This window comes from Robinsoniella peoriensis, assembly GCF_000797495.1.
In the GTDB taxonomy this organism is placed as follows: domain Bacteria; phylum Bacillota; class Clostridia; order Lachnospirales; family Lachnospiraceae; genus Robinsoniella; species Robinsoniella peoriensis.
Genome location: NZ_JTGN01000009.1, coordinates 1 through 57671 on the forward strand (window position 1 = coordinate 1; position 57671 = coordinate 57671).

The window sequence follows — 57671 nt, forward strand, 5'->3', positions numbered from 1 at the left end:
CTTCTGTGTAAGCGGAATGTGCCATGTGTGCCAGGCTGCATGCTTTTGAAGCAGTCACGGACAAAGCCGGCTGAAAGGAGACGAAGCAGTGCCTTCGGACATCAGACTCTGCTGATATCATACCACAGGATTAACCATATGAAAAAGTAACTATTGACTGTATAGATGGGAATAGGATGAGGGGAATCCTCAGAGATGTCCTTACCTCTATACCATAAAAAAGAATAAGTCTGTAAGCTGTGTTTTTCTTGCTTACAAACTTATTATACGAGGAGACAGGTTATGAGCGAAACAAGAGTATTAGAAAACGAAGCGTTACGGATAGAAGTGAATGATTTTGGTGCTGAACTTGCACGGGTTTATGATAAAAATGCCGGCAGAGAGGTTTTATGGAATGCAGACCCCGCTTATTGGAACCGCCACGCCCCAGTACTTTTTCCTTTTGTTGGTGCACTCCAGGATGAACAGTATCAATATAATAATAAAAGCTACCGGATGGGACAGCATGGATTTGCAAGAGACAGTGTATTTACATTAGAAGAACAGCAGTCCACCCTCATTTGCCACAAACTCACCTGGAAAGAAGACAGCTTTAAAAAATATCCATTTAAGTTTTCCCTTTATATAACACATATTTTATCAGGAAATGTAATCAAAGTCTGCTGGAAAGTAGTAAATGAGCAGGAGGAAGCAATGTATTTTGGGATCGGAGCCCATCCGGCATTTCTTGCCCCGGTTAAAGCAGAAGAGAAGCAAGAGGATTATTATTTAAATTTATACACTGATAAAGAGAATTACACATGCCTGCGCATTAACGAAAAAGGACTGGCACTCACAGAATCACCGGAAACGTTTGCGGCACAGGGTGGATTCTGTCCACTGAAAAAAGATCTGTTTAAGGATGGCGTATGGATTTTTGAAAATGCACAGCTGCAAAAAGCAGGACTTGCATTACCCGATAAAACCCCTTATATAGAAATCAATTGTGATGGCTTCCCCTATGTAGGAATCTGGACGAAACCAGGTGCCCCCTTTGTATGCCTGGAGCCATGGTATGGCCGTACAGACGATGCCGGATTCAAAGGAAAAATCCAGGACAAAGCCGGGATTCAAAAGTTAAATGCCGGAGAAACTTTTGAGGCGGATTACACCATAACCGTATGCCATTGAAGTGGACTCACAAATTTAATCAGCGCCTGATATATGGATTTTGATAACGTCCCCTATTAATTGTCTTTTTGCCGCAATTGATGGCTTTTTGCGGACAATAGTGCAGGCAGGCAAAACAATATTCGCAGTTGTGATGCCATTCCGGTATCCCGTTTTCTATTGAAATATTGGATACCGGACAGATTCTTTTACATTTTCCGCATCCGTTACATGAAGATTGGACGGTAAAGTTTTTATCTTTTTTCGCAAGTTCTTTATGCATGAAATTGTGGTAAAGATTGAACAGCGGGTGGTAAAATTTCGGTTTTAATTTTCGCCGGTTTCGTACATCAGCAGCGATTACTTCGATTTTTTGCTTTGCTGCATGAAATAGCTTTTCCTGTTCAGAATTTGTCTGAGGTTTAAACATCGGCGTATAGTTCTCCGGCATTTTAATTGCGTATTCCGCCTGAAGGCAGACACCATGAGCTTTCAATATCTTACGGGCAAATGGAAGAGCATTCCCAGTCATGTTTCCCATATTTGCCACTGCAAAGCAATAGGTTCCTTTTTGTATTTCCACATTTGTCAGAAATTCACGAACAATATGGGGCAGACCTAAAAAATATACGGGAAATACAATACCTGCACATCCGCTCATAGAAGTTCCTTTTGCCAGTTCCGGAGTTATGTTTTCTGTTTTACAATCAGGTAATATAGCAGCCAGTTCTTCTGCGATCATCTGGCTGTTTCCGGTGCCTGTAAAATAATAAATTGTGGTCATAAATTTTCCTCCTAATTTCTGTTTCTATATTTCTGTTTCTATATTACTGTTTTTATTAAAATGTTACACTTGTGTCATTTGTTGAAGTCGAGTATAATCAAATTACACATTTGTGTCAATAGTTTTGCCCCAGGTTACACAATGGCATATGATTTGTGTCATTCTATCCGCTAAACTATGATCATGAAAAATATAGCAAAAAAATATAGGAAAACAGAAGAAAATGCAGAAAGGATTGCAGCTTTAGCTGCAATGTAAACCAGGTATAAGATGGAGAAAAGTAATAACCCGATTTCGATTCGTTCACGTCAAATGATTACAAACGCTTTAATGCAATTATTGAAAGAAAAGCCATATGAAGAGATTACCGTAACAGATATTGCAGAACGTTCGCAGTTGGTTCGCAAAACTTTTTATAGAAATTTCTCTGGAAAGGATGAGATTATCGAATGCTATTTGCATGATATCTGCAAGAAATTTATAGGTGAACTGGAGAAAAAACAGGTATGTAATTATTATGAATATGCGCTTACTGTATTCCGGTTTTGGAAACCATATGCGAAGATGCTGATTTTTCTAAATAAGAAAAATTTATTTGATTATTTTGAAAAAGCATTTGATAAAATCACGCCGTTGGCAAGTAATTTTTTCCCTTGTGAGGTCATTGAGGAGAAAAGGTTTGAATATTACTGTTATATCTATGTATGCGGCGGATTTCGCCAAATTCTGTGCGAATGGCTTTTACACGGAACAACAGAAACACCGGAGACTATGGCTGAGTATTTTAATCGGTTTCGAAGCGGTATTTTCTGAACAGTTATTAACTGCTTTCAGAATAGGGAGGGAGAGTTGTTGTTATGAAAATACATAGGTCATACCTAACATTTATTTTTCTTTTCGCAATTCTATTCTTATTTTTAACGCAAAGCATACATACAGAAGCAGCCCGTAACAAAATTTCCATGTTTTCACACCGTACTTTCCAGGTAAAGTTTGGAACCAGCAATGAAATTCCTATTTTTTATAGCTCCGCAAATTCCAGGACACTGGGACTTAGAAATGTATCGAAGCGTTATCGTGTCATAGCCTCCAGCTCTAAGAAAAAAGTGGCTAGTGTAAACTATAGAAAAACACGTCTTCCATACAGACTGCCATATATGAAACTTCAACAGGCTGGAAGAACACTCATTACCGTTAAAGTTTATAATACAAAAAATAAATTTATCGGAAAATACAGTTGCATTTTAACGGTTCAGGCAAATAAAAAAGTTGCGGGGCTATTGAAAAAAGCCAAAAATAATACGATACTTGCAGTTGCCAATGCTGCGAATGTTGTTGTTCATGCAAAACCTGCTGCTTCGGGAACAGTACTCGGGACTTTCGAGCGAAATTCTGCTGTTTTAGTTGCGGCATCCAGGTTAAACAGCAGCAAAACAACACAGTGGATTCCGGTTTATATGCATCACATGACGGGTACGAACGGACAAAAGAAAGTTGGTTATGTGCTTGCCACCCAGGTTAGTCTGGAAGGTGTGAAAACAAGTCGTTTTTCGGATGACAACCGGCGAAATCAAATATGTAAATTTGCCATGAATTACCTGGGGACCCCCTTTGTCCTGGGCGGAACATCGTTAATCTATGGCACCGATTGTTCAAAATTTGTCAAATATGCTTATGAATTGGGAGGCGGTGTGTATAGTGTATCTGCACCTGGAGGAAGAACCGGCATTTATCCCCATACCGATTCGCTTTTGAATTATGGAGTCCAAATACCCAAAAATCAGCTGCAGCCAGGGGATATCATATTATATAAAGACAATGATCCCTGCTGGGGGCCGGTCGGCCATGTAGGCATCTATATTGGAAGCGGATTTATCATAAATGAATCCGGACATTACGGCGAAATTTATCCCTCAGGCGGAGTCCGTATTTCTCGTATTAACTATGGTAACCGCATCGCTTACATGTTTCGTAATATTTTAGATTAAATGATGCGCTTTAAAATCAAATTCGGTTGATTAGATAGTTAGTTACGCGGAAAAATATGTATTTGTCCGCGTAACTAACGGGGGCTTACCTACCTCCTGGTTACATATCACTCTGCGGTATGTTCACCATAGATCTTACTTAACCCATAACTTAAATAATTAGTCAAGATTTTATTGTCCTATGATAAAAACTTTTTCATTCTTCTATCTCGTTTAATCTAATGCTCTTACGTTGAATCGTTACACGGCAACTATATATTAATTTCACGCAGCTATAAGTATTTCAAGTTAGTTTAATATTATATAATTGTTATATAACTACGTTTTGATTGTTATATAACTACGTTTTAATTATTATATAATTACGTTTTATTTCATATTCAGTCTATATCATAGTTTTTTTAAGTTTATATATAAATACTTTGCATTATTTTATAAGCGCGTATCTGTATATTACTGTCTGTTGTAATGAAAATTCAATAACATTATGTCCTTAATTCTACGTTCTACATATTTATATTTTATTATTCTTTACTAGTATCATTTTAATTATATATCAATTTCACAATATCACACTGTCAGCCTCAAATAGTTTACATAATTATATTATGTAAACTATTTATGAATTTATACCCAATACTCACTCAAATCAGGAAGTACTGTTATACGAAACCGTTTTCATTAACTTTCCTAAAGATATCGGTTCCTTGCAATTAAATTCATCACGATATAGCTTAGCAGTCATAATCTGACTATTATAATAGGTTTTATAAAAATATTCTCCTGTATTGACATTCATAAATGCTGTGTACTGAGTAAAGTCATCGGTTCCGCGATGTGTAGCAACTACTCCTTTCGGTATGGATACCCCCTCCATGATATGAAAAGCCGTAATTACTGCTTCACTTCCACTGGACGGAATAGGTGTGTTGCTCTTTTGGAATGATGTTCGTACAAATCTTGAAGGCGGTGAATAATCTCCAGGTAATCCGATAGCTCCACTGCCCTGCCCAAACGGTGATAATACTACTTCTCCCCACTGTTCTTTTTCTGATTGATGCGGAGATACATTCATATAATTTCGCAAATTAGTCATATGCCATTCAAAATCAGGACTGTTGGATAGCACACCGATTGGATTATCGAATAAATGGATTCCGCTCTTTGTACATTCAATAACCATAGATTTTCCACTTTTATCTGTAATCATCCAGTGTAATGGCGCTATGGAATTCGTTAAGGAATCTTCTACTCCAATTATTCTGATTCTATGCATGATCGATTCCGCCTGTGATACGGATGCACACATTCCCAACAAAAAGTTCACCAGTTCAATAGCTGCAATGGAGATTTTCTTTACCTCCGGCAATACAGCTGTCTCGAAATGGGCATACCCCGGAAAATATAGCGCTGCTGCGGCAAAACCCATCTCATTCACTCCATCTACAAATATCAAATCGGAAATATCCTGACCGATTCCTATAAAACTATATTGATTATATATTTTAGCAGATTTTTTAGTGTTGCTCCAAACATAATTTCGGGGCACTAGGAAAAGCTCCGGATCTAATGTAAAAGAAAAATCCATTGTTCTGCCAAAAAAAGTTTCACCTTCAGCAGTTTGCATTGTCATTGCTGTACACATATGGTAACCCTCTTTTCTCAGTTATCTGGCAATATGCCTTCTCAAATAAATATTCTGCAAAGTTCATAGATATACCAGATTTTTTGATATTTCAAATCCAAGGTCAGCCGATGTCTTTAAAGAAATCGGTTGACAATATCCAATGTTGGTGATATGATTTATCCAAGATTGGATAGGAGGTGATCAAATATGATACGTTCACTGATTTTATACTATTTAAATGTGAAACCAACCCATGGATACGAAATCCAGAAATTTTTACAGGTCGCCGGGATTGATAACTGGGCTAAGATACAATCCGGTTCCATCTACTATGCTCTTACGAAACTGGAGAAAGACGGTTCTGTAGAGGTTTTGCGCGAAGAAAAGACGGGTGCCCGAATCCGTAAAATCTATGTTATTACCGAAAAGGGAAAGCAGGAACTGAGGGAAAATTTACAGATGGAATTGCTGACCCCCATCACCCCCATTGGTTCTGATAAATTTTTTATTAATAATATTCTTGACGAGTTACCGAAAGATGCAATCATTGCAGCCTTGAAGAAGCATCTTTCTGACCTCACCAGCCAAAAAGAATACTGGGAAAAATGGCGGCAGACAAAAGTCGTAAAGGACAAAACTCCCGGAGCGGAAAGAATCGCATTTGATATGACAATTGACAGTCTGAAATATCAAATTCTCTGGCATGAAGAAATTTTGTATAATATAGACCAGTATATATCTCTGGGCAAAGAAACCCGACGTATTATACAGTCAATTGACTTCTCTGCCGTTGACAATGAAGATACGGTTACGGCATCAGCCAAACTCGTAGATATCCAAAAACTGCGTGACGAAATTGTAAACAACCCTTCTAAGGCGATTGAAAATGTTGATAAGCTGATTGAGCAGTTAAAGCGAAAGTAATATGTTATAAAGCACGTTATGCCAGCGTGCTTTATAACATATTCATATATCCAATATTGGATAATAAAGTTTGATTAAATCACAATGACTATAGGAGGATATCAAATGAAACAGACCGTATTAGAGGTTAACAATCTCTGCAAAAGTTATGGAGAAAAGAAAGTGGTAAACAATGAAAATTTTATCGTGCATACTGGTGATATTCTGGGCTTCATTGGTCCCAACGGAGCTGGTAAAAGCACCTCTGTCAATATGATTACAACACTGGTGTCACCTGATAGTGGCTCTATCCTTTTTCATGGCAAAGACATCGCCAGAGAAAGTAACCGTTTCAAAAGATCTCTGGGGGTAGTACCTCAGGATCTGGCAATCTATGAAGATTTATCTGCATATGAAAATGTCCGGCTCTTCTGCTCTCTCTATGGTTTCAAAGGCTCCGAATTGAAAGACCGGGTAAAATATTCGCTGGAATTTGTGGGCTTGTGGGATCGGCGTAAAGATATTCCGGCAAAATTTTCCGGCGGTATGAAGCGCCGGTTAAATATCGCCTGTGCCATCGCCCATACCCCGGAACTCCTGATCATGGATGAACCTACTGTCGGCATTGACCCACAATCCCGCAACAACATTCTGGAAGCTGTTAAAACACTTCATGCCAGAGGGACAACTGTAATCTATACTTCCCACTACATGGAGGAAATTGAAGCTCTTTGTAATCGAATTGTGTTAATTGATAATGGTGTTGTGTTAGAGGATATGGAAAAACAGACATACAAAAATAAATATGCCAATCTGGGACTTTCAACTCTGGAAGATATTTTTCTGCATCTGACCGGTACGGATTTAAGAGATATGGAGGGGTAAAAATGAGACAATTTAACATACTATTCTACTTCGGCTTAAAACGCCGGACGAAAGATTTTTTCATTCTTTTTTATAACATTGTTTTCCCAACGGTCATTATTATGTTGCTGGGATACCTGACTTCAACATCGTATGGCGATGGATTTACGTCTTACAATTACTACACCGTTACGGTCATACCATTTTGTGCTTTAATGGGAATAAGTACGGTTTCCTATGCTTCTCAGGATGAAAAACTGCTTCATACTTCATATCGGTATATTGCCGCACCAATCACTCCAAAACAGATTGTTCTGTCAAAATTCTGTTCCTGTGCAGCGGTACTGTCAATCTGCAATATTATTGCCTTACTTATTGGAAAACTTTTATTCCGGCTTGATTTTTATGGCAATATTTTCACAGTTATTATTCTTCTGATTTGCGAAACTGTTGCCGTTACAGGAGTTGGTTTATTTTTAGGGCTGGCATGTAAGAATTTGGATACTCTGCGTAATTTTTTAAATATCCCCATTGTTATATCCGGATTCCTTGGCGGCGTATTTTTCCCGGTCAGTTCATTCCATCCTGTGCTCTCAGCACTTATAAATCTCTCGCCTCTGACATGGATTAATCGTGGCATCATCTCCTGCCTGTATGATAACAGAACACTAATAATATACGTAATTTCAGCTGTACTGTCAGCAGTTGGCATCGCTATGATGCTGTTGACAATCCGTTTTTTCAAAAAGGAGGCCTTTATCTGATGACTATACTGAATATCTTACAAAGCAATTTCAAACGCAAACTGGCAAACAAAACACATTTTACCATCATGCTGGTGCTTCCAATACTAGTGGTCGTTCTTGGTATCGCAGCCAATATAGCATGTAGGCCTTCTTTTACAATTGGTGTATTAAACCCGGTTCCAACTGTAAAATCAGAACAGATCATTGATACACTAAAGTTAACATCCGGAATAGAAGTAGAAAATGCTTCTCCCCTTACCATGAAAACAGATATCATAACCGGACGCTATTCAGCGATCATTGAATTTTCCAATGAAACCTTTCATATCAGTTCCATAAAAGACCAGAAAACCACAGATATACTTTCTGTTATTGTTGAAAAATATTTCGAAAGTCCCACACCGATAGATATCAAACCGCTATTTGGATCTTCCCTGGGCATGGCGCAGCGTATCAGTGCATTTGTTGTCCTTTTTCTGATGATATCAGCAGCAATTAACGCTTCTTTTATCACAAAAGATAAAAGAAGCGGAACTCTGCGCCGTATCCAACTTTCACCATGCACCGCCACTTCCTATGTAGCCGGCAATGTACTTTTTAACTCTGTGATTACTTATTTTCAGTATTTGATCGCCGTGTCAGTGATTGATCTGTTACGTCTGAATACAGGGATCAGCTATGGAAATTTCCTGTTTATGGGTATCTGGGTGACTCTTTTTGCTGCTGCTTTTGGCACATGTATGGCCTCTTTATTTCATCAGGAAATGCAGGTTAATCTGTTCTCCGCCTGCATTGCTATCATGCTCTCTCTGATCGGCGGAACATTTACTGCATTAGAAAGAATGCCCCCGATGCTGCAGAGAATCAGTATGATCAGCCCAATTCGGTGGTTTATCGACAATGTGAATGCTATGGTGCAGGGGGAGTCGTGGTTTCAGGGGATAAGATCAATTATCATACTGTCTCTGTTTATAGCAGGTTTATTTATAATAGCAGCAATTGGAAACCGGAATTACGCTGGGCAAAATCACTGAAATGGCTGACGCAGCATGGTGTTTTTCAATTGCTATTGACTCTCACATGATGTCAGGGTATAAAGTAGAAACGTTCCATACGATGACATTGAAAAACCGGAGGAGAGAGACGAAATGATTAAAAATCACAAAGATTATGTTATAACCCCAATCGGAACTATTTATAAAAAAAATGGAAATCAGCTGATTTCCTTAGAAAGCGAATATCGCAAGGGGCTGAAATTCATTTCCCTGTTCAGCCACGCAATTATCATTTATAAATCCATTCATTCCCCAGCCAATATTATACCTACCTGCCTCTCACAAAAAACAGTGCAGATTTATGAAGCAGATGAAGATTCAGGCTTACTTACTATTAATGAACTCCAGTTAGAGGAGGATATTCTGACTCTATATGATATCAAGGCTTATTTTCCTAACGAGGATTGTGTCAAAAATGTTTCCATACCACAGTTCCCCGTAAACCTGGACACTCTGCCCCCTGTATCCCGCAATGATTTATTGCAGCTTGGAACCATTCATAAGGAAAAAGGTGAATATTTTCTGGAAATACCCGTAGATTTTCAATACTATTCCAAGCTTTTAAAGGGCTATTCCCATATAAAAATCTGCTGGTGGTTCCACAAATTCGATAAACCGGTCTTCCGCAGAACCCTGGAAGGCCAGCCGCCTTATGAAAATGCGCCCAGAACCGGGGTATTCGCATCCCGCTCTCCGGTTCGTCCCAATCCCATTGCCTTAACAACTGCACGGATCTTATCCATTGATGAAGCCCATGGAAGGATTCACGTATCTCAGCTGGACTGCTTTGACAAAACCCCTTTTCTGGGTTTTAGCCTGTATCATCCGCAAACCGATCAAGTAAAGGACTGCCGTCTGCCTGACTGGCTGGCACATTGGCCGAAATGGCTGGATGACAGAGGTTTTGAAATGACCGGTGATGTGCGTATCCTTCCTTCTTCAATTGAAGTCCTGAAAAAATACACGATGAAACAGGAGGCAGAATCCCATCCTTCTGCCCATAATTTAATTTTTTCTACCGACGATGAGGATTTTGCCGGACATACCGATGGTATTGTCATAAAAGGTGCAAGACAAAATAATCTGAAAAATATTGACGTAACGATTCCCTATGGCAAAATAACAGTCATGACCGGTGTAAGCGGAAGCGGTAAATCAAGCCTTGCATTCGATACGATATTTGCAGAAAGCCAGCAGCGCTTTTTTGAAAGCATGTCACTGTCTGAGCGTTCTCAGTTTAAGTTGATGAGCAAGCCTCAGTTTGACCAGATTACCGGTCTGCCACCTGCCATCGCAATATCCCAGCGCAATGCGAATAGAAATCCCAGGTCAACCGTAGGTACCATGACCGATATATATGATCTCCTGAGGTCATTGTTTGCAAATATCGGCGTCCGTCACTGTCCGGAATGCGGAAATTCTATTGAGCCCCTTACCGCATCTGAAATTATTCACCTGCTGCTTAACTGCATGCCGGGAACCGTTCAGGAAATACGGCCATTTCATTCTGATTCTGCACTGGCTACATTAATTGTACCTGAATTTCTGACAGAAAAAGAATGGAAAAATACAGATCATTATTACCGCAGATTAAAAGACTCTATAGAAAAAGCATTGAAACTGGGCAGTGGAGCCATAACCGTCAAGCTAACTTATCCAGGAATGCCGGAAGATAAAATTCATTTTCAGACAACACAAATGTGCTATCACTGTGACCACGTTCTGTTTGAGCTGACACCATCCAGCTTCAGTTTTAATAATCCCGAAAGTATGTGTCCCGTGTGTAAAGGTCTTGGCCGTATCATGGAAGCAGATATTCATAAAATCATCACGAACCCGGAATTATCCTTATTGGACGGTGCTTCCCCATTTTGGGGGAATCTGCGGAAATTCCTGAAATCCCCCAATGCCAACTGGATGAAAGGAGAAGTACTCGCTCTTGCTATGGACGAAAATATTGATCTGGAACTGCCCTGGAGGCAACTGCCTGAGGATTTTAGAGAAAAAGCATTGTTTGGCGCAGGTGAGAAAGAGGTTTCATTTATGTATGAAAACCGTAATGGGCGAAATGGCACCATTACGCGAAAAGTGGAAGGTGCATACCATATCATTCACAGACTTTTTAAATCCAGTTCCGGAGATACGGCAAAACAGATTGAAGAAACATACATGACAGCAAGAACCTGTGATTCCTGCAATGGGGAACGCCTGGCTGCGGAAAGCCGAATGGTGACCATAGCAGATACCAGATTTCCGGATGTGGTACAAATGTCTATGGAACAGCTGCAAAACTGGATCACTTCACTGCCTGCCAGTCTGGAACCCACAAAGATCAATTTAGCACTTCCCATTCTAAAATCGATGTTCAAGCGTTTAAGCAATTACATGAATGCAGGACTCTCCTACCTGACTTTGGACCGCTCTGCCCCAACTCTATCCGGGGGAGAATTGCAGCGTCTGCTATTAGTAACACAGCTAAGCAGCGGAATATCTAATATACTATATATTTTAGATGAGCCCACAACAGGTCTTCATTCAAAAGATACCCATAAACTTTTGGATCTGATAAAGAAACTGCGGGATATGGGAAATACCATGATTGTAGTCGAACATGGTGTTCAGGTAATGCTTGCCGCAGATAAAATTATTGATATTGGTCCTTATGCTGGGGAAGCCGGAGGTTATATAACTGCACAGGGCACCCCCGGGGAACTGATGCAAAATAGCGCGTCCCAAACAGGCACTTACCTTTCCGGCAGGCAACGGGTAAGCATTCCCGGTAGAACTCTTTTACATGATAAAGATTCCTGGGTTCAACTGACAGGTGTTAAAGGCAATAACCTGAAAAATATCAGCATTTCATTTCCGGTACAGGCCATTACCTGTATTACGGGAGTTAGTGGCTCCGGTAAGAGTACTTTAGTGGATCAGGGTATTTTCCCGGGTATTCAGAACTATCTGGACGGTAAAAATGTATCTTGCTGCGGTTATGATTCCGTCATGGGCGCTGATCATTTTACAAAAATTATCCATATCACACAAAAACCTATCGGACGGTCCAGCCGCTCCACGCCGGCTACTTATACTGGCATTATGGATGAAATCAGGCTTCTATTTGCCCAGACTGATACAGCCAGAGAAAAAAGTTTTAAGCAGAGCCATTTCAGTTTTAACAGTAAAGATGGTCAATGCCCGGTCTGCCATGGATATGGCTTTCAATCCCTGGATACACAATTTATGCCTTCCGCTGCAGTTGAATGCCCTATGTGCAAAGGCAGGAAGTTTAATGACGGGGCACTGACCGTATCTTATAACGGGAAAAATATAGCCGAAGTAATGAATATGAGTATCAAAGAGGCTCTTCAATTTTTTTCCGAAAATCAGAAACTTCATACGATGCTGAATACCTTAACGGAGATCGGACTGGGATATTTAAAATTAGGACAGAGTTCACAGACATTATCCGGCGGTGAAGCCCAGAGAATTAAACTAGCCACAGAACTATCTGTAAACTCTTCCGGCAGAACACTCTACCTGCTAGATGAACCGACTACCGGACTCCATTTCAGTGATATTCAGAACTTACTTATTATGCTGGATAAAATCGTACAGAATAAAAATACAGTTATTTTAATTGAACACAACCTGCAGGTAATCAAAAATGCAGACTGGATTATTGACCTTGGCCCGGAAGGGGGAACGAATGGCGGAAATGTTGTATGCCAGGGAACACCTGCAAATGTCTCCAGATGTAAAGAAAGTTATACCGGGGCAATGTTGAAGGAAGTTATAGAATAAAAACACTTTAACCGCAGAGTCAGTTACAACATAAAAACCACAAATACACATCATCGCATGTACTTGTGGTTTTTTATTATATCAGGATTTCTAAGTTATTTACAGTCTTGTTTTCTGCCTCTATTTCCCACCCCGGATATCATGCAAAGTACGAAGTTCTAAAGAAACATCCGCAAAATGACGCATGCCTCCTTTTCCGGCCGGCGATTGCGCAACCAAGCCTACCTGAATCTTTTTCTGCATGGGCAGGGAACAGATTCTTGCCATCATATAATTCTCACCATCCAATGAATAATGAACTGCAAAGACATTGTCTTTACGCGCCAGCTGCAGCCATACCTGAGTTCCCTCTATATTCACACCATTTGCATCATCAGAAGTCTGATTTGTCATAACAGTTACAACGGAATGTGTACCAATGTCTGTATACTCAAAGCATGCTTTTGCCCATAAACGCTCATTTTCTAATGCAAGAAGAATACAGGCATCATAGACATCGGTAAAATCATGGCTCACTTTTGAGCGCAGTACAAAGTCTCCTTCTACTTCCTGATAGAAAAACGGGGCATGTGTTTCAACGCTGCCATTGATCGGGTTAACAAAGTAATTTGTTTTTTCCGGTGCGAAAATATGTATTCCATTTTCATCTACTGTACTTTCAGTATCCATATTCCATTTAAATTTAGAGCAATCCATTATTCTTCCTCCTGCAGTTCCCTTATTTAACTTTTAAAGTCATTGTATGTATCCAATATGCTGCTTATCTGTTTATGCTGCCATTCACAAGACCTCAGATTTACACTACGTTATCCGCTGGATACCGTTTTTTGGATTTTAGCGTGAAGTCTTTCTGGTAGAATCTATGGAAGTCATGCATTGCCTTGTTATTTTCAGATTCATGCAGCGTTATGCTTTAATAATACCGCGTATACTCCTGGAATGCAATAACAAAAAAGTTTGCTCTTTTTACAGCAGGAATATGGGAGTATCTGATCAGTCCGGCAAAATGCTTATTGATAAAATGCCTTCATCGATTTACGGAAACTTAGCAAACTGATGATAGCCGCCACTGACAAAATAATTAAAATATTACTGTAAACATACACGCCTTCTGATACAGGAGCAATCGCATGTATTTTTAAATAATCAACGATCATAAAACGGCTGCATACTGCAACACCAATGGAGGAACTGATATTGATCGTCAGATCATTTATGCCGATACCTCTGCCTACTTCAGCCGGTGGCAGGGAACTGGTTACGGTATCCAGCATTGGAGAATAAATCGTATTATACCCTGCAAAAAATAGTATACCCGCCACACTTAGAACTATTTTTCCTTTATTCATGAAGAAAGCAGCGCACAGAAGACCCAGGAAAATCATGAATGCCCCCAGGCTGATTGTCTGATATCTGCCAAGGCGTGCCGTAATTTTATCCCCATTGATGCCCACAACTGCAGCCGCAATATATCCGGGCAGCAGGATATAAGAAATAAGATCCAGAGACCGGGGATACAAGGTACTTACTATAAAGGTACAGATAAAAGCAAATACAAATTGTGCCAGGTACAGTGCAAATACCATTATTACTGCCTTTGTATATTTTTTGTTTTCTCTGAAAAATCCCGGTGTGACAAATGCATCTTCTTTCTTGCTGATTTAAATTAAAAATACAATCAGCACAAGGATTTCAATCCCCGCATAGATTGGCCTGAAATCACTCAACATCAGCATAATCACTACAATGCATATGCTGAACAATCCAATTCCGAATACATCTACATGTTTTATTTTCCCTTCATTCTCTACGGGAGCATACTTCCATATAATTGGGATAAATACAGCTGCCATCAGAGAAATAAAAAACAGTGCTTTCCAATTAACATAGGTTGCAAAAACACCTCCCGCCAGTACACCGCATGCCTGGGCTATCTGAAAACAGGCTGTGAACCAGGCAAAGTATTTTAGCTTTTCTTTCCCTTTTGTATATCGTGATGTGATGACCAGATATAAGGAACTGATTGCCGCCTGTCCTACGGTCTGCAGCACCCTTGCAGCTACTACCATATAAAAATAATTTTGAAACAGTAATCCAAATGCAGAACCTGCCACAAATACCGTAGTCCCAAGAAGCAGCAGTTTTTTCACCGGTATATAATCGGAAAGTGTTCCATAAACCACACTGCATACACCCAGGGCTACGGTACTGAGTGTTACAATCATACTTACTTTACTGGCTGAAACATGAAATTCTTCCGCTAACACCGGAGAAACCGTTACGAATGCCTGAACCATTAAATTGGAAAGAACGAACAGAATTAACAGACAGGGCAATAGTTTTCTTGTATTCTTTTCATTATCAACGTCCATTTTATTCCTCCCGGGCTTTGCTGCAGCGTGTAAAAAGGTTCTGCATGGTATCATCCAGATCTTTTACCAATGCTTTATCATTTACTCCTATGCATACCTTTACATTGGGGTTCACATCCCTCAGCTTCTCCTGACTCCCTATGGTTCTTCCTGCTGCCGCACCTTCTGTGACCACGGTCATATGCATTGGAAGCATCTGAAACCAATGGGGATTTTTTGCTGCGGCAACCGCTGATGGATCATGGAGATAACATCCCCCAATGGATATGTCATGTTCTCCTATATAGTAATCTGTCATGTCTGCAAATACGCTGCCTGCAGTGCTGCCTGTTTCTCTCCATTTCCTGGTAGACTCTTTTGTTAAGACTGACCGTTGTGTCACATCCAGCCCCACCATTGTAACATCTACTCCGCTTTCAAATAAATACTTTGCCGCATATGGGTCCTGTGAGATATTTGCTTCCGCATATGGGGTAACATTCCCCGGTATTGTCAAGGCTCCACCCATGATCACCACCGGTCCCATAAACTTCGCGATTTCCGGAGCTTTTATAAGGGCTGATGCCAGATTTGACATGGGTCCCGTTGCAACAATCACAAGATCTTTTTTATATTTTTTTACAGAAGATATCAAAAAGTCAACACCCGGCATATCTTCTTTGTTTCTCTGGGCTTTTATCATTGAGACCTGACCAACACCATTTTCTCCATGAATTCTTGCACTTACTTCCAATCTTAAAAATCCAGGTTTCTTTAATGCATGTTTTTCACCTTCATAGACCGGAATGGATGCCTCATTACACATTTCCAGAATATTCAATACATTTTGTACTCCCATATCCGTATAGACATTTCCATAAGTTCCTACAACCCCCAGTAAATCAATTTCCTCACTTCCCAGTACATAAGCCAGAGCCATTCCATCATCAATCCCCGTATCCAGATCTAAAATCATCTTCATCTTTTCTTCTCCTTTCATCCACCCTGGAGCCTGTTTGAAAATAATAAAAGCAATTTTCAAATCCCTCTGGTGAATTCTGCATATTATTTGTTTTTTTGCGCTTTTATATTGTGCATATTTGTAATATAATATTTTTATGATATTTTTTCACTGACAGTTGTCACTAACGAGGAGGTTTATTTTTGAAATTTATTGAAGATGCAAAACAAAAAAACTGGTATATTGAAAAATACCAGATTCACACTATGTTTCACTCTAATATGAGAGAGCATATGCAGTTAGCCGTTTATCAGGAAAAAGAATATGTTTATCATCAGGGGGATTTGCTGCAGGGATTGTTTGTTTTTCTCACTGGTGAGTGGAAAGTATATTATTCTCTCGAAAATGGCAAGGATGCTGTTTTCCGCCTGCTAAAACGCCCCCGCATCGTAGGTGAAATAGAATTTATACTGAACTCGCCAGCTACAACAACCATCCAGTCCACAAAGCTATCCTATGCTGTTTATCTTCCCTTTCAGCAGTGCCGCAGCCTGTTAAAAGCAGATGCCGTTTTTCTTGGAAATATTAGTTATAATATGGCTGAGGCTCTTTATATAACTAATAATAATGCATCTATTAACCAATATTATTCCCCAAAAAGCCGCATTGCATCTTTTATTTTATCCATAGAAAAGGATGGTCATTTTACATTTAACTATAAACTCCTTCCGGGGCTTACCGGTATGAGCGACCGCCATATGTTCCGTATCTTAAATGATTTTATTCAGGATGGATACATTAAAAAATCGGGGGATTATTATACTATTTTAGAATATGGGGCATTAGAAGAGATTTCATGCGAAGCATATATTTATGAGATCTAATTCTTTCATAAATAGTGCATTAAGTGAATACTACAAAAAAATGGACGGCAACCTGCCGTATTAAAACGTAATACGGCAGGTTGATAACTAAATGTCCAGAGAGTTTTATTATTTAGAACGATTTTTACTTACTACATCAAAGATAACTGCTGCCAGCAGTACCAGCCCTTTTACTACTTTCTGGTAGTTTGCATCCACTCCCATGATATTCATTCCCAGATTGATTACCCCCATCAGAGTCGCACCGATAATAACGCCGGGTACCGTACCGGTTCCGCCATACGCAGAAGCTCCGCCGATAAAACAGGAGCCGATGGCATCCATTTCATAGTTGTTTCCTGCTGTAGGATTAGCTGAATTTAATCTTGCAATGGTAACCATTGCGGCAACTGCCGCCAGTAATCCCATATTCAGATAAGCAATAAAATACACTTTATTCGTGTTGATTCCAGATAACTGGGTTGCCTTTTCATTTCCGCCTACGGCATAAAAATAACGTCCGATTGTTGTTTTCGATGTGATATAAGAGTAAATGAGTATCACCACTAAAACCCAGATTAAAACGTTGGGAATTCCTTTATATTGTGCAAGCCGGAACATAAAAGCCAGGATCACGATGCAGATAATAGCTGTTTTTATTACAACGCCTGCTAATTTCTCTGTCTCGTAGCCTTTTTTTATTCTGCCTGCACGACCTTTAAATACTACGAAAATGTAGATCAAAGAAGCCAGGATTCCTGCCAGAACACATATAATGTTAATGCTGCCGCCAAATGGGTCCGGTATGTAATTGTTGAACAGCGCAAGGTAATGCTCCGGCATTGGCGCTACCGTGCGGCCATTCAGAATTACGTTAGACAGTCCGCGAAAAACCAGCATACCGGCAAGTGTTACGATAAACGGAGGGATACGGACGAACGCAATCCAGAAACCCTGCCATGCTCCAATTAAGATACCAACTAAAATCATAATCAGGATGACCAGTGCCATATTCATATTTTTATTGACCATTAAGGTTCCGCCTACAGCACCTACAAAACACACAACTGAACCTACGGACAAATCGATATTTCCTCCCGTAAGGATACAAAGCAGCATACCGGCTGCCAATATGAATACATAGGCATTCTGGGCAATCAGATTTGTCACATTCTGAGGCAGAAGCATCTTACCTCCTGTCTGCCAGGTAAAGAATAAGGTTACCAGAACCAGAACGATTACCATGGTATATTTTTTTATAATTCCTGAGACTTTTGCTTTATCCATTGTCTACTCTCCTTTACTCGATTTTAAAATACATGCCATAATCCGCTCCTGGGTTGCTTCTTGCCTGGTAAGTTCCCCGGCAATCTTTCCTTCATTCATAACATAGATACGGTCAGACATTCCAAGTACCTCCGGCAGTTCCGATGAAATCATAATCACCGACTTTCCTTCTGATACCAGATCGTTGATAATACAGTAAATTTCATATTTTGCTCCTACATCAATACCTCTTGTAGGCTCATCCAGGATCAAAATATCCGGTTCTGCAAACATCCATTTTGCCAGCAGGACCTTCTGCTGGTTTCCTCCGCTTAAATTCCCCACATTTTGTTCTACGGAAGGACATTTTGTCTTCAGCCGTTCCTTATACTCCACAGCAACCTGATATTCCTTATCCTGATCTATCACCGTCCTTTTGCTGATGGCTGAAAGATTGGCAAGGGTCGTATTTATTTTAATGGGATTGGAAAGGATCAGTCCGTTTCCCTTTCGGTCTTCTGTTACATATGCCAGTTTTTTCCGGATTGCATCTCTTACGCTTCTCAGATGCACTTCTTCCCCATTCAGGAAAAGTTTCCCGGAAATATTAGTACCATAGCTTTTTCCGAAAATGCTCATGGCTAGTTCTGTTCTTCCGGCACCCATAAGCCCGGATATTCCAACAACCTCACCTTTGTGGACTTTAATGGAGACATTGTCGCAGACCTTGCGTTCTGTATACAACGGATGGTGTACCGTCCAGTCTTTTACCTCCAGAAGGACCTCTTTTTTCACAAATTCCGGACGCTTAGGAAAACGGTCAGTTAGGTCTCTGCCTACCATTCCTTTTATGATACGGTCTTCTGATATATCATCTGTCTTTTTATCCAGTGTCTCTATGGTTGAGCCATCCCGGATGACTGTAATTTTATCTGCTACATAGGCAATCTCATTTAATTTATGAGAAATAATAATCGACGTCATTCCCTGGCTTTTGAACTTTAAGAGCAACTCCAGCAATGCCTGTGAATCTGCTTCATTTAAAGATGCTGTCGGCTCATCCAGAATCAAAAGTTGCGCTTTCTTAGCCAGGGCTTTTGCAATTTCTACTAACTGCTGCTTTCCTACCCCGATATCTTTAATCAATGTTCTTGAGGATTCCTGCAGCCCTACGGTTCTTAAATATTTATCAGATTCTCCGTATGTTTCATTCCAGTCAATCGATAAACGGTTTCCTTTTTCATTTCCCAGATACATATTTTCCCCAATGGTCATATAGGGAATCAGCGCCAGTTCCTGATGTATAATTACAATTCCTTTACCCTCACTGTCCTTTATGTTTGAAAAATTACAAACTTCACCCCGGTAAGTTATATCTCCTTCATAAGTTCCGTGGGGATAGATGCCGCTAAGTACATTCATCAAAGTAGATTTCCCTGCCCCGTTTTCTCCTACCAGCGCATGGATCTCACCTTCTTCTACCTTAAGATTTACATTATCAAGAGCCTTAACACCGGGGAAGGTCTTGGTAATATTTTTCATTTCCAATAGTATACCTGCCAATTGAATCCCTCCTGTTCTTTTAAAAAGGACATTGCTTTCAAAGCGTGATACGCCTTTTGCAACGTCCTTTTGCATGACATTTTATTTCAGGTCATCCTCCGAATAGTATCCGGAATCTATTAATAACTCTTTATAGTTATCCATAGTTGTTACAATTGGGTCACAGAGGAAAGTCGGAATAACACCGGTACCGTTATCATAGGATTTAGTGTCGTTAACTTCTGCTTCTTTTCCCTGCATGATGGCATCTACCATTTTAACCGCCTGGTTTGCCAGTTCTCTGGTATCTTTAAATACTGACATGGATTGTTTACCTGCAATTAAATTCTTCACATTGGCAATATCGCAATCCTGCCCTGTAATAATTGGCCATTCTGCCATACCTGCAGCTTCCAGAGCATTTTCAACCCCAAGAGCCGTTGAGTCATTAGAACAAAGTACTGCATCCAGCTTATTGGCACCGTCTGCATAATTACCGGAAATAATCGTATCCATTCTGTTCTGGGCTGTCTCTGTGGACCAGTTTGCTGTTGCAACTGTTGCAAAATCGATCTGACCTGAAGGAACTACCAGTTTACCGGAATCAATGTATGGTTTTAATACGTCCATTGCTCCATTGTAGAAGAAGTTGGCATTGTTATCACCGGGATCCCCAGTGAAGATTTCCAGGTTAAACGGCCCGTCAGCATTTTTCAGATCCAGTTTTTCTTCAATGTATTCCCCTTGTTTGGTTCCTACTTTATAATTGTCAAATGTAGCATAGTAGCTAACTGCATCGGAATTCATGAGAAGACGGTCATAAGAAATAACAGGAATTCCTGCTTCTTTTGCCTGCCCGAGTGGGGTTCCAAGTGATTCGCCGTCAATAGAGGCAATTACCAGAACTTCACATCCGTTGGAAATCATATTTTCCACCTGGGAAACCTGTGTAGCCACATCGTTGTTGGCATATTGTATGTCAACTTCATAGCCTGCCTTTTTAAGCTGTGCTTCCATATTGGTACCATCCTGATTCCATCTCTGGAGATCCTTTGTGGGCATTGCTACGCCAACAAGCTTTCCGCCTCCAGTGCTGCCGGCTTCATCTGCCTGCGAATCAGCCTGACTGTTTTCCTGGCTTTCCGCCGCACTGGTATCTGCCGCCGCTGTTGCCTCCGTTGCCGCTGTTGATGTACTTTCCTTTGATGTTGCCGCCGTATTACTTGCAGATCCACATCCAGCCAGCATACCTGCTGCTACTACACCTGCTGCTAAAATACTCACAACTTTTCTTTTCATTCTAATACCTCCCTGGTTATCGTCTCGTTTTTCTTTACACCCATAATATACCACTTAAGAAACAGGACTTGTTTGCGACATCCTGCAGATTTTTATGATCATAAAAAAATGCCCTGAAAATACAGGACATTTTTGTTGCAAAAAAATACTATAAATCCTTCACATTCAAATATACATCTTCTGCCGAATGAAAATCGCTGTCTATAATTTCTTTTTGCATATTATCTTTATTAACTGCTATCGGCATGAGCTTCATATAAGGCACGTTATAAGATCCGTCATATATGGTTTCATCTGTCTTAATTTCTTCTCCTTTTCCCATTTTAACGGCATATTCAGAAGCCGTTTTTGCCAGTAAATCCACAGATTTGTATACGGTTACTGCCTGGGTCCCTTCCACAATTCGCTGACAGGCGCTTAAATCCCCATCCTGTCCCACAAGTACTACCTTACCTGCCATCCGGTTTTCCGCCAAAGCGCGAAACGCCTGATTTGCCAAATCATCATTGCCGCACATTACACCGGCGATATCTCTGGTTTTTTCCAATCCCTTATTTACTTCATCATATGCAATTTCAGAAAGCCATCCCTCACAATTGGCACTGTACACGATATTCAGCCCGGAGCCATCGATTGCCTTCAGAAATCCCTCCTCTACCATAGAAACATTATGGTCTGTTACCGGTCCTTTAATCATGAAGATATTGCCGCCTTTTGGCAGATTTTCTGCCATTGCCTCTCCCATCAGCCGGCCTACCTCTTCATTATCAAAAGATAAATAAAGATCTACATCTGCATTTTCAATTAACCGGTCATAGGCTATAATCTTGATTCCTTCCGCTTTTGCTTTTTGTGTTACTTCAGAAATTGCTTTTCCATCTACCGCTATGATCACCAGGACATCCACTTGTTTCTTAATGCAGTAATCAATTTGGGCAATCTGCTGTTCCACATCTCCATTGGCATTTTGGACATTTACCTCCGCCCCTTTCATTCTGGCAAACCGTTCGAACACGTCCCGGTCTCTAAGCCACCTTTCGATTACAAAGGAATCAAAACAAAACCCTATCTGGATCTTACTGCTTCCGGTAACCTCATGCTGTATATCTTTTTGATTTTTTCCTGCACATCCTCCCAGAAATATACAAAAGCATAAACAATATGCCAGTAATTTCACATAATTTTTTCTCATCCACCTAACCTCTCCCTATATTCACTGGGTGTTACCCCTTCTTGTTTTTTGAAAATACGGCTGAAGTAATTGGGATCCCCATATCCTGACATCAGACAGATTTCCTTAATACTCAGCTCTGACCTTTTTAAAAACTCCTTAGCATTTCCGATTCTGGTTCTCGTTAGATACTCTATAAAATTTTCTCCGGCTTCTTCTTTAAATACTTTGCTGAAATAATAGGGGCTGATGTTTACCACTTTGGAGACATCGTCAAGGGAAATATCTCTGGAATAGTTCTCCTTAATATACTGCTTTGCCTTCCAAACGACACTTTCCGTCTGTTCTTCCTGCTTTCTTACAATATTGTGGCATACTTCTGTAATTTTATCTAAAAACCACCTGCGGAGATCCTGATAATCTTCAAATCCGGTCACCTGGGACAGATAGTCCCGTCGATAGCGGAATCCATAGGTCATCCCGCCATGTAAAAAGGCTTCTTTTTCCGCAACCATGACAAATTCCAGTACCTTGATCTGAATATCTTCTCTGCAGGCTTCATAATTTTGTACCATCCAGTCGAAAAAAACATTTGCCTGGGTTCTCGCTCCACCTATGTCTGCCTTGGCGATCATCTGAAACAACTTCTTTTCTGTTTCTACTGGATAATCTCCATCGTAATCGCAGCCGATTGGAAGATCCTCGATATGTGCCACTCTCCCCTTCCCCTCCTGGAGTGCTTTTACCGCTTCTTTGTAAGAATCCTGCAGTTCATCCATTGACTTCACTCTGCCTATTCCCGCTTTAAATCTTGCATCAATGCTTTTTTCCAGCCGCCGAATGAGATTTCTCATTTTCTCTATGACCTGAATCCGGTCGTCATATTCCAGTGCCGACTGGCTCCACGGAACATAAAGTGCGATTTTATTTGACATAATGGGACCGATACAGCAGCTGAAGTACCCTTTGACTACTTCCCTAAAATCATCATAAAAGCCCTGTGCTTTCACGCTCATTCCCACAGCATTTGTCAACATCCCATTTTCGATGGATTCCCCGAACTGGATTACCATCATAAATCCATAGTCATCTTCAATATCAAGCAGTTCTTTATAATTTCCGGTATCGGTGGGCAGGCCATCCTGCAATAACAGGTTGTAAATAAATCCGCTTTCAATAATAGGGATTACTGTTTCCAGCTTTTCCTGTATCTTCAGATTCTCACTGCGCTTTTTCCGCTCATCTTCTACCACGCCCATTGCTCTGACCAGTACGTCTATGATCACTTTCCGGTTTACAGGTTTCGTGAGATATTCCAATACCCCTAGATTGATAGATTCTTTAGCATAACCGAACTTATCATAAGCAGTAATTACAATAAATATGGTACTACTGTTAAATTTCTGAATCTCTTTCATTGCCTGAATCCCATTAATTCCGGGCATCTGAATATCCATAAATGCAATATCCGGGCGGAATGTTTCCGCCAGTTCAATCACTGCCCTTCCGGTTTTTGCACAGGCAATCTCTACCTGCCCCTTAAAATTAGATTCGATTGTAGTTTTGAGGGACTCAAGCATAATCCCCTCATCATCTGCCAATAGTATTCTATACATCCTGTTCCTCCTCTTCCCTTGTACACTAGTGCCTCCAGGCGTAAATATGCCACTATATAGCACCCGCTATCCGCGCCAGCTGCACGTCTGTGAATCTAGTCGTAGCCCGCTACGCCGTCGATTCACAGACGCACACCTGACACAGATATCAGGCACTATATATCGACGTATTTACGCCTGGAGGCACTAGCAATTCTTCAGAGGGATTTTCAGCGTTACTTCTGTTCCCAGATCGATTCCTTCACTATGTATGGACAGTATCCCTTCTGTATTGTAATACAGTTCGAGCCGGTTGATCACATTATCCAGCCCGATTCCCGTTGAATCCGTTTCCATGCTGGTGCCAGCCGCTTTCTTCTCCATGACTTCCCGTATGCGTTCCTGCTCCATTCCCTTGCCATTATCTATAATGCGAATCTGTATTCCGTCCTCTGCACTTTCCACGATCATACGGATGGTTCCTTCCCAATCAATATTCCGGATACCATAATTTACCGCATTTTCTACAATGGGCTGAAGAATCATACTTGGTATCTTAACATCATGAAAAGAAGTGTCTACTTCTTTTGTAAAGTGAATATCCCCTGCAAACCGGACATTCAGGATATAGATATAGTTGTCCACGGTTTCGATTTCTTCTTCCAGTGTGGCATCTTCTGTCATTTTCCTTACATTATAGCGGAAGAAATCTGCCATGCGTTCTATAAACAGACAGGTCTTCTCAGCGTCTTCCATCATTGCAAGCTGCGCTCCCGCATTCAGCGAATTGAACAGGAAATGGGGATTAATCTGTGCCTGCAGATATTTCAGCTGCGCATCCTTGAGATGGGTCTCCATAAGCAGCTCCCGCTCCATCATCTTTTGTTCCTTCTCCATGCTTACCGTAATTTTGGCAATGTATTCTTTAATGCTGAATACCATCTGATTAAAAGCCTTCGCAACAATCCCCACCTCATCATTTCCGCTGACCTCTAACAGTGGGGCATCCAGATTTCCTGCCGCAACTTCATTTGCAGTCTTTGCCAGGCTGGATAATGGACGGATGATACTTCTTGTAATCAAAAACAATAAAAAGGTGTTGAAAATACAGACCAAAACCAGGATTATGGTACTTGCAATCTCCATAAAATTCAAAGATCCAAGCAAAACCTGATAGCTGTTGGAATTTGCCTTGAACTGCATGTTATTCAAACTGTAAATATAGGCGTTAATATATTGGTACAGCTTTTGCGCCTCCTGGTAAGAATCTTTATATTTCTGGGTATTACTGGCACGTTTTGCCTGAACGGTGGCATCCACAACTTTGAGATAGGTGTCGGACATATTTCTTATGTTTTTCTCCAGAAGTTTCATCTCGTTATCGGTAGTATCCGCATTCAGACGACTGATAAATTCCTGATAATTCTGGTTATTCCGATAATAATCTTCCAACGCATCAGAGCTTCTGGTCTTCAGATACTCTAAAATATCACCCTGCATATTTCCCAATGCATCTGACAGATCATTCAGACTTACATTACTTGCATAGATGCCGTCAATTTTCTGTATGGTCTGGTTTACTTCCCCATATAACAACAGGTTGCTGGTCAGCAATATAATAGAAGTAAAAGCAAAACTCAGCAAAAGCTTTGTACGGATGGATAAATTTTTAATGATTTGTCTGCTCTTCTTCACTTTCCAAATACTCCTGTACATTATTTTGGTTGATTAGATATAGGTCTACACTATTAAAGTCACTGACATACCCCATCTTGTCATACTCCAGCAATGCATCGATGCATTTTATTCCCATCTGTATTGTATCAATCTCAAAGGTGGCGGGAACCACATTTCTTTTGATTGCATTCAAAATCTTTTCCGAGGGGTGATAGCCTATGATTGCCACTTCTCCAACTTTATTATAATCAATCACAGCCTGATAGGCACATTCCGTATCCACCTCATCCAGGCAAACCAGAATATCCGGAAGCATATCTTCATCCCGGAAAATACTTCGAATGGTTTCTTCCGAGTCAAATGCAGTCTGGTTCTTTACCTGATAAGAAGCTATTTCTATCTTTGATTCCTTTCCCAATGCGTCCTTCACAGTTGTTTTCATTTGGGCAAACACAAGATTTTCATTTCCATTTTCCGTCTCTCCCTTTAATAATACCAATACCTTTTTGGTATCATCCTCTATGTTCCGAATGATCTCCTGTCCATACTCTTCACCCATCTGTACGCTGTTTATTCCAATGAAGCTTCTCCTCTTCGTCTGTGGTGCATCATCCAATACAGTTACAACAGGTATTGCCTCAGATGAGGCTTTGTTAATCAGGGTCTCTATCTTCTTACTTCCGTCCGGATGGACGATGATTCCGTCTGCCTTTGCAGCAATTCCCACCTCCATCAGATCTTCTATTCCGTAATCCACCGACAGATCTGCACCTGCAAGTTCCAGATAGATTCCATTTTTTGCGGCTTCTTCTTTTGCACTGCTGTACACTGCCTGCCAAAAGGAGGATTTCATGTCTTCTGTGATAAGTACATAATGCTTCTCGTATTTTTGAAACTCATTCACCGGATCTAATTCACTTTGCCGGATCATGCGGTCATAATAAATCCAGCCTCCAGCCGTCACTGCCCCAAGCAAGAGTATTCCGGTAACGGCTGCGTATATTTGCTTTTTCATAATTTCCTCCGATTGTGCCATAAAATCCGCATTTATTTACTCATTATACTATATCAAAAATAAAAATAAAAGTGCCGGTTTACCTTATTGGTAAAACCGGCAAGTAATCTTTATTTCTATTTTTATTATTTTGTTTCAAAAAGTACCGCCTGACTTGATATTCTGAGCTATCTGTTCAAACCGGAAATCATGATGCCGGTCTGCTTCCGCAACGCCGCGGAACAGACGTGCCATATCATAAAATCCCTCTTTTCTTGCTGTATCTGCATACTCTTTATACCTCTGTGCCCAGTCAAAGTACTCTGTATGATAAGTATCCGCTACATTTTCATAAGTATCCGGTACTGCTCCCATATTCAGCTGCTCTAACCAGAGTCTGGCATTTTTCAGTTCATCATCGGCTGTCTCTGAAAAAGCCCCGCTGATTTCCTGATATCCATCTGCTTTTGCTATCTCACTGTATATTCTGTATTTTGAACTGTTCTTTAGTTTCTCTTCATAAGCAGTCTGAAGATTTTTATATGTTTGGCTTTCTATAAATTCCATAATATCCGCCCAAATAATGATTTATAACATTGTATGTATTATTTATAACTTATTTACTAATATATACAAAATTACAAAAAATTTATTCACCCCTAAACTGTCGGACGATTTCAATCATATTCAGGTAACCTTCTGTGGGCACATAGTCCGGAATGGAATTTCCTGTTCCAGCGGCTATTCCGCCATGTCCTTTACACTGTTTCAAAATATCTGTTATATATTCTCTCATCTCTTCTTTGGAGGCATGACAAATTATATCCACATCAAATCCTCCGAAGTTCCCGATTCTGTTCCCGTAACGCTTTACCCATTCCGGGAATGGTGCGATCTGGTCTTCGTTTGAATGCTTTGCATCGATTCCTATTTTATCAATTATATCATCCATAACGGAAAATATACTGCCGCAGGAATGTAATAAAAATGGCTTATTGTATGAATGCACCAGATCCACAATTGACTTATAGCGCGGCAGTATCAAGTCTTTGATATCATCAGAGGATAATAACGTATTACTCTTATAACCCAGATCATCTCCAAAACGGAGTACACAATAGATATCTCCAAATTCCTTCATAAACCGCGTCCATATTTTATAATTGGTCTCTCCCACTTTTTGGAACAATTCACGGTAAAGTTCTTCATCATCAGCCGCTATATAGCACAGTTCCTGAAAGCCTGTCACTTCCTGGACGCATTCGAAAATGCCGTTTCCCACACCGCCGATTGCTTTCATCCCTTCCGGCATGCATTTTCTTAATGCTTGAAAGTACCTGCTGTTCTTCTTAAAATAATATTCCGGTATCTCATCCCAGGGATAATGGTCAAAGTCATCCCGGTCCTTAATAACCGGATCGACCCGGCTGTCACCAAGGGCACCGCTTCCAGGCATAACAGTACCAATGCACTCTTCGAAAGTTACTACATCATACCCATATTTTTTGAAAAAGCTGCAATACGTGGCAAAAAACTCTTCTACATCTTTGTCATCTCCTTTATAAAGCCCTTCCATATCTTTTCCCATAATTTCTCCTATTTTTTTATAAGATACATTATGTTCATATAAAGGCAGCCTGTCTGCCTCCTGATTTTTGGCAGCCTGAACAACATATTGGTAATTAGGTTGAAATTCCATGTATTTCTCCTCTCTGTTTTTTGTTTTTGTTTATTTATACAACATGCATAATTAATTTTTGTTTTACACTATTACATTATTGACTATTTACAATATTCATTATATGATTATTAAAAAAATAATGCAATCAGTTACATACACTGTACAAAATTAAAGGTCGTAAAGGAGAAGATTTATAGTGGAACCAACGAACTGGAAAGATGAATATTTTAAATCCGATGTACGTACTGTTCTGGCAGAGGAACAACTGCAGATACCCGGGCTTCGGATTCTTGCAAAACACACTTTAAGAAATGCCATTCCGCCTCTTAACTGGCATTACCATGAAAATGCCTTTGAAATTACCATGTGTACAAAGGGCGTACTTTCTTTTTCCAGTACTGATTCCAATTATAAAATCTCCGGAGGCGATGTTTTTATTACCACCCCAAACGAAATTCACAGTACCGATGAAGTTCCACTGTCCCTGGGGGAAGTATACTGGTTCCAGTTAGAAATCAGTGATCCCTCGCGATTCTTATTTTTGGAACCAGGCGCAGCCGAAGCACTTATCGCCGGACTTAACGAAATTTCTCACCACGTTGTGAAAATAAATGCGAAGGAATCCGAGTACCTGACACAAGCTTTTTATTTTGCGCAGACAGAAGGAAACCCATATGTAGTGGCTAGTTTCATCAACTTGTTTTTACATATTCTCATACTTGCTTCACAAAAAACAAAATTTCAGCTTACTCCGGATATCGGGAGATCCTTAAATTATATTATGGATCATCTGACAGTGGAGATTTCCCTGGATGAGCTTGCTGCTCAGTGTCTTCTTTCAATCTCTCAATATAAACAAAAGTTTAAAAAACAGATTGGCATCTCTCCCCGAAACTTTATTAACCAGCAGAAAATAGAACTTGCCAAGTCTATGCTATTAGACGAGAATTCCATTACTGATACTGCCATGGGTCTGGGGTTTAATACCAGCAGCTATTTTGCTACGGTGTTTAAACGTTATACATTTTATACTCCTACTGAATTTTTAGCAAATCATAAGAAAAAACCGGATATAGATTGAATCAGTTAAGGCTGCCACATTTGCGGCAGCCTTCTTTATCAAATTCAGTTTATCATAGCTCTTCTAAAAAACCGTATATTAATTTAAATTATACAATTGAGAGGCCTGCACTTGCATAACCAACTACGGAATTCACTAATGTCAATCCGGTAGCGGATGCTGAAAATACAAGCAGCAATCTTGTCTGCGCAGTGACTGCAATATTTAATCCGGTTGTGATACCATTACTGATATTTCCAATGGATATAAGTCCGGTTAACGCCGGAGCCAGAGTCACGATTGCACCTGGTATAGGTGAAAAGATATTGTTCGGTGTAACAGACTGGTACAACTGTGCCTGGATGGTAACGGTACTGCCAACCAGAGTAAGTGCCAGGGTGGTACTGAAATATGCGCTCAATGCAGTTATTGTTCCTGCTCTTGGAACAGAAAATGCAAAGTTGGTCAATGTGCCTGCAGCATTTGTCAAATCAATTGTCGTACCTAATATTCCTACGGAAGGTGCTGATGATCCAAATCCAATCAGACTTGGGATACCTACCAGTCCTCCTGCAATAGTAGTCATTGTAATCGGGATGCCGGATGAAAATGGGATGATAGCTCCACCGCCATTTAAGCCTGCTGCTCCGGTAGCCCCTGTGGGACCGGTAGCTCCCGTTGGGCCTGTAGCTCCTGTGGGACCTGTAGCTCCATTCGCTCCGGTATTTCCCGTGGCTCCTGTTGGACCTGTGGCTCCATCCGCTCCGGTATTTCCTGTGGCTCCCGTGGCTCCCGTTGGGCCTGCCACTCCGTCAGCCCCAGTGTTTCCGGTTGCTCCGGTTGGACCTGTAGCTCCATTCGCTCCAGTATTTCCCGTCGCTCCTGTGGGTCCTACTGCTCCATCCGCTCCAGTATTTCCTGTCGCTCCGGTGGCTCCTGTCGGACCTGCTGCTCCGTCAGCTCCGGTATTTCCCGTCGCTCCTGTGGGACCCGTCACTCCGATTGCTCCGGTATTTCCTGTTGCTCCTGTGGGACCTGTAGCTCCGTCAGCTCCGGTGTTACCCGTTGCCCCTGTGGCTCCCGTTGGACCTGCTTCTCCGTCAGCTCCGGTATTTCCCGTTGCTCCGGTCGGGCCAGTCGCTCCGGCTGCTCCCGTATTTCCCGTTGCCCCTGTGGCTCCGGCGGGACCTGCGGCTCCAGTTGCTCCAGTTGCTCCGGTATTTCCCGTCGCCCCTGTCGGGCCGGTTACTCCGGTGGCTCCGGTTGGGCCTGTAGCTCCGGCTGCTCCCGTGTTTCCCGTCGCTCCGGTGGCTCCTGTTGGGCCTGCCTCTCCGTCAGCTCCGGTGTTTCCTGTTGCTCCTGTCGGGCCGGTTACTCCGGTTGGGCCTGTAGCTCCGGCTGCTCCCGTGTTTCCCGTCGCTCCGGTGGCTCCGGTTGGGCCTGCCTCTCCGTCAGCTCCGGTGTTTCCTGTTGCTCCTGTCGGGCCGGTTACTCCGGTTGCTCCAGCTGTTCCTGTGGCTCCGGTTGGGCCTGTAGCTCCGGCTGCTCCGGTGTTTCCCGTCGCTCCTGTGGCTCCCGTTGGGCCTGCCTCTCCGTCAGCTCCGGTGTTTCCTGTTGCTCCTGTCGGGCCGGTTACTCCGGTTGCTCCGGCTGTTCCTGTGGCTCCTGTTGGGCCTGTAGCTCCGGCTACTCCCGTGTTTCCCGTCGCTCCGGTGGCTCCCGTTGGACCTGCCTCTCCGTCAGCTCCGGTGTTTCCTGTCGCCCCTGTCGGGCCGGTTACTCCGGTTGCTCCGGCTGCTCCAGTTGCTCCGGTTGGGCCTGTAGCTCCGGCTGCTCCGGTATTTCCCGTTGCACCTGTGGCTCCGGCGGGACCTGCTGCTCCATTCGCTCCGGTATTTCCCGTTGCTCCTGTAGGACCTGTGGCTCCAGTCGCTCCGGCTGCTCCCGTGGCTCCCGTTGGACCTGTCACACCATTGGCTCCTGTATTTCCTGTCGCACCGGTGGCTCCGGTTGGACCGGCTGCTCCGGCGGCACCTGTGGCTCCTGTTGCTCCTGTGGGGCCTGTTGGACCTGCCGCTCCGGCTGCTCCGGTATTTCCCGTGGCTCCTGTTGGGCCTGTGGCTCCCGTGGCTCCGGTAGCTCCCGTTGGGCCTGTTGGTCCTGTAGGTCCCGTAATTCCGCTGTTTCCTGTACAACCTGTACAGCAATGAGGCTTACAGGTTAATCTGATCGTCTCGCATGCTTCCACATCATTTGGTTGTTGATCGCTGCCACAATTATCATGGCAGCCATAACGACTCTCAAAATCATTCGACATTATATTCTTCCTCCACTCTGAAATAAATTTTAGTTTCGTTTCCCAAAAAACTCCTTGTTACTTAAATAGGAGGGATGATTTGGTCTCACTTTTCCCGCAGACTCATTATACATCACCGCCTTTTCATTATCGCCAAGCGCATAAAAGCATACGCACAGCTGAATAAACGGGATGAAATCATAACAATCTGTTTGTACAAAAGTCCCTTTGTCATCCACTCTTTTACAAGACAGCGCCAACCTATACCAGTAAACCGCTAACTGATATTGTTTTAGATCCAGAAAATGCTTGCCAATATCGCAGCACACTTCCGCTCTTGGCTCATCATATTCAAAACTTCTGAAATAACAAGACAACGCTTCTTCCGGCTTCCCCAGCTGATAGTCACAATATCCCATAAACTGACAAGCCGAAATATTATTTTCAATCCACCCCTGTTTCCCATCCAGAAATTCTTTGAATTGTCCATAGGACTCTTCATATTTTCCATGGTAATAGAGTTCCCTCGCATAGTAAAACTGTTCTCTAGGTACTAAAACTTCGCCCTTATTAACCATATTTTGAAAAATCCTCAGATTTCTCATAGGGTCTGCCACTTTTAACTTTCTGTGTGAAATTGCAATATCGCTATATTCAATCAAACCAGATGGAGATATAGCTTCATGAATGGCTCCTTTCCATTGAAAGGAATCAGAACGACGCAATAGTCTTTCTCGATAATAAGTGAAGATAGGTTTACCATCCTCATCAAATGCAGTATTATATTTCATCATCACAACAGAAACAGTTGGATTCAGGTTTTTCTTCAGCTCCAGGAGCTTATCCTGATCCTCCTGCAACAGTACATCATCTGCATCCAGCCACATACAATATTCGCATGAAGCTTTTGAAAAAGAATAATTTCTGGCTTTCGAAAAATCATCGCACCATTCAAAATCATACACCTGCTCCGTAAATTTCTTTGCAATTTCTTTTGTAGCATCTGTTGAACCGGTATCTACGATGATGAGTTCATCAGCAATTTCTCTTACCGTAGATAAGCATCTTTCCAGAACACATTCCTCATTTTTAACAATCATACATACACTTATCGTGACCATTTGCATTTCCTCCTTTTTTAAAATATGCTTCTACCCGCAAAGAAGGAACAAATTGGTCATGTCAAAAAATCTACTATTTAATACATTTTTCAACAAAAATCCATAATTCTATTGTATAATACAAATTATGCGCTGATTTATAACCCTGCTTTTTAAACGCAGCAGTACTTTTAAAACAGGCTCTAAGATTATCTCAGCCAAATGAAAGTGAAATCATCATTAGAATATAACAAGGGAGGGAGTCACATTCATATTTCAAAATCTGCCGGCTTTATGGATAGCAAAGATGATCCTATCGCCTACAATGATTTAAATCAGAAAGTAAAAGTTTTAATAAGAAATATCTTTGAAGAAACATTCAAACCTCTTGGTTTCAGACGGAATGGACAGAATTTCAGATTATATCAGGACAACGGTTTATGTAAAATCGTTAATTTCCAGAAATACAGATATCATCATAACCAGAACTGTAGTTTTACCGTTAATATTGGTTTATATTTTGAAAAAAATATGGTAATCCAAAACAAAAATTTTTGTGAATCCCAATGCCAGATTAAAATACGGCCATATCACGAATTCTATGGTGAAGAAAAATGGTGGTCTGTTAATGACGATCATAATTTTGATCAGTTTACAAATGAGGTCCGTTCCTTTTTGGAAAATCGTGCTCTGCCCTGGCTGAATGAATTTGAAAAAAAGGAAGATGTAATTGCAGAAATGCTAGACAAGAAAGCTATAGAAAAATATAATTATTATCTGCTGCATTATGACAATGCCTGTTTGCTGGCAGAATGCGGCTACCAGGCACAACTATATCCCTTACTCCTGGAAAATCAGGAAAATAATAATACTCCGGAGATGGAAGAGCTCATCCGGCATATTAAAAATACTTTATAGCTGTCTTATATCAGGATACTGATAATTCCGCCCGTCTAATCAGATTGCATTGATCAGGCCCGGCGGAATTATTCTATTCAATATTTAACTTAATACAAAAGAGCACCGTTTTCCGAATCCTCTTTGTGTGACGCGTTACCCCTTCACTGCGCCAATAGCAATCCCCTTTGCAAAATATTTCTGCAAAAATGGATAACAGCACAAAATAGGTACCATCGCTACAAATGCAATTGCCATACGAACCGAAGCTGAAGGAATATTAGCTGCCGCTACTGACCCTCCGCCAGACATGCCGCTTGACAGTACTTTTATATCGGTTATCATCTTATTCAATAAATTCTGGATGCCATAAAGATTTGTATCCCGGACATAGTACAAGCCGTTTGTCCAGTCATTCCAATACCCCAAACCTGCAAACAGTCCCATCGCAACCAGAATTGGTTTGCCAAGCGGAAGCACAATTGTCCCAAAAATACGAAACTGACTGGCACCGTCTATTTGAGCCGCTTCAAACAGCGCATCCGGAATGCTGTTTGCAAAAAAGGTACGTATAAGCAGCACATTCATGGCACTCATGAGAAATCCAGGCATAATATAAGCCCAAATTGTATTATTAATATGGAATGTTCCCGACCACATTAGATAACTTGGTACTAATCCGCCATTGAACAGCATGGTGAAAAATACATAAAATGTAATTACTCTCTTAAATGGCAGATTCTTCAGGGATAACGGATATGCTAAAAGTGCACTGAGCAAAGTGTTTCCCACCGTTCCGATCACCGTAACCAGAATCGTAATACCATATGCCCGAAAAACGCCGGCTGCATTTTTTAAGATATAACCATAGGCTTCCAGACTGACCTCCTTTGGAAAAAAGGAATAACCATCCCGGATTAATGCGTTTTCCGAGGTAATGGAGGACATAAACAATAAAATAAACGGTATAATGATCAGGATTGTCACGATTGCCATGACCGTATTTGCCAAAACCTGAAATCTTAGGCTGCTTTTACTCTGTATCATTGATCAATTCCTCCTTAAAACAGTGCATTTTCTTTACTAAACCTGCGAACTGCCATATTAGCGGTCAGTACCAGGATAAATCCAATCACGGACTGATAGAATCCGGCAGCAGAAGCCATGCCGATATTTCCAACCTGAAGTAATCCCCGGTAAACATAAGTGTCAATAACATTGGTGGTGCTGTACAACTGACCGGAATTCTGGGTTACCTGATAGAACAGTCCGAAATCTGCATAGAAAATTCTGCCAATGTTAAGCAAAGTTAATGTAATGATACTGGGGGCAATACTTGGCAGCGTAATATATTTGATCTGCTCCCATTTACTGGCTCCATCCAGTTCTGCCGCTTCGTAAAAAGCCGGATCTATCCCGGTAATACTGGAAATGTAAATCAGGCATCCATAGCCTACTCCCTTCCAGCAATTGACAATTACTAGAATAACAGGCCAATACTTAGGCTCCTGATACCAGGCAACCGGTTCTTTGCCCAGCGCCGGAAGAATTGTATTATTCATTAATCCATTATCCGCGCTGAAAAATGCAAATGTAATATAACTCACGATAACGATTGACATCAGAAATGGCAGCAGGATTGCACTTTGGTATACCGTCTTCAGCTTTTTATTTCGCACATCACAGATAAATATTGCAAATATGATACCCAAAACTGTATTCAGTGTTATAAAAACCATATTATACAGAAGGGTATTCCTGGTTATCGCAAATGCATCCTTTAACAGGTATTCAAAGTTTTTAAAGCCTACCCAGGGGCTTCCAAATATGCCGTCTACTACATTAAAATTTTTAAAAGCTACCACAAGGCCCGCCATTGGCACATAATTATTGATGAACAGATAGATCAGACCCGGCGCCATCATTAAGAACAGCGGAAACCACTTTTTTATCTGATACTTTTTTGCAGTCATTTTACAGCCTCCTATCCCAATCTCCGGTTTATTTCTGATCACTTAACCATTTGTCAAACTGTTCCTGTTTTTCCGCGATTACTTTATCTATTCCTGCGTCTTTCAGTGCCTGGATAAATTCTGGCAATGTTTTTTCCGGATCTACCGTACCGGAACCCAGAGCAGAGATATACTGGGATTTTACGTTGCTGAGTGCTGATATTTCATTACTCACTCCGGAAGGATCATAGGTAAATCCAAAAGCTTTTGATTTCAGTGCCTTATCATTCATTTCTTTCGTTTCTTTCCAGACATCCGGGTCATCCCCCTCCCAGATATACATATCGAACTGATTAAATAACTGCCATCCTTCATTTAAGTGATAGGCTGCATTTTCACTGGTTACCCCTTCCGGATAGGTAATAATCCCCTTTTCCTCATCGGCAACTACATAGTCTTTGCCCTCTTCTCCCCAGTTCAGTAAGTTCAGAATATCTGTATTTCCATAAATGTAATCCAGGCACTGCATGGTTTTTGCCGGATCTTTCGTTGCATTGCTGATTCCATAGGTAAGCCAGGATACGGAACCGCTGAACAACTCTCCAATAGGAACAATTTCCATGTCATAATTACAAAGTGCTTTTGCCCTCTGGTCATATCCCGGTTTGGTCGGACTGAAATAAGAGAAAGCAGAACCAGCCTTGACCTGTGCCTCATTCCCGTCGGTGGTGGTTGCCCCGTCCGGTGAAATATATCCTTTTTGCTGCCAGTCATGAAGTTTTAATATCAGATTTTTATATGTATCCGTTTCATAATAGTTTACTACTTCCGTACTCTGCCCGCTGTCCATTAACACACCATAGCCATCTGTCAGTGGATCCATTACTTCATATTTCACATCCGGTGTGGTTCCATTACAGCTTGCAATCATATACATATCCGGATTTGCTTCTTTTACTTTTGCATAAACAGCATCCAGATCTTCGTATGACTTAATTGCTGAAGAATCAATACCAAGCTCATCTATAATGTCCTTACGCATTACCACCGCACTTTGGGTAAACCATTCTCTTGCTGTAGTAACACCATATACATAGCCATTAATATTAGATGCTTTTACTACTTCTTCTCCAAGAATCTTTTTCATATTTGTACCATACTGGTCTATTAATTCATTCATATCAATTACCTGTTTTGCATTTACCACAGAACTTGCCTGATCTATAAGCACCGGTACAATATCCATCTTTTCCCCTCCGGAAAGTACCAGTTTTAATGTCTCAGCATAAGAACCCCAGCTGATGGGCGCCAGTTCAATTTCCATATTGATGTCTTTACGCATAATTTCGTTCACGGCATTTTGAATTCTGTCTGTATCCGGCTGCTTATCTCCGATATATGCCAGTGTCACCTTATAAGTTTCACTGTCTCCCGCGCTTCCTTTGTCTTCTTTTTTCCCACATCCGGAAGCTCCTGTGAGCAACAAAACCCCCGCCAACAATATTGATAATAATCTTTTTTTCATTTCCTTCCACCTCTCGTTTTTATTCATTTGATATCCCCGTCGCTTGCTGTGGGGTAATTGACTTGATGAGGCAATTATATATATTTTCCTATGTGAAATATATCATAATCAGGACATTTTTCTAACAAAAACTAGACACAAATTCAAAACATCTCTATTTTTTGCTATACAGAACCCATGCTTCCTTATATAATCTAATCACAGACCCGGAACGGGTAATACAAAAACTACTGGAGATCAACCTATGAAAAGAACAAAAAGTGCCAGACACCAGCATTCAATCAGTTATTATTTCCGAATTGTACTGCTTTGCTTTATCCCTGTCTTCATTCTTTACTTTATTGTCAGCAGTATCATTATCTCCGTCCTGCACAAACAGACCATGTCCTTTATCGAGACATCCGCTTCTTATTATACAGAGGAAATGAATACGTCTCAGGCGGCCATCAATTTATTCTTAATCGATTATGTATCAAATAAACTGTCCGAACATGTTGATTTTGAAAACCGAAATACCGTCTCCTACATTCAGGATGTCAAATCTATTCAGGCAGATGTCAAACAACTCCGTGACTATTATGGAACCCAATATAATTATTTTGTATATGACCGCAATGCAGATTATTTTTTCCCCTGTAATACCACCGGAAGCTTTTATTATAAAGACCAGAGCGAACAGATTCAGGATGAAATTTTATCGGTGGTAAATACACCTGCCTCTGCGGCAGTTTCAGACCTTTGGAGCAATTACCAGGCAGGCTCTACAGTGTTCCTTATGAAATATTATCAATATAATGACTACGTAATGGGATGCTGGGTGGATGCAAAAGATTTTATAAGACCTTTCGCATCCATGAATCTGGGCCCAAAAGGTTTTATTACTTTAACAGACGAACAGGGGAATCCGGCAACGAATCAATCCCTGGTAAAAGAACAGAATATTTCCCTGACCACTCTAAACGATACGACCAAACAACTGTCACTGTTCAGCAAATACCTGATTCTTGGGTTTACCCTAAAAAAAGACCGGGTCAGCATTAAAATCATTGTAGACCAATTTGGTGCCTACGGTTCTATTTTCCTCGTTCAGATTGCAATATTTGTTTTCGTAATGATTTTGGTTGGGTTACTACTGCTAATGACCTTATATATGCGCCAGCAGGTTTTAAAACCTATTCGCTATTTTTCTGAAAATCTGGCAGTTTATCAGGAAGATGGACCTGTTCTGGATTTTAAAAGTAATGATATTATTGAATTAGAACTGGCAAATACCCAGTTTAAGAATCTGATACGGCAAATAAAGAAGCTGAAAATTGATATCTATGAAAAAGAACTGGAACACATGCAGATTCAAATGAACTATATGCAGCTGCAAATCCGCCCTCACTTTTTCTTAAACTGCCTCAACAGCATCTACAGTATGGGACAGACTGAGTGTTACGATGAAATGAACCAGATGATTGTATCCACTTCAGACTATTTTCGTTACATCTTTCAGTGCAAAGAGGATTTTGTCCTTCTGGATCATGAATTTACCCATACCAGGGACTATCTGGAAATTCAGAAAATCCGTTATGGATCCGGGTTCTATTATCACCTCGAGCAGCAGTCGGAAACAAAAGGAATACAGATACCCCCCCTCATTATACAGACATTTAACGAAAATTCAATCAAACATACTGTAACACTGGATGAAGAAGTGCACATTTCCTTATCAGCAAAGCTATTTGAATTACCGGATAAAAATCGACTGGAAATCCTCATTACCGATACTGGCAAAGGTTTCGATCCGGAGACCCTGGAAATATTAAATAAAGAACGCAGTCTGTCAACCACAGACGGCCACCGAATCGGAATTACCAATACCATCCACCGGCTGGATATGCTCTATGAAAACCAATACAGTATCAGCTTTTCCAATCTGAAAGACGGCGGAGCATCCGTATGCCTTCTGCTGCCAGCTGACAGAGTCCATACAAGTATCCCACTCCCATCTTGACCTGCATGACCCAGCCTAAACAAAGCGTCCCCTTACTCAGCGAAACCCAAATTTAAGTTGAAGTTGTGCACAGTAGTATTAAAATATCACAAATCATTTACTCCATTTTTTTCCGATATTCATTGGGTGTACAGCCTACCAGTTCCTTAAAAACCTTTGAATAATAAGAATAATTGCTAAATCCTGTATCTAAAGCGATCACATTAATAGGAATATCTGTATTAGCCAGAAGATCTTTTCCCTTTTCCACGCGAACCTTCATAACATAGTTATTTACAGAAATTCCTGTTTTCTTCTTGAACAGTTTTCCCAGATAATCCGGATTCAGATATACAATATCAGCAAGCGTCTTCTTATTAATTTCCTGCTCATAATTTTTCTCGATATATCCGGTCACAATATCGATGACCGACTTTGATTTTTCTGCAAATCCAGCATATTCCACTGCCCTTGTGATCATGTGTTCAAAACAGCTCTGATAATCCTCAATGGAACTCAATGCCCTTTTTTCATAATATCCGCTCTTCTCATCCATAAACAGGCGGTGTCCTTCGATTTCTTTTTCCTGCAGATAAGACAAAACCAACTGTTCCACATCCCGCTTAAATTTCCAAGCCACAGTATAAGTAAAAGTTTTCTTCTGGCACTGCTCCTGAATATATTGTCGAATGGCCGTCAGAACCTGCTCCTGATTATTGTGTTTGAGAAATATTTCTATCTGGCTGATACAGGCAGGCGCATATGCCGATTCCTTTTGCAAAGCAGGCGGATATTCACAGATATTGTTTCTGCAGAACAAATCTCTGGAACAGACATTGGTCAGCTCCTCAAAAGTGTCCGCACATTCCCAAAGGGAAACCGGCTTACTCATACAAAAACCGGAATCGTAACCCATACACCGCCCAAGATTCTCCATTACTGATTTCAAAATCTGTTTCACCGCTTTTGATCCGCTGACTTTTTCGTCCATACGAATAACCGCCAGGTAATAAAACATCTGCAAATCCATAAGAATCTCTGCCTTTGTCCGGTTCTGTAAAAAAACCTCACTCCATATATTCTTAAATGAGAAATCCAGTACTGCTTCCGTATACTCTGCCGTCTGATCATATCCGGGATAAATTCCTGCAAAGATAAGTATAAAAGTTTCTTCTTCCCGGTAATCCAGTTGTTTTTGTTCTGCCTTACGCATGAGCAGTTCTTTTTCATCTGTTGTTTCTCTTTGCAGCAGTTCCTGCCAGAATTGTTGAACAATACTTTTTTTCGCCTTTTCCTGTTCCCGGATCTTCTTTATTGCCTTTTGGATAATTTCAGTCAGTTTCCCGTAGTTCACTGGTTTTAACAGATAATCCAGACAGTCCAGCTTAACAGCATCCTGGGCATAGTCAAATTCAGCGAAACTGGTTAATATAATCGTTTCTATAGGAAGCTTTTCATCCCGAACCCAGGCAAGCAGTTCCAATCCGCTTCCCTGGGGCATTTCTATATCACACAGCATCAGCTGTATTGTATTTTCCTCAATCACTTTTCTCGCCTGGCGGATATTATATGCCGTGTAGACCCGTTCTACTCCCAGTTCGCGCCACATGACCTTCTTCTCCAATGCAGCCACAACGAAACGGTCATCATCTATTATCAGTACGTTCATTTATTTCATTCCTTATCTTTTCATCAATTTTCAAACAGGCTAGTACTAATACATTATAATGTAAAGGGGCAGGATAGAAAAGTGTTTCGATGAGATTTCTTAAATTAAATCTGAGAATACATAAAAGAAGACTGCTTTTACACCACGAAAAAGTAGTATAAAAGCAGTCATCAAAGACTTATCAGTCAGGCGGTGCCAAAATAATCCGAAGGCTGCGACAAATGCTTTGCCAGTTCCTGTTTGGAAATATATACTGAATCTGTCGCCGCATTAAAAGCAATACCTGATATAACTACCTCATATTTACTATTATCAAGGGATAACATAACCCTGTCTCCCACCTGAAACCCATAACTATCATTTAAGTCAGCGCCATGGTTTCTTCTTATAATATATCAGTTACTTTCTGTTCTTTATCAGATCAAATGCCACAGCCAGTATAATTACTAATCCCTTAATAACCATCTGTACATAGGATGAAATATGAAGCAAATTTAAACCATTGCTAAGTACACCGATAACCAGAGCGCCGATTAAAGTTCCTCCAATTGTGCCTATACCTCCATTAAAACTGGTTCCTCCTAAAACTGCCGCAGCAATGGCATCTGATTCATACCCCTGTCCGGAGGCAGGCTGTCCGGAATACATGCGGGAAGCAAGGATAATTCCAGCCAGCGCAGACAGTAATGCTGAAATAATATAGACCCTTACAATCAGTCCCCGTACTTTAATCCCCGTAAAGATGGCTGCCGTCTCATTATCTCCAAGTGCATACATTCTACGTCCAAATCTGGTCTTGTATAAAACAACTCCAATAACAAGCATCACCACTGCCACAATATAAATAGGTATCGGAATTCCTAAAAAATAGCCGTTTCCTATAGATGTAAATACCTTGTCTTTGCTCGAGACGCTTCGCCCATCTGTGATTATATAAGCAATTCCCCGTACCACTCCCTGCATGGACAGCGTTACAATAAACGGCGGCATTTTAACATAGGCTACGATCAGTCCATTCACAAGTCCTACCAACGCTCCAAGAAATAATGCTAATAAAACTGCAGCTAAGAGCGGAACTCCTTTTTCAATCAGCATAACAACTGCTACCCCGCTGGCTCCTAATACTGAACCTACCGTCAAATCAATTCCACCAATAATTAGTACAAAAGTCATGCCAAATGCTAATAATGAATTAATACAAATCTGTCGCAATACGGTTAACAAATTTTTAGATGACAAAAAGGAATCGGTGGCAAATGTCATAAATACACACAGACATAGTAAACCAATGAGAATCCCTGCATTATTTTTAATAAACCGCAAAACCAGATTCTGTGTATAGTTAGTTTGCTGCTTTTGTTTTATTTTCTGCATGTTTTTCTCCTCCTGACGCAAACCACATAACTGTTTCCTGTGTAATATACTTTACTTCTTCTTCATCCAGCAGCCCTTTTATTTCTCCTTCATACATAATGGCTACTCTGGTACTCAGATTGATAATTTCCTCCATTTCAGAAGAGATCAGAATAATTGCCACCCCCATCTTTGCCAGTTCAAAAATCAAATGATATATCTCAGATTTAGCCCCAATATCAATTCCCCTTGTGGGTTCATCAAGGATCAGGATGTCCGGATTTGTAGCAAGCCATTTGGCTACTACAACCTTCTGTTGATTACCTCCGGAAAGCTGTGATACTTTTTGGTCGGAAGAGGTCATTTTGATTGCCAGACGCTTTCCGTATTCATCCATAATATTATTTTCTTTCTTTTTATTTATTTTACAGAACTTTATGAACTTCTCCAATACGCTGATAGAGGTATTGTATCGAATCGTATTATCCAGGAACAAACCTTCTATCTTCCTGTTCTCAGGTACATATCCAATACCGTGGTCTATTGCATCTCTGGCACTGCGAATCTCTGCTTTCTTTCCATTAATAAAAAGTTCACCTTCAACTACTTTATCAATACCGAAGATTGCTCTAGCCAATTCCGTTCTGCCTGCTCCAACCAGACCACCAATGCCCAGAATCTCCCCTTTCTTCAGTTCAAAACTTACATTTCTTAAATACTTATTCGTAAAATTCTTCACTTCAAGACAGACCTCACCCGCTTTTAATGCTTCATCTTTCCGGTAAATCTCCGACAGGTTTCTCCCTACCATCATTTCTATAATTTTTTCCGTTGTCAATTCCTTTGCTAAATGAGTTCCTATCATCTGGCCGTCTCTAAGTATTGATACCGAATCCGATACTCGGAAAATTTCATCCATTCTATGGGAAATATAGATAATCGCAATACCTGATTTTTTCAATTTCTCAATCTGAACAAAAAGTTGCTCAATCTCTGTCTTTGTCAAAGATGAAGTGGGCTCATCCATAACGATTAATCTGGCTTTACTCATTAATGCACGGCAGATTTCCACCATCTGCTGTTTTGCAATACTAAGCTGTCCAACTTTAATTCTGGCATCTATATCTATCTCCATGTCGTCAATCACTGCCTGCGCCTGCCTGATCATCTCCCTGTCATTCAAAAAGCATTTTACATTTTTTGAAATCTCACACCCCATGAAGAGATTATCTGCTACACTTCTGTGATCTGCAAGACAGATTTCCTGATGGATAATACTGATTCCGTTCTGTTTTGCATCCTTTACTGAATTGATTTGAACTTCCTGTCCATTTATTTTAATTTTTCCATTTCCGGCATCTTTTTCATAAATACCGCCCAAAATCTTAATTAGCGTTGATTTTCCAGCGCCATTTTCACCCATCAGCGCCCGTACTTCTCCCTGTTTTATTTTCAGATCAATGTTGTCCAGTACTTTTGCTCCGGGAAACGTCTTACATATGCCTTCCATCTCCAAAAAATATCCGTTTGCCATTCCCAATCCTCCGTTGATTATAGGGCTCCCCCCAGATACTTATGTCCCAGAGCGTGTTTGAACAGGACAATCCCTGACACAATGAATATACAAACACGCTCTATGGCAGATCTTTTCATCATTGACAGTTTTCTTTATTAATCAGTTCTACCGGAACTTTGATATCTGCTTCTACCTTTTCCCCTGCCAATACCTGATAAGCGGTTTCTACACTGATTTTTCCGATATCTTTTGGATGCTGTGCTGCACTGGCTAACATTTTGCCTTCCGCAATTGCTGCCTTTCCGTCATCGGATCCGTCTACGCCCACGATCCGAACCTGTTCCAGCATATCTGCACTTTCTACAGCCGCCACGCAACCAATTGCGGATGGATCATTCAGAGCAAAAACTCCATTTAAATCCGGATAAGACTGCAATATATTTTCCATAACCGGTAACGCAGTATCTACGCCTGGCTGTATTTCCTGACTGTCTACAATCTCAATTCCTTCATGTTTTCCAATCGCTGATTTAAAACCATCTGCCCTGTCTGCGCAAACTTTTGCTACATTGTAGGTCAGCATTGCCACTTTTCCTTTGCCATCCAAAACTTTAGCCAGTTCTTCCCCAATAAGCTCTCCAGCCATATAATTGTCTGAAGCTACCGTTGCAACAACTGCACTTGCATCATCTACTGGAGAATTATATGCAATAACAGGTATTTCCGCTGCCTTACATGCATCCAGAGAAGCTTGAATGCCATTAGAATCAACCGGATCAATCAGCATTACATCTACTCCCTGCTGAATCATATCCTCTATATCTGTAATTTGTTTTGCCGGATCAAATCCAGCATCCATGGCAATCAGATCATCTCCGGTTTTTATGGAATTTTTCATACCATCCAGGATATCAATGTAAAATACATTTGACTGATCCGCGATAGAGACCCCAATCTTTAACCCCTTCCCATCCTCTTTTGCTTTCTGTGTACTGCTTTCTTGCTGCTCATCGTTTTTAGCTGTCTCTGATGTGACGGATGTTTCCCCGGATTCTAAAGTACCTGACGCTTCCGATGATCCTGATGTACCTGTTGTTTCATTTCCTGCCGAACACCCTGCTGCCGTTAATGCAAATACCATTGCCATACCGGTTACTGTAATAAATTGTCTGAATTTCCTCATTATAAAACCCTCCTTAAATTATATGTTTTTTGCTATACCCTGTCCCTGGAACCAAATAAATTTATTTTCGATTCTATTAATTTTGCCGCTTCTTCCATTGCATACTGGAATGTGATGCGGGGATCATATTCACTGGAATCTTTTTCAACAGAATGTATCATTCCCTGGTGATAAGCTATTTTTAGTTCTGTCGCAATATTAATCTTACTGATTCCATTCTCAATGCATTCCCTGATGATTGTATCTGAAAGCCCGCTTCCGCCATGAAGTACTAATGGGATATCTGTACATCTTCGTATCTCTTTAAGTCTTTCTATATCAATGTGCGGTTCTCCCGTATAGAGACCATGTGCAGACCCAATTGCCACCGCCAAAGAATCAATATCCGTTCGGTCAACAAATTCTACTACTTCTGACGGACTGGTAAGCTGTGTCGCATCAAGTCCATGATTATGTGCATATTTACTGCCTTCAGCACCTCCTACCAAACCTAATTCAGCTTCAACGCTTACATTTACAGAGTGCGCCAGCTTTACTACCTGAGCTGTGGTTCTTACATTCTCATTAAATGGAATATGGGAACCATCATACATTACAGATGTAAATCCATTTACAATGCACCTCGCTGCTCTTTCATAAGTATCACCGTGATCTAAATGCAAAACTACTGGTATATCTGCATTTTGCGCCGCTATTCGAACCATATTGCTAATTTCCTCAAGTCCGGCATATTCAATCTCCACAGGATGTAATGCTATGATAACCGGAGAATGCAGTCTTTGTGCTGTTTGGATGACTATTTTTATGTATTCTAAATTACAGACATTAAATGCCGGTACTGCATAACCGCCTTTCATAGCCGGAATCAGCACACTTTTCATATTAGCAAGTCCCATTATTTTGTCCCCCTTCTTCTATGATTAAACGCATCTTGTCGTTCACTTCTTTCTGATTAACGTATAACTTTTTATAGAGCTGCCGGTACACCGCTTCATATTTTTCATGATTCCTTTGATTTGGTATATAATACTTATCTTTGTTCTTGCCATCCACAGAATTGTTTAAGGAATCTATAATATTTGCATTGCGTGCTGCAATAATCGCATCACCCAATGTAACTGCATCCTTCTGTGCTTTCACGCGAATGGCAATTCCCAGGACATCTGCTTTACACTGCATCCAGAACTCATTTCTTATACCGCCCCCTATAGCTATAATTTCTTTAATTTTCTTTTTTTTGCTTTGTTCCAAAACCAGACGAAATTCCATACACATTCCTTCGATCACTGCCCTTGCCATGTCACCCGTTGAGGTCTCCTTTGATAACCCATAAAAAGCACCTTTGGAGTGATTGTCCATGACAGGCACACAGCATCCAGACAGGTGAGGCAAAAATAAGACGCCATGGCTGAGTACCGGGGCACTTTTGCTAATTTCCTCAAATTCTTTATATCCGCTGTCTGTCAACTCTTTTCCAAGAAGTGTTTTTACAGCCCAGTCAATGGTCTGGCCCCCTGACGGAATTCCTCCTATAGAATAATACCGGTTCTCAAATACATGATATCCCCATAAATATCCATAATAAACATCTCCCATGGCCTGCAGGTTTTGCTCTGTCAGACAAACGGATTCTGTTGTTCCAATGGAAGCTACTACCTGATCTTCTGACACTGCTCCTACTCCGAGGCAGCCTGCCATATGGTCAAACCCTGCAATCGAAACACTGCACTTCTCTCCAAATCCCCATTTTTTTATTAAATCTTTTCGTAGATAACCCAGGCTTTGATTCTGAGCGATAAGCTCAGGAAAAATCGATTTCCTGATATCGGCAATCCGCAGTATTTCATCTGACCAATCCGCCTTTTTTAAATCAAGGGCCATTGTTCTGGATGCCATAGAATAACTGATCCCATGCCTTCCCGTCATTCTGCCTGCTATGTAATCACTCATGCAATGGAAACAGCAGGCTTTGTCATAAGCTTCTTTTTCATGCTCTTTCAGCCATTGAAGCTTCATAACCGTATAAATGCTTTGCAGTTCCAGGCCTGTAATTCTGTATATCTGGTCAGCATTTATCCTGTTTTTCCACCAATCCACATATTTATCAGTGCGGATGTCATACCAAGGAATCCCTGCTGTGAGCGGTTTAAAGTCTTGATCTGTAAGAACACAGGATTCTCCCTGACTGCTGACTCCAATTGCCGCCACGGAATCTGCATAACCGTTTGCAGTAACCATAATGCATTCTTCCAAACGGTTCCATAGTTCCTCCATATCATACTTCGCCCATCCATTTGAAGCCTTTCTTACCGGTGTCACAAATTTATTTTCAGAAATCAAAACCCCATCTTTTCCATATGCCCCAATTTTGCAGTGCGTTGTTCCAATGTCAATCCCCATAAATATCATATGCTTACCAGGCTGTATATCCTCCATCCACCACATAGGCAGCTCCTGTTACAAAGCTGGATGCATCAGATGCCAGATAAACTGCAATTCCCATAAGTTCATCCGTCTTACCTGAGCGTCCCATTGGTGTCATGGAAAACCATCTTTCAATTGCCGGATCCTTTCTCTGATATCTGTCTTCACTCATTTCTGTCCTCATATAGCCGGGGCAGAGTGCATTTACACGTACTCCACGCTTCGCCCACTCAGCTGCCATTGATTTTGTAAGCATGATGAGCCCACCCTTAGACGCATTATAAGCACACTGATTTTGAGGAGTATTGACAATCATTCCTGACATGGATGCAATATTAACAATACTTCCTTTGCCTTGTCTGAGCATCACTTTCCCTACTTCTCTGGAAACGATAAAAGGTCCTGTCAGATTCACATCTATAACTTCTTTCCAGTCTTCTGTAGTTACCTTTTCTGCATCATCCCCCCGCCAGGTTCCGGCGTTGTTAAATAAAATATCAATTTTTCCAAATTCCTGCATCACCTGCGAAACCATACTTTTCACATCATTTTCATCTCGCATATCTCCCTTAATAACAGTACATCTAACACCTTCCGCTTCTATTTCTTCCTTTGTCTTAAGGGCACTTTCAATATGCCTTGCAGCAATAATAATGTTTGCCCCTGCCTGTGCAAGTCCTAATGCCATAGACTTTCCCAGACCCTGCCCTCCTCCTGTTACAATTGCATTCCTTCCTTTTAATGAAAATAATTCTTTTAAATCTGACATCACTAATCCTCCTTTGAATCCTGATTATTTATAATTCTATTTCTAATTGCTGTTCCTGCGTATATTCCATAACTGTGCAGTCATTTTTATAGATTCTTTCCGGAAGTATAATCAATACATGAAGTTCTAACCTATTCACCGGAAATGCCCCCATATGCCAGACTCCCGTATTCAATTTTACCAAAGTGCCTTTGGGTACTATAAATGCTTCTGTTAATTCCGGCACAGGATGATTTGATGGCGGTGCCACATGTATTACCGCATCATCATCCATAAAAACCATTCCCTCTCCAGTAGTGTTGTGATATTCAGCTGCCGTCACTATCATTTTCTCCGGCTTTTGTATGACAAGCGGTGAAAAGGCTATCGGCATATATCCAGATACTGGCATGACAACCTGGTCATTATAAAAATCTCCCAGGTGATTCCCTATAGGATTCAGGATACTGGTGAAACTCCCATAAGGTACAAATAACTCCGTTGTAATCGGCTTTGCTTTAATCTTGTTCATTTTTCCTCCTATTCATTACATATTTTTGTTTTCTTGCTGCCACTTCTATAAATAATGGAATAAATATTTATTCCAGTTATTTCCATATTTTTCTGAAATTTTCATTCATTTTAAGCGCAACAATCTAAAGCAAATAAAAATAGTATTATTTACTCTAAAACCGGACAAATGTTCTTAAAATTTATGATCAGATAGTTATGTTTATATTATCTGTTTTATTTACCTTCCAAATTGATTTTCCCGTATCAGCTTCTGATTTTCTTTTAGTTTTTCTGCCGCATTATCCCAATTCATTGCAGCATACGCCATGCATAATGCATCTAACATAACCAGTTGGGATATTCGTGAAGAGGTAGCCAAATCATGCTTCATATAAGACTTACTAAAAGATACAAGCTGGCAATCGCTGTAATTTACTATTTCAGATTTCGGGTTTTGTGTAATGCACAAGGTTGGAACTCCGTTTTTCTTTGCCGTTTCCAATGCCATAACCGGAACTCTTGATTCTCCTGATAAAGATATAGCAATGGCTAAATCTCCAGGTTTTAAAGAATTAGCTAACATTAGCTGAACACCATGCTCCTGCTCCACCTGTGTGGATTTACCATACATGGAAAGATGCCAATGGAGATCATAAGCAACCACATAAGAACTACCTATTCCAAATATTCCTATTTTTTTTGCTTCTTGAATCATTTTTAATGCCTTTAACATATTTTCCTGATTCAGCATCTCAGTTGTAAATTTCAAATCTTCCTGTTCGGCTAACATTATCTTTCGGATTACCTCAGCTTGAGAATCTTCTTTTGTAATGCTTTCGGGTACCGGCTGCTGATTATCTGCCCCCAAATCCTTTGCCAGACGAAGCCTAAAATCAGTATATCCCTTAAATCCTATTTCTTTACAGAAACGGACTACTGACGCCTCACTTACATGTATCTCCCTTGCCACCTGACCAGCTGTGGCTTCTATTATATATGCAGGATTTCTTATAATAAAGCTCCCTATTTTCTCAAGTGAATTAGTCAGCCTTCCTATGTTTCCTTTTATTAATCGAATTACTCCACTATTTTCTGTATTATCCATCATGTCGCTCACTCCCATTGTGCATATTGTATATATTTATTTTATAATTTTATTTTATATACACATTATGCCACCGCTTTAGTTATATGTCAAGAGTAATATTTGAAAATTTCAGTTATTTTTATTAATCTATGAAATTTTAAATTATTTTCCTTTGATTGTCACATTTATAATCAGATATATAAAATTTTTAATGATTCTAAGATGTTTTTAATATGCTTCTCTGTCCATAATCCGCGAAGCGGCATCCTTAATTATGATATGTTTTTTCATACTATCATATTTCATCTTCATAACACTATATAATTACTTTCTAATCTGGAAATTATGTATTGGCTTTTCCATTAGAATATGGTAGAATTTGTTTTGATATTCAAAGTATCTATTATAAGGAGGAAACTGAATTGGTAATTGAACCAAAAGTTAGAGAATTTATCTGCACTACTGCCCATCCGGACGGCTGCCGTGAAAATGTAATGAGACAAATAGAATATACAAAAAAACTAGGTAATACAGAGGGGCCAAAGAAAGTCCTGATTATCGGATCTTCTACCGGATATGGTCTGGCGTCGCGAATCACCGCCACATATGCCTGCAATGCTTCTACCCTAGGCATCATGTTTGAAAAGCCTGCTGCCCCGCCCCGCAGAACCGCTACACCAGGCTGGTATAATACGAAAGCATTCGAAGAAATCGCACAGGCTGATGGTTATTACGCAAAAACAATTAATGGAGATGCCTTTTCTGAAAAAGTAAAACTGGAAACAATAGACATCATAAAAAAAGACCTTGGGAAAATCGATATGGTTATTTACAGTCTTGCAGCTCCACGCAGAACTTTAGGTGACGGTACTGTTTATTCCTCAACCTTAAAAACGGTGGAGCAGGATTTTACTAATAAATCATTAAATCTTAAAGATAATTCTATTTCAGAAGCTACCATTCATCCTGCATCGGAAGAAGAAATAACAGCAACGGTTAAGGTTATGGGCGGCGAAGACTGGATGGACTGGATGAAAGCCCTTTCAGAAGCTGACGTACTGGAACCAAATGCCGAAACAGTTGCATATTCTTACATAGGACCAAAGCTGACCTATCCGGTATATTACAATGGAACCATCGGCATCGCAAAGAAGCACCTTTACGATACCTCCCTTCAAATAAATAAAGATTTTTCCCATAAAGGAATTCATGCATATATATCCGTAAATAAAGCCCTGGTTACCCAGGCAAGTTCCGCCATTCCCATTGTTCCGCTATACATGGCGATACTTTATAAGGTAATGAAGGACAAGAACCTGCATGAAGGGTGCATTGAACAGATCAACCGGCTCTTCCGGGAGAAATTAAATTGTGGATGTCCGGTTGCTGACAAGGAAGGCCGCATCCGTCTGGACGATTATGAAATGAACGAAGATATTCAATCCCAGGTCATGGAATATTGGGATCAGGTAAATTCCGAAAATATAAATCAGTTAGCAGATATGACCGGATACTGGGATGATTTTTATCATATGTTCGGATTTCGGTTTGATGATGTGGATTACACAAAAGATGTAACGCTGGAGTAAATTCAAACAACGGGCGGTTCTATCTTTATTTTTACAAGATCGTTTGCCGCCTTACTAAGATTTTCATTGTATAACACGTTGTCGTAACGCTTTATATGCATCTGAGTGATGCCAAGCTGGCCTGCAACCTGCTCCGGCTTGGCACCATAGGCGAACATAATGCTGCCGCAGGTATTTCTCAGGTCCCTGGCACTGTATCCCGGAACACCTGCAGCCTTCGTGAGCTTCTTCATCATTAAATGGCAGTATTGAACATTTAATTTACTTTGTGAACGGTTGTAAAACAGATATTCACAGTCTTTTCTTATGCTTAAGTAATGTTCCAGAACTGCAGCTACATCTTCCGGAACATATCGTAGTTCATCACTTTCCTTTAAGATTATAAAGACTCCATTTGGATCAGCCACAAGATCATTGGGTTTTAAGGCACAGACTTCTGTAGAAGAAAGTCCCATACGTCCAAATAGGACCAGCATGGTATAGTACATTGGGTTGCTTTCTGCCACTTTTAAAAGTGCATCCAGATGTTCCATGGGAACAGGACTAACAAGCTGATCTGCTGACACCAGTCTGATTAAATATTCATAGAAAAAATCGTCAAATCCAGCCGGTGCCTGATATTTTGCTTTATCACGGGCAATGTACTCGGAAAATTTATGGATTTCACGGATCTTCTTTCCCATCGTTGTCGCTTTCATTTTTCCATCTCCAACTTTTGAAAGCAAATATTCATAATATCTGTCAGCCTCTCCTTTTTTCGTCTGCAAAAGATCCTTCTTGCAAAAATCAATATACTCATTTATATCACCGCAATAGCTGCTGCGGGAAATAGCTTCCAGCTTTTTTGAAAAATCCAGCCAGGCATTGTTAGTTTGCCGGGAAGCATATTCACTGGGTTTTCTCATAAATGTGGCCTCCTTCCGTAAATTTAGATTTGATAAAGCAGAACTTCACTAAAATTTATAATAAGTTTAACATACTATCATATTAGATGCAATTCCTGATAGCCTCAATTGCCACACTTCCACCGTCATGCGGGAAATGGAGATATCCTCTGTTGAGCCTACAGTTAAACTATTTAAATTATAGGATTTACCAGAAAACAAGCCTGCAATGCGTGCCAAAACACCAACTTCATTTTCAACTAAAAGACTGATCCATCGTTTTTTCATCATCGTTAATTTCCACCTCCAATTATCATATCTTTCAGGGGATTTCCCGGAGGAACAATCGGCAGTACGTTTTCTTCCCGTTCTATTATAAATTCAATCACCGTAGGTACCTTTTCATTTTTCTTTGCCTTTAATAATGCATCCTTAATATCTTCTTTTTTCTGTACCCGGATACCTGTGGCACCATAACTTTTTGCCAGATGAATAAAATCAGGGATATATTCCGGGCAGCATTTCGTTGGCGTATTGCATGTAATGGAACAGCTTTTTCGGTAGCGCATACACGTACTGGAATATCTTTTATCATAAAACATCTCCTGCCATTGCCGGACATTTCCCAAGTATCCATTATTAAATATGCAGATGATAATCGGCAATTCATAGACAATGGCAGTTGCCATTTCCTGTATGTTCATTTGAATACCTCCATCACCGCAAATTGTAATAACATCCTTATCGGGATTTCCTAATTTTGCTCCAATGGCTGCCGGAAAGCCGTACCCCATCGTGCCTAAACCGCCGGAAGTCAACATTTGCTTACTCTCTGTTAATTCCAGAAACTGAGTAGCCCAGAGCTGATTTTGTCCTACATCCGTCGTAATTACCGCATCATCAAAGGTGTCGTTGATTTCATTTATAACGGCCAGTGGTGTCACACCCGTTGCCCTTTTTTGCTCTGTTTTAAGCGGATGCCGCTGTTTCCAAGTGTAAATCTGTTTTATCCATGCTTCTATTTCTAAAGGTTGTGCTTTATCCAAAAGTGTAAGAATTGCATTTTTAGCATCTGCCACAATCGGAATATCAACTACGATATTCCTGGAAATGGATGCCGGATCAATATCCACATGGATAATAGCTGCCTTTTTAGCAAACTCACTTACTTTTCCGGTGATCCGGTCGTTAAAACGAACTCCGATGGAAAAGAGTACATCACATTCACTAATTGCAGTATTTGCCGCATAACTGCCATGGATACCAAGATTGCCGATATATAGAGGATGATTGGTTGGAACGGCACCTTTTCCCATAATCGTAGTTACAACCGGTATACCAGTTTTTTCTGCCAGTTTTGTCATTTCCCTGCCGGCATGAGCAATGTTGACTCCGCCGCCTAAAAGGAATAATGGTTTATCCGAGCTCCCCAGGCATTCCAATGCCTTTTTAACCTGGCCAATATGTACTGCAGTGTTTGGTTTGTAACTCCTAACTTCAATTTGTTTGGGATAAAGATCACTTCCCATTTCCTGTTGGATATCTTTTGGCAGGTCAACGACAACCACACCGGGCTTACCGGATTTTGCAATATAAAATGCCTTTTTGATGGCCGCTGCCAAATCCTCACGTTTACGCACCGTAATGGCATATTTACTGATGCTTCTGGTGATACCGACAATATCAACTTCCTGAAAAGCATCATTTCCAATCAAATGAGTTGGCACCTGACCGGTAAAGCAAACCAGGGGTACGCTGTCATAATTGGCCGTTGCAATACCTGTTACCAGGTTTGTTGCACCCGGACCGCTTGTAACCAGACAAACTCCCACCTTACCCGTTGATCGTGAGTAACCATCAGCGGCATGGATCAATCCCTGTTCATGGCGGGGCAGAATAACATTGATACCTTCTGTTCCATAAAGTGCATTGAATAAATCTATGGCCTGCCCGCCGGGATAAGCAAATAGCGTATCTACCTTTTCTTCTTTTAATGCTTTCACAAATAAATCTGCTCCTGATATTTTCATTGTATATTCCTCCTTTTTGTATGCAAGTACTTGCTTGCTATATAGCTATTTTTTAACGGTACGCTCATGAGATTGTACCGTTGCTTTATTTTTGTAATATTCCATTAACAAATGTTGTAACCGTTTGTTTTATAAATAGATCCCGATCTGTTTTAACCAGATTTTGTTCAAAGGAAGCACTGAGAAATGTATAACCAAATGTGCTTGAAAAAATAGTCATTGCCAGACATTCAAAATCTGAATGTGGTACCTTACCCTTCTGCTCCATTTTTACTAAATAATCAGTTAACGAAGATATAAATGTCTGTGGTATTTTCATAATTAATGGAGCTACGTCATCATAGATCTGCGGAGCCCGAAGTCCAATCGAAAGTTTTACAAAATCAGATGTTATCCGGTTCATGTATTCCATCATAAACATCTCCAGATCCGGCTGTAAATCCCACTGAACATTTTGAAATATCTCCGGAGTGATATTTCCCCTCCATTTTTCCTGTTCCATTCCACACATTATTATTTGCTTTTTATTCGCAAACTTCCGAAACAATGTACATTCATTCACCCCTGCTAACCTGGCAATGTCCTTCGTGGTTGTCGCCACATAACCTTTACCTCTTACTAAAGTCAATGCAGCATCTATTATTTTTTGGCTTGTATCATCCATTTTTCTCGCCTTTCTGTTATGCAAGTAAGTACTCTCATTCTATTAAATATAGTGGGTCTTGTCAAGCAGTTATTTATAATTAAACTCTATATACAAATTCTATAAATCGCTCTATTGGGTTAACTATTCTGTCTCAGGATATAATACTGGTGTAGTAACTGTTATAAAATAAAGAAAATACAAAAATCATTAAAAAAGGAGCGATTTCTAATGAAATCTTTAAAGACTAAAGTAATTGCACTTGTTTTGGGATGCATGCTATTATCTTCATTTGTCATTGGAAGTTTCAGCATTTTAAGTTCAAAACGTGCCGTATCAGCCGATTCTGCCCAGATCATGAATTTAATTTGTGAAAATAAATCACAAGAAATCAGCGCTCTTCTATCCAGGATTGAACAGTCAGTTAACACACTGACCCTCTATGCTTCCAGACAGATAGAAAGCACTGAAAAATTTAAGACGGATTCTGCTTATGTGGATCAGTACACAGAACATCTAACAGACATTGCAATTAATGCAGCAACAAATACAGAAGGTGCCATGACTGTTTATATACGTTATAATCCTGAATATACCAGTCCCACATCCGGACTGTTTTGCAGCAAAAGCAGTACTGACAGCACTTTTCAACCGCTAGAACCTACTAATCTTTCCCTCTATGATTCATCTGATACCTCCAGGGTCGGATGGTTCTATGAACCTGCAAAAAACAAAAAGGGCACCTGGATGGCACCTTATTTGAACGATAATATCAATATTGAGATGATTTCCTTTGTAATTCCATTTTACGTTGATGATGTTTTTATAGGCGTTGTTGGAATGGATATTGATTTTAGTGTACTTCAGACAATTGTTGACGAAACTAACGTTTATCAAAATGGGTATGCATATTTAACAGATGAGAAAGCTAATCTCATTTATCATCAGGACTTGCCCCGGGGTACATCGTTAATGGATTATAATAATGGGGAGTTTCGGGAAGCTGCAGAAATGCTTCTTCAAAATTCCAGCGAGAACTCTCTGATATCTTATAGCTATCACGGCTATCAGCGAAAAGCTGCATTTCGCAGCCTGCAAAATGGAATGAGGCTTGTACTAGCCGCTCCTATCTCAGATATCGACAAACAGGCTAACCTGCTGATACTGCAGATTTTGATTGCATCATTTGTGATTGTGGCGCTTACCGCCATACTAACCTTTATTTTTACCAGGCGACTTGTGAAACCACTGCTGGAACTGACTGCAGCAGCACAAAAAATAGCTGCGGGAGATTTAAGCATTTCCATAACTCATCATTCCAATGATGAAGTAGGAACTTTGGCTGAGAGCTTTCGTGAAACTGTCAAACATCTTCATAAGTACATATCCTATATTAATGAGCTTGCATATCGTGATCCACTCACAGGTGTAAAGAATAAGACTGCATACCTAGAAGTTGCAAACAAAATGGATGAGCTTGCCAGATTAAAACGGCCCGAATTTGCTGTGATCGTTTTTGATATTAATGGGCTGAAAAATGTAAATGATACCTATGGACACGACTTTGGTGACATACTAATCGCAGATACCTGTAAAATCATCTGTCATACTTTCAAACAAACTCCCATCTACCGGATTGGGGGGGATGAATTTGTGGCGCTGTTAGAAAATGATGATTATAAAAATAGTATCCAATTACTGAATCAGCTGCAAAAGGATATTGATGCTTACAATGAACAGCCACATAATACAATCAAAATTTCTGTAGCAAAAGGAATTGCTGTCTATTCAGAGGCAACTGACTATACATTCCAGGATGTATTCAAAAGGGCTGACAATGCGATGTACTATAATAAAGCAAAAATGAAGTCTAGCGTTTAAGTACAATTTATAAAAACAGCAGTAAATATCTTTACACATATTTACTGCTGTTTTCCTGGAAACAAATAAAATCTTTCCGCGGGGCGGAATTTTTTACCACGCACAAGCTATATCTCTTTTGATGTCGCAACTGCAATAAACCGTTCCTCTTTATCATTACATGCACAGTAATAATGGTATACAATCCCATTATTTTTCAGCACAAATGGTTTATGGGCGAAAGTATTCTCCCACTCTTCTTCAGGCTCAATCAGGGGCTGCCCTTCCCATTTCCTCCAGTGCACCAAATCCCTGGATACCGCAAAGGTGTCAAAAGCAGTACATATACCGTCTTTAGACATTGCAATAAAATAATTCATTACCCACAGATCCCCCATTTTTATAATCTGAGGATCACCGGAAATGAAGTTTCCTTTGGTGTCTCCGTTATCTATGACGGGATTTTCTCCATAACGTTCCCACCTCTCCATGTCTTCCGATACGGCAATCCCGATTCGCTCCGGCATATCAGCAGCTCCTTTGCAATTATAAAACATCACAAACGGATAGCCTAAAGTTTCCTCATCATCGCGAAATACATATGATTTGTACAGGGTAAATGCTTCAAACCACCTGCTGTCCTCATCGTCCATGCGCAGTATCGGCTCGGCTTTTACTTTCCATTCTTTTGCCTGGGTTGGATCATCGGTGCATGCCAGACCAATATGCAGTGGCGGTGTCTCATAACCAGGAAGCGCTCCTCCAATATAGGTTGCCCAATATTTTCCCTGATAAGAATGCAGTGCATGATCTCCTTCCCATGCGGTGTCCATCAATGCCAGACCTGCATCTACCTGACATCCGTCCCAGCCTGCCTTGCTTCTGGTGAGAATCCTTCCGCTTTCCTCCCAATGCAGTAAATCAAAGCTTTTAGCAAGATAGGTATCATATCCCATATTTTCTGCACTGGGATTTATTGCTGTGTACATCATATACCAGATTCCGTCTTTTTGGAAGATTGTGGGGCAGTCTGTCAACTGTTGTTCCTTT

General features: G+C 40.6%; 48 protein-coding genes and 1 pseudogene (1 of these 49 running past the window's edge). 14 read left to right on the forward strand and 35 right to left on the reverse strand.

The window, feature by feature from the left end; all coding sequences use genetic code 11:
- The first annotated feature begins 282 nt into the window (after nt 1-282).
- Complete coding sequence (locus tag QR40_RS18290; protein WP_044296324.1) at nt 283-1170, forward strand: aldose 1-epimerase family protein; 888 nt, start codon at nt 283-285, stop codon at nt 1168-1170.
- Between the two features lie 19 nt (nt 1171-1189).
- Here the strand turns inward: QR40_RS18290 and QR40_RS18295 are convergent, their stop codons facing one another.
- Nucleotides 1190-1933, reverse strand: coding sequence for an EFR1 family ferrodoxin (locus tag QR40_RS18295; protein ID WP_044296325.1), 744 nt, complete (start codon nt 1931-1933; stop codon nt 1190-1192).
- 270 nt (nt 1934-2203) lie between these two features.
- Between QR40_RS18295 and QR40_RS18300 the strand changes: the two genes are divergently transcribed.
- Nucleotides 2204-2746 (forward strand): TetR/AcrR family transcriptional regulator, encoded by a 543-nt coding sequence (locus tag QR40_RS18300; RefSeq protein ID WP_044296326.1) that lies wholly within the window; start codon nt 2204-2206, stop codon nt 2744-2746.
- Between the two features lie 149 nt (nt 2747-2895).
- Nucleotides 2896-3921 (forward strand): C40 family peptidase, encoded by a 1026-nt coding sequence (locus QR40_RS18305; RefSeq protein WP_160295841.1) that lies wholly within the window; start codon nt 2896-2898, stop codon nt 3919-3921.
- 649 nt (nt 3922-4570) lie between these two features.
- Here the strand turns inward: QR40_RS18305 and QR40_RS18310 are convergent.
- Nucleotides 4571-5566, reverse strand: coding sequence for a choloylglycine hydrolase family protein (locus QR40_RS18310; RefSeq protein ID WP_027292932.1), 996 nt, complete (start codon nt 5564-5566; stop codon nt 4571-4573).
- 189 nt (nt 5567-5755) lie between these two features.
- On the opposite strand from QR40_RS18310, the gene QR40_RS18315 reads away from it, so the two are divergent.
- The 5 genes from QR40_RS18315 to uvrA all read left to right on the forward strand — a co-directional run bounded on the left by QR40_RS18315 (nt 5756) and on the right by uvrA (nt 12914).
- Entirely contained in the window at nt 5756-6472 is a 717-nt protein-coding gene (locus QR40_RS18315) for a PadR family transcriptional regulator (protein ID WP_027292933.1), read from the forward strand.
- A 105-nt stretch (nt 6473-6577) separates the two neighbouring features.
- Nucleotides 6578-7336 carry an ABC transporter ATP-binding protein gene (locus tag QR40_RS18320; protein ID WP_027292934.1) on the forward strand — a complete coding sequence of 253 codons (759 nt, stop codon included), beginning with the start codon at nt 6578-6580 and terminating at the stop codon, nt 7334-7336.
- Between the two features lie 2 nt (nt 7337-7338).
- Nucleotides 7339-8079 (forward strand): ABC transporter permease, encoded by a 741-nt coding sequence (locus tag QR40_RS18325; RefSeq protein WP_052430928.1) that lies wholly within the window; start codon nt 7339-7341, stop codon nt 8077-8079.
- A complete protein-coding gene (locus QR40_RS18330) occupies nt 8079-9095 on the forward strand; it encodes an ABC transporter permease (protein WP_044296328.1) in 1017 nt (338 codons plus the stop codon). Before QR40_RS18325 ends, QR40_RS18330 begins: the two co-directional genes overlap by 1 nt.
- Before the next feature lie 114 nt (nt 9096-9209).
- A complete protein-coding gene (gene uvrA / locus QR40_RS18335; protein ID WP_052430929.1) occupies nt 9210-12914 on the forward strand; it encodes an excinuclease ABC subunit UvrA in 3705 nt (1234 codons plus the stop codon).
- Nucleotides 12915-13034: 120 nt separating this feature from the next.
- Here uvrA and QR40_RS18340 read toward each other — a convergent pair whose 3' ends face one another.
- The 4 genes from QR40_RS18340 to QR40_RS18350 all read right to left on the reverse strand — a co-directional run bounded on the left by QR40_RS18340 (nt 13035) and on the right by QR40_RS18350 (nt 16247).
- Nucleotides 13035-13610 carry a DUF1349 domain-containing protein gene (locus tag QR40_RS18340; RefSeq protein WP_044296329.1) on the reverse strand — a complete coding sequence of 192 codons (576 nt, stop codon included), beginning with the start codon at nt 13608-13610 and terminating at the stop codon, nt 13035-13037.
- A 314-nt stretch (nt 13611-13924) separates the two neighbouring features.
- Nucleotides 13925-14500: an MFS transporter gene (locus tag QR40_RS30995; RefSeq protein ID WP_052430930.1), complete on the reverse strand. Its 576-nt coding sequence runs from the start codon at nt 14498-14500 to the stop codon at nt 13925-13927.
- Between the two features lie 75 nt (nt 14501-14575).
- A complete protein-coding gene (locus QR40_RS31000) occupies nt 14576-15286 on the reverse strand; it encodes an MFS transporter (protein ID WP_052430931.1) in 711 nt (236 codons plus the stop codon).
- Between the two features lies 1 nt (nt 15287).
- Entirely contained in the window at nt 15288-16247 is a 960-nt protein-coding gene (locus QR40_RS18350) for a nucleoside hydrolase (RefSeq protein WP_152614244.1), read from the reverse strand.
- 182 nt (nt 16248-16429) lie between these two features.
- On the opposite strand from QR40_RS18350, the gene QR40_RS18355 reads away from it, so the two are divergent.
- Nucleotides 16430-17110, forward strand: coding sequence for a cyclic nucleotide-binding domain-containing protein (locus tag QR40_RS18355; protein WP_044296330.1), 681 nt, complete (start codon nt 16430-16432; stop codon nt 17108-17110).
- A 108-nt stretch (nt 17111-17218) separates the two neighbouring features.
- Here QR40_RS18355 and mmsB read toward each other — a convergent pair whose 3' ends face one another.
- From mmsB to QR40_RS18400, 9 genes are all read right to left on the reverse strand, one after another.
- Nucleotides 17219-18376 (reverse strand): multiple monosaccharide ABC transporter permease, encoded by a 1158-nt coding sequence (gene mmsB, locus QR40_RS18360; RefSeq protein ID WP_027292941.1) that lies wholly within the window; start codon nt 18374-18376, stop codon nt 17219-17221.
- Between the two features lie 3 nt (nt 18377-18379).
- Complete coding sequence (gene mmsA / locus QR40_RS18365) at nt 18380-19918, reverse strand: multiple monosaccharide ABC transporter ATP-binding protein (protein WP_027292942.1); 1539 nt, start codon at nt 19916-19918, stop codon at nt 18380-18382.
- 81 nt (nt 19919-19999) lie between these two features.
- Nucleotides 20000-21196, reverse strand: a complete 1197-nt coding sequence (gene chvE / locus QR40_RS18370; protein ID WP_027292943.1) for a multiple monosaccharide ABC transporter substrate-binding protein — start codon at nt 21194-21196, stop codon at nt 20000-20002.
- A gap of 148 nt (nt 21197-21344) precedes the next feature.
- The gene (locus tag QR40_RS18375) at nt 21345-22388 is read right to left on the reverse strand and encodes a substrate-binding domain-containing protein (RefSeq protein ID WP_044296331.1); all 1044 of its coding nucleotides are present in this window, start codon (nt 22386-22388) and stop codon (nt 21345-21347) included.
- On the reverse strand, nt 22385-23983 hold the full coding sequence (locus QR40_RS18380) for a response regulator (protein WP_027292945.1): 1599 nt from the start codon (nt 23981-23983) through the stop codon (nt 22385-22387). Before QR40_RS18380 ends, QR40_RS18375 begins: the two co-directional genes overlap by 4 nt.
- Nucleotides 23984-24169: 186 nt before the next feature.
- Nucleotides 24170-25678, reverse strand: coding sequence for a sensor histidine kinase (locus QR40_RS18385; RefSeq protein ID WP_044296332.1), 1509 nt, complete (start codon nt 25676-25678; stop codon nt 24170-24172).
- Nucleotides 25632-26654, reverse strand: coding sequence for a sugar ABC transporter substrate-binding protein (locus QR40_RS18390; RefSeq protein WP_044296333.1), 1023 nt, complete (start codon nt 26652-26654; stop codon nt 25632-25634). Before QR40_RS18390 ends, QR40_RS18385 begins: the two co-directional genes overlap by 47 nt.
- Before the next feature lie 135 nt (nt 26655-26789).
- The gene (locus tag QR40_RS18395) at nt 26790-27200 is read right to left on the reverse strand and encodes a rubrerythrin family protein (RefSeq protein WP_052430932.1); all 411 of its coding nucleotides are present in this window, start codon (nt 27198-27200) and stop codon (nt 26790-26792) included.
- 82 nt (nt 27201-27282) lie between these two features.
- Nucleotides 27283-28332 carry a uroporphyrinogen decarboxylase family protein gene (locus tag QR40_RS18400; protein ID WP_044296334.1) on the reverse strand — a complete coding sequence of 350 codons (1050 nt, stop codon included), beginning with the start codon at nt 28330-28332 and terminating at the stop codon, nt 27283-27285.
- Nucleotides 28333-28510: 178 nt separating this feature from the next.
- On the opposite strand from QR40_RS18400, the gene QR40_RS18405 reads away from it, so the two are divergent.
- Nucleotides 28511-29395 (forward strand): AraC family transcriptional regulator, encoded by an 885-nt coding sequence (locus tag QR40_RS18405; protein ID WP_044296335.1) that lies wholly within the window; start codon nt 28511-28513, stop codon nt 29393-29395.
- Between the two features lie 88 nt (nt 29396-29483).
- Here the strand turns inward: QR40_RS18405 and QR40_RS18410 are convergent, their stop codons facing one another.
- Nucleotides 29484-31691, reverse strand: coding sequence for an exosporium glycoprotein BclB-related protein (locus QR40_RS18410; RefSeq protein WP_052430933.1), 2208 nt, complete (start codon nt 31689-31691; stop codon nt 29484-29486).
- A gap of 29 nt (nt 31692-31720) precedes the next feature.
- A complete protein-coding gene (locus QR40_RS18415) occupies nt 31721-32791 on the reverse strand; it encodes a glycosyltransferase (RefSeq protein WP_044296336.1) in 1071 nt (356 codons plus the stop codon).
- A gap of 273 nt (nt 32792-33064) precedes the next feature.
- Here QR40_RS18415 and QR40_RS18420 point away from each other — a divergent pair, with 273 nt between their 5' ends.
- On the forward strand, nt 33065-33688 hold the full coding sequence (locus QR40_RS18420; RefSeq protein WP_027292952.1) for a DUF4304 domain-containing protein: 624 nt from the start codon (nt 33065-33067) through the stop codon (nt 33686-33688).
- A 135-nt stretch (nt 33689-33823) separates the two neighbouring features.
- On the opposite strand, the gene QR40_RS18425 is transcribed toward QR40_RS18420, so the two are convergent.
- The 3 genes from QR40_RS18425 to QR40_RS18435 are packed head-to-tail and all read right to left on the reverse strand — an operon-like array spanning nt 33824 to nt 37144.
- Nucleotides 33824-34714, reverse strand: a complete 891-nt coding sequence (locus QR40_RS18425; protein WP_027292953.1) for a carbohydrate ABC transporter permease — start codon at nt 34712-34714, stop codon at nt 33824-33826.
- Between the two features lie 14 nt (nt 34715-34728).
- Nucleotides 34729-35640, reverse strand: coding sequence for an ABC transporter permease (locus tag QR40_RS18430; protein WP_027292954.1), 912 nt, complete (start codon nt 35638-35640; stop codon nt 34729-34731).
- Nucleotides 35641-35668: 28 nt separating this feature from the next.
- Nucleotides 35669-37144 carry an ABC transporter substrate-binding protein gene (locus QR40_RS18435; protein WP_044296337.1) on the reverse strand — a complete coding sequence of 492 codons (1476 nt, stop codon included), beginning with the start codon at nt 37142-37144 and terminating at the stop codon, nt 35669-35671.
- Nucleotides 37145-37388: 244 nt separating this feature from the next.
- Between QR40_RS18435 and QR40_RS30035 the strand changes: the two genes are divergently transcribed.
- Nucleotides 37389-39143, forward strand: a complete 1755-nt coding sequence (locus QR40_RS30035) for a sensor histidine kinase (RefSeq protein ID WP_052430934.1) — start codon at nt 37389-37391, stop codon at nt 39141-39143.
- A gap of 97 nt (nt 39144-39240) precedes the next feature.
- On the opposite strand, the gene QR40_RS18445 is transcribed toward QR40_RS30035, so the two are convergent.
- The 10 genes from QR40_RS18445 to QR40_RS18485 all read right to left on the reverse strand — a co-directional run bounded on the left by QR40_RS18445 (nt 39241) and on the right by QR40_RS18485 (nt 49636).
- Nucleotides 39241-40791 (reverse strand): response regulator transcription factor, encoded by a 1551-nt coding sequence (locus QR40_RS18445; RefSeq protein WP_044296338.1) that lies wholly within the window; start codon nt 40789-40791, stop codon nt 39241-39243.
- Between the two features lie 185 nt (nt 40792-40976).
- Nucleotides 40977-41117, reverse strand: coding sequence for a hypothetical protein (locus QR40_RS31885; RefSeq protein ID WP_160295842.1), 141 nt, complete (start codon nt 41115-41117; stop codon nt 40977-40979).
- Between the two features lie 73 nt (nt 41118-41190).
- Nucleotides 41191-42165, reverse strand: a complete 975-nt coding sequence (locus QR40_RS18450; RefSeq protein WP_044296339.1) for an ABC transporter permease — start codon at nt 42163-42165, stop codon at nt 41191-41193.
- Complete coding sequence (locus QR40_RS18455) at nt 42134-43678, reverse strand: sugar ABC transporter ATP-binding protein (protein WP_044296340.1); 1545 nt, start codon at nt 43676-43678, stop codon at nt 42134-42136. The genes QR40_RS18450 and QR40_RS18455 overlap by 32 nt, the downstream gene beginning before the upstream one ends.
- A 118-nt stretch (nt 43679-43796) precedes the next feature.
- Nucleotides 43797-44843: a sugar ABC transporter substrate-binding protein gene (locus QR40_RS18460; protein ID WP_052430935.1), complete on the reverse strand. Its 1047-nt coding sequence runs from the start codon at nt 44841-44843 to the stop codon at nt 43797-43799.
- A gap of 32 nt (nt 44844-44875) precedes the next feature.
- Nucleotides 44876-45739 carry a class II fructose-bisphosphate aldolase gene (locus QR40_RS18465; protein WP_044296341.1) on the reverse strand — a complete coding sequence of 288 codons (864 nt, stop codon included), beginning with the start codon at nt 45737-45739 and terminating at the stop codon, nt 44876-44878.
- Nucleotides 45726-47288: an FGGY-family carbohydrate kinase gene (locus QR40_RS18470; RefSeq protein WP_044296342.1), complete on the reverse strand. Its 1563-nt coding sequence runs from the start codon at nt 47286-47288 to the stop codon at nt 45726-45728. Before QR40_RS18470 ends, QR40_RS18465 begins: the two co-directional genes overlap by 14 nt.
- Nucleotides 47257-48036 (reverse strand): SDR family NAD(P)-dependent oxidoreductase, encoded by a 780-nt coding sequence (locus QR40_RS18475; protein ID WP_044296343.1) that lies wholly within the window; start codon nt 48034-48036, stop codon nt 47257-47259. The genes QR40_RS18470 and QR40_RS18475 overlap by 32 nt, the downstream gene beginning before the upstream one ends.
- A 28-nt stretch (nt 48037-48064) precedes the next feature.
- Entirely contained in the window at nt 48065-48547 is a 483-nt protein-coding gene (locus tag QR40_RS18480) for an ureidoglycolate lyase (protein WP_044296344.1), read from the reverse strand.
- A gap of 219 nt (nt 48548-48766) precedes the next feature.
- Nucleotides 48767-49636, reverse strand: coding sequence for a MurR/RpiR family transcriptional regulator (locus QR40_RS18485; protein ID WP_044296345.1), 870 nt, complete (start codon nt 49634-49636; stop codon nt 48767-48769).
- Nucleotides 49637-50037: 401 nt separating this feature from the next.
- On the opposite strand from QR40_RS18485, the gene fabV reads away from it, so the two are divergent.
- Complete coding sequence (fabV, locus tag QR40_RS18490) at nt 50038-51204, forward strand: enoyl-ACP reductase FabV (RefSeq protein WP_044296346.1); 1167 nt, start codon at nt 50038-50040, stop codon at nt 51202-51204.
- A 2-nt stretch (nt 51205-51206) separates the two neighbouring features.
- On the opposite strand, the gene QR40_RS18495 is transcribed toward fabV, so the two are convergent.
- From QR40_RS18495 to QR40_RS18510, 4 genes and pseudogenes are all read right to left on the reverse strand, one after another.
- Nucleotides 51207-52109: a tyrosine-type recombinase/integrase gene (locus tag QR40_RS18495; protein ID WP_044296347.1), complete on the reverse strand. Its 903-nt coding sequence runs from the start codon at nt 52107-52109 to the stop codon at nt 51207-51209.
- A 120-nt stretch (nt 52110-52229) separates the two neighbouring features.
- A pseudogene (gene ilvN, locus QR40_RS18500) lies at nt 52230-52379 on the reverse strand (acetolactate synthase small subunit); the annotation flags it as partial.
- A gap of 2 nt (nt 52380-52381) precedes the next feature.
- A complete protein-coding gene (ilvB, locus tag QR40_RS18505; RefSeq protein WP_044296348.1) occupies nt 52382-54118 on the reverse strand; it encodes a biosynthetic-type acetolactate synthase large subunit in 1737 nt (578 codons plus the stop codon).
- An 85-nt stretch (nt 54119-54203) separates the two neighbouring features.
- Nucleotides 54204-54782, reverse strand: coding sequence for a TetR/AcrR family transcriptional regulator (locus QR40_RS18510; protein ID WP_027292966.1), 579 nt, complete (start codon nt 54780-54782; stop codon nt 54204-54206).
- 210 nt (nt 54783-54992) lie between these two features.
- On the opposite strand from QR40_RS18510, the gene QR40_RS18515 reads away from it, so the two are divergent.
- On the forward strand, nt 54993-56642 hold the full coding sequence (locus QR40_RS18515) for a diguanylate cyclase (protein ID WP_044296349.1): 1650 nt from the start codon (nt 54993-54995) through the stop codon (nt 56640-56642).
- 107 nt (nt 56643-56749) lie between these two features.
- Here the strand turns inward: QR40_RS18515 and QR40_RS18520 are convergent, their stop codons facing one another.
- Nucleotides 56750-57671: the 3' portion of a glycoside hydrolase family protein gene (locus tag QR40_RS18520; protein WP_044288955.1), read on the reverse strand. The gene runs 113 nt beyond the window's last position; only the last 922 of its 1035 coding nucleotides appear in the window; the start codon falls outside the window, past its right edge; its stop codon occupies nt 56750-56752.

Bases quoted from the DNA above. Each gene is read 5' to 3' on its own strand.
- QR40_RS18290 (WP_044296324.1), top strand. From the start codon at position 283: ATGAGCGAAACAAGAGTATTAGAAAACGAAGCGTTACGGATAGAAGTG.
- QR40_RS18295 (WP_044296325.1), bottom strand. From the start codon at position 1,933: ATGACCACAATTTATTATTTTACAGGCACCGGAAACAGCCAGATGATC.
- QR40_RS18300 (WP_044296326.1), top strand. From the start codon at position 2,204: ATGGAGAAAAGTAATAACCCGATTTCGATTCGTTCACGTCAAATGATT.
- QR40_RS18305 (WP_160295841.1), top strand. From the start codon at position 2,896: ATGTTTTCACACCGTACTTTCCAGGTAAAGTTTGGAACCAGCAATGAA.
- QR40_RS18310 (WP_027292932.1), bottom strand. From the start codon at position 5,566: ATGTGTACAGCAATGACAATGCAAACTGCTGAAGGTGAAACTTTTTTT.
- QR40_RS18315 (WP_027292933.1), top strand. From the start codon at position 5,756: ATGATACGTTCACTGATTTTATACTATTTAAATGTGAAACCAACCCAT.
- QR40_RS18320 (WP_027292934.1), top strand. From the start codon at position 6,578: ATGAAACAGACCGTATTAGAGGTTAACAATCTCTGCAAAAGTTATGGA.
- QR40_RS18325 (WP_052430928.1), top strand. From the start codon at position 7,339: ATGAGACAATTTAACATACTATTCTACTTCGGCTTAAAACGCCGGACG.
- QR40_RS18330 (WP_044296328.1), top strand. From the start codon at position 8,079: ATGACTATACTGAATATCTTACAAAGCAATTTCAAACGCAAACTGGCA.
- uvrA (WP_052430929.1), top strand. From the start codon at position 9,210: ATGATTAAAAATCACAAAGATTATGTTATAACCCCAATCGGAACTATT.
- QR40_RS18340 (WP_044296329.1), bottom strand. From the start codon at position 13,610: ATGGATTGCTCTAAATTTAAATGGAATATGGATACTGAAAGTACAGTA.
- QR40_RS30995 (WP_052430930.1), bottom strand. From the start codon at position 14,500: ATGGTATTTGCACTGTACCTGGCACAATTTGTATTTGCTTTTATCTGT.
- QR40_RS31000 (WP_052430931.1), bottom strand. From the start codon at position 15,286: ATGGACGTTGATAATGAAAAGAATACAAGAAAACTATTGCCCTGTCTG.
- QR40_RS18350 (WP_152614244.1), bottom strand. From the start codon at position 16,247: ATGAAGATGATTTTAGATCTGGATACGGGGATTGATGATGGAATGGCT.
- mmsB (WP_027292941.1), bottom strand. From the start codon at position 18,376: ATGGATAAAGCAAAAGTCTCAGGAATTATAAAAAAATATACCATGGTA.
- chvE (WP_027292943.1), bottom strand. From the start codon at position 21,196: ATGAAAAGAAAAGTTGTGAGTATTTTAGCAGCAGGTGTAGTAGCAGCA.
- QR40_RS18375 (WP_044296331.1), bottom strand. From the start codon at position 22,388: ATGAGAAAAAATTATGTGAAATTACTGGCATATTGTTTATGCTTTTGT.
- QR40_RS18380 (WP_027292945.1), bottom strand. From the start codon at position 23,983: ATGTATAGAATACTATTGGCAGATGATGAGGGGATTATGCTTGAGTCC.
- QR40_RS18385 (WP_044296332.1), bottom strand. From the start codon at position 25,678: ATGTACAGGAGTATTTGGAAAGTGAAGAAGAGCAGACAAATCATTAAA.
- QR40_RS18390 (WP_044296333.1), bottom strand. From the start codon at position 26,654: ATGAAAAAGCAAATATACGCAGCCGTTACCGGAATACTCTTGCTTGGG.
- QR40_RS18395 (WP_052430932.1), bottom strand. From the start codon at position 27,200: ATGGAATTTATAGAAAGCCAAACATATAAAAATCTTCAGACTGCTTAT.
- QR40_RS18400 (WP_044296334.1), bottom strand. From the start codon at position 28,332: ATGGAATTTCAACCTAATTACCAATATGTTGTTCAGGCTGCCAAAAAT.
- QR40_RS18410 (WP_052430933.1), bottom strand. From the start codon at position 31,691: ATGTCGAATGATTTTGAGAGTCGTTATGGCTGCCATGATAATTGTGGC.
- QR40_RS18415 (WP_044296336.1), bottom strand. From the start codon at position 32,791: ATGGTCACGATAAGTGTATGTATGATTGTTAAAAATGAGGAATGTGTT.
- QR40_RS18420 (WP_027292952.1), top strand. From the start codon at position 33,065: ATGGATAGCAAAGATGATCCTATCGCCTACAATGATTTAAATCAGAAA.
- QR40_RS18425 (WP_027292953.1), bottom strand. From the start codon at position 34,714: ATGATACAGAGTAAAAGCAGCCTAAGATTTCAGGTTTTGGCAAATACG.
- QR40_RS18430 (WP_027292954.1), bottom strand. From the start codon at position 35,640: ATGACTGCAAAAAAGTATCAGATAAAAAAGTGGTTTCCGCTGTTCTTA.
- QR40_RS18435 (WP_044296337.1), bottom strand. From the start codon at position 37,144: ATGAAAAAAAGATTATTATCAATATTGTTGGCGGGGGTTTTGTTGCTC.
- QR40_RS30035 (WP_052430934.1), top strand. From the start codon at position 37,389: ATGAAAAGAACAAAAAGTGCCAGACACCAGCATTCAATCAGTTATTAT.
- QR40_RS18445 (WP_044296338.1), bottom strand. From the start codon at position 40,791: ATGAACGTACTGATAATAGATGATGACCGTTTCGTTGTGGCTGCATTG.
- QR40_RS31885 (WP_160295842.1), bottom strand. From the start codon at position 41,117: ATGTTATCCCTTGATAATAGTAAATATGAGGTAGTTATATCAGGTATT.
- QR40_RS18450 (WP_044296339.1), bottom strand. From the start codon at position 42,165: ATGCAGAAAATAAAACAAAAGCAGCAAACTAACTATACACAGAATCTG.
- QR40_RS18455 (WP_044296340.1), bottom strand. From the start codon at position 43,678: ATGGCAAACGGATATTTTTTGGAGATGGAAGGCATATGTAAGACGTTT.
- QR40_RS18460 (WP_052430935.1), bottom strand. From the start codon at position 44,843: ATGAGGAAATTCAGACAATTTATTACAGTAACCGGTATGGCAATGGTA.
- QR40_RS18465 (WP_044296341.1), bottom strand. From the start codon at position 45,739: ATGGGACTTGCTAATATGAAAAGTGTGCTGATTCCGGCTATGAAAGGC.
- QR40_RS18470 (WP_044296342.1), bottom strand. From the start codon at position 47,288: ATGTGGTGGATGGAGGATATACAGCCTGGTAAGCATATGATATTTATG.
- QR40_RS18475 (WP_044296343.1), bottom strand. From the start codon at position 48,036: ATGTCAGATTTAAAAGAATTATTTTCATTAAAAGGAAGGAATGCAATT.
- QR40_RS18480 (WP_044296344.1), bottom strand. From the start codon at position 48,547: ATGAACAAGATTAAAGCAAAGCCGATTACAACGGAGTTATTTGTACCT.
- QR40_RS18485 (WP_044296345.1), bottom strand. From the start codon at position 49,636: ATGATGGATAATACAGAAAATAGTGGAGTAATTCGATTAATAAAAGGA.
- QR40_RS18495 (WP_044296347.1), bottom strand. From the start codon at position 52,109: ATGAGAAAACCCAGTGAATATGCTTCCCGGCAAACTAACAATGCCTGG.
- ilvB (WP_044296348.1), bottom strand. From the start codon at position 54,118: ATGAAAATATCAGGAGCAGATTTATTTGTGAAAGCATTAAAAGAAGAA.
- QR40_RS18510 (WP_027292966.1), bottom strand. From the start codon at position 54,782: ATGGATGATACAAGCCAAAAAATAATAGATGCTGCATTGACTTTAGTA.
- QR40_RS18515 (WP_044296349.1), top strand. From the start codon at position 54,993: ATGAAATCTTTAAAGACTAAAGTAATTGCACTTGTTTTGGGATGCATG.